Source organism: Mycobacterium sp. TH-M82 (genome assembly GCF_057473605.1).
The window spans coordinates 1-40,674 of the sequence record NZ_JBYCKY010000684.1 but is presented as its reverse complement, the minus strand read 5'-3'; the positions used below and the strand labels follow the sequence as shown (position 1 = coordinate 40,674).

37 protein-coding genes and 3 pseudogenes are annotated in these 40,674 nt (G+C 62.7%); 12 read left to right on the top strand and 28 right to left on the bottom strand.

What is annotated here, in order from left to right:
- Positions 1 to 185 precede the first annotated feature (185 nt).
- The 4 genes from AC2VON_RS20185 (at position 186) to AC2VON_RS20170 (ending at position 2,761) form a co-directional block, all read left to right on the top strand.
- Complete coding sequence (locus tag AC2VON_RS20185; protein WP_486954508.1) at positions 186 to 536, top strand: hypothetical protein; 351 nt, start codon at positions 186 to 188, stop codon at positions 534 to 536.
- Positions 537 to 630: 94 nt separating this feature from the next.
- Complete coding sequence (locus AC2VON_RS20180; RefSeq protein WP_139809209.1) at positions 631 to 1,287, top strand: hypothetical protein; 657 nt, start codon at positions 631 to 633, stop codon at positions 1,285 to 1,287.
- 9 nt (positions 1,288 to 1,296) lie between these two features.
- Positions 1,297 to 2,019, top strand: coding sequence for a hypothetical protein (locus AC2VON_RS20175; protein WP_486954507.1), 723 nt, complete (start codon positions 1,297 to 1,299; stop codon positions 2,017 to 2,019).
- 13 nt (positions 2,020 to 2,032) lie between these two features.
- Positions 2,033 to 2,761 carry a hypothetical protein gene (locus AC2VON_RS20170; RefSeq protein WP_486954506.1) on the top strand — a complete coding sequence of 243 codons (729 nt, stop codon included), beginning with the start codon at positions 2,033 to 2,035 and terminating at the stop codon, positions 2,759 to 2,761.
- 189 nt (positions 2,762 to 2,950) lie between these two features.
- Here the strand turns inward: AC2VON_RS20170 and AC2VON_RS20165 are convergent, their stop codons facing one another.
- The 5 genes from AC2VON_RS20165 to AC2VON_RS20145 are packed head-to-tail and all read right to left on the bottom strand — an operon-like array spanning position 2,951 to position 8,644.
- The gene (locus AC2VON_RS20165) at positions 2,951 to 4,528 is read right to left on the bottom strand and encodes a PEP-utilizing enzyme (RefSeq protein WP_486954505.1); all 1,578 of its coding nucleotides are present in this window, start codon (positions 4,526 to 4,528) and stop codon (positions 2,951 to 2,953) included.
- Positions 4,525 to 5,487: a DUF7065 domain-containing protein gene (locus AC2VON_RS20160; protein WP_236724525.1), complete on the bottom strand. Its 963-nt coding sequence runs from the start codon at positions 5,485 to 5,487 to the stop codon at positions 4,525 to 4,527. Before AC2VON_RS20160 ends, AC2VON_RS20165 begins: the two co-directional genes overlap by 4 nt.
- Before the next feature lie 13 nt (positions 5,488 to 5,500).
- Positions 5,501 to 6,721, bottom strand: a complete 1,221-nt coding sequence (locus AC2VON_RS20155; RefSeq protein ID WP_084027683.1) for a cytochrome P450 — start codon at positions 6,719 to 6,721, stop codon at positions 5,501 to 5,503.
- Between the two features lie 29 nt (positions 6,722 to 6,750).
- The gene (locus tag AC2VON_RS20150; RefSeq protein WP_464508646.1) at positions 6,751 to 7,566 is read right to left on the bottom strand and encodes a hypothetical protein; all 816 of its coding nucleotides are present in this window, start codon (positions 7,564 to 7,566) and stop codon (positions 6,751 to 6,753) included.
- A gap of 37 nt (positions 7,567 to 7,603) precedes the next feature.
- Entirely contained in the window at positions 7,604 to 8,644 is a 1,041-nt protein-coding gene (locus AC2VON_RS20145) for a DUF7065 domain-containing protein (protein WP_464508643.1), read from the bottom strand.
- An 83-nt stretch (positions 8,645 to 8,727) separates the two neighbouring features.
- Here AC2VON_RS20145 and AC2VON_RS20140 point away from each other — a divergent pair, with 83 nt between their 5' ends.
- Positions 8,728 to 9,426 carry a TetR/AcrR family transcriptional regulator gene (locus AC2VON_RS20140; RefSeq protein ID WP_084027680.1) on the top strand — a complete coding sequence of 233 codons (699 nt, stop codon included), beginning with the start codon at positions 8,728 to 8,730 and terminating at the stop codon, positions 9,424 to 9,426.
- Position 9,427: 1 nt separating this feature from the next.
- Here the strand turns inward: AC2VON_RS20140 and AC2VON_RS20135 are convergent, their stop codons facing one another.
- Together AC2VON_RS20135 and AC2VON_RS20130 are read right to left on the bottom strand one after the other, a co-directional pair.
- Positions 9,428 to 11,041: a PEP-utilizing enzyme gene (locus tag AC2VON_RS20135; RefSeq protein WP_084027679.1), complete on the bottom strand. Its 1,614-nt coding sequence runs from the start codon at positions 11,039 to 11,041 to the stop codon at positions 9,428 to 9,430.
- Positions 11,038 to 11,859 carry an SDR family NAD(P)-dependent oxidoreductase gene (locus AC2VON_RS20130; RefSeq protein WP_084027678.1) on the bottom strand — a complete coding sequence of 274 codons (822 nt, stop codon included), beginning with the start codon at positions 11,857 to 11,859 and terminating at the stop codon, positions 11,038 to 11,040. Before AC2VON_RS20130 ends, AC2VON_RS20135 begins: the two co-directional genes overlap by 4 nt.
- A 314-nt stretch (positions 11,860 to 12,173) precedes the next feature.
- Between AC2VON_RS20130 and AC2VON_RS20125 the strand changes: the two are divergent.
- Positions 12,174 to 12,392 (top strand): annotated as a pseudogene (locus AC2VON_RS20125) (transposase); the annotation flags it as partial.
- A 94-nt stretch (positions 12,393 to 12,486) separates the two neighbouring features.
- On the opposite strand, the gene AC2VON_RS20120 reads toward AC2VON_RS20125, so the two are convergent.
- The 9 genes from AC2VON_RS20120 to AC2VON_RS20080 form a co-directional block, all read right to left on the bottom strand.
- Positions 12,487 to 13,092 carry a MarR family transcriptional regulator gene (locus AC2VON_RS20120; RefSeq protein ID WP_084027677.1) on the bottom strand — a complete coding sequence of 202 codons (606 nt, stop codon included), beginning with the start codon at positions 13,090 to 13,092 and terminating at the stop codon, positions 12,487 to 12,489.
- Positions 13,085 to 14,668, bottom strand: coding sequence for a pyruvate, phosphate dikinase (locus AC2VON_RS20115; protein WP_486954504.1), 1,584 nt, complete (start codon positions 14,666 to 14,668; stop codon positions 13,085 to 13,087). Before AC2VON_RS20115 ends, AC2VON_RS20120 begins: the two co-directional genes overlap by 8 nt.
- Positions 14,669 to 14,874: 206 nt before the next feature.
- Positions 14,875 to 15,156 (bottom strand): lipoprotein LpqH, encoded by a 282-nt coding sequence (locus AC2VON_RS20110; protein ID WP_464508625.1) that lies wholly within the window; start codon positions 15,154 to 15,156, stop codon positions 14,875 to 14,877.
- Between the two features lie 360 nt (positions 15,157 to 15,516).
- The gene (locus AC2VON_RS20105) at positions 15,517 to 15,798 is read right to left on the bottom strand and encodes a cytochrome C oxidase subunit IV family protein (protein WP_369689172.1); all 282 of its coding nucleotides are present in this window, start codon (positions 15,796 to 15,798) and stop codon (positions 15,517 to 15,519) included.
- Entirely contained in the window at positions 15,795 to 16,418 is a 624-nt protein-coding gene (locus tag AC2VON_RS20100; protein WP_464508620.1) for a cytochrome c oxidase subunit 3 family protein, read from the bottom strand. Before AC2VON_RS20100 ends, AC2VON_RS20105 begins: the two co-directional genes overlap by 4 nt.
- Positions 16,419 to 16,630: 212 nt before the next feature.
- On the bottom strand, positions 16,631 to 17,266 hold the full coding sequence (locus tag AC2VON_RS20095) for a TetR/AcrR family transcriptional regulator (protein ID WP_464508618.1): 636 nt from the start codon (positions 17,264 to 17,266) through the stop codon (positions 16,631 to 16,633).
- A 4-nt stretch (positions 17,267 to 17,270) separates the two neighbouring features.
- Positions 17,271 to 18,011 carry a hypothetical protein gene (locus AC2VON_RS20090; RefSeq protein WP_464508615.1) on the bottom strand — a complete coding sequence of 247 codons (741 nt, stop codon included), beginning with the start codon at positions 18,009 to 18,011 and terminating at the stop codon, positions 17,271 to 17,273.
- Positions 18,012 to 18,024: 13 nt separating this feature from the next.
- Positions 18,025 to 19,674 (bottom strand): PEP-utilizing enzyme, encoded by a 1,650-nt coding sequence (locus AC2VON_RS20085; RefSeq protein WP_464508612.1) that lies wholly within the window; start codon positions 19,672 to 19,674, stop codon positions 18,025 to 18,027.
- Positions 19,671 to 20,552 carry a hypothetical protein gene (locus AC2VON_RS20080; RefSeq protein ID WP_084027671.1) on the bottom strand — a complete coding sequence of 294 codons (882 nt, stop codon included), beginning with the start codon at positions 20,550 to 20,552 and terminating at the stop codon, positions 19,671 to 19,673. The genes AC2VON_RS20085 and AC2VON_RS20080 overlap by 4 nt, the downstream gene beginning before the upstream one ends.
- A 157-nt stretch (positions 20,553 to 20,709) precedes the next feature.
- On the opposite strand from AC2VON_RS20080, the gene AC2VON_RS20075 reads away from it, so the two are divergent.
- From AC2VON_RS20075 to AC2VON_RS20065, 3 genes are all read left to right on the top strand, one after another.
- A complete protein-coding gene (locus tag AC2VON_RS20075; RefSeq protein WP_486954503.1) occupies positions 20,710 to 21,915 on the top strand; it encodes a cytochrome P450 in 1,206 nt (401 codons plus the stop codon).
- 157 nt (positions 21,916 to 22,072) lie between these two features.
- A complete protein-coding gene (locus AC2VON_RS20070; protein ID WP_139809214.1) occupies positions 22,073 to 22,342 on the top strand; it encodes a hypothetical protein in 270 nt (89 codons plus the stop codon).
- A 7-nt stretch (positions 22,343 to 22,349) separates the two neighbouring features.
- Positions 22,350 to 22,739 carry an IS3 family transposase gene (locus tag AC2VON_RS20065; RefSeq protein ID WP_369689507.1) on the top strand — a complete coding sequence of 130 codons (390 nt, stop codon included), beginning with the start codon at positions 22,350 to 22,352 and terminating at the stop codon, positions 22,737 to 22,739.
- Positions 22,740 to 23,009: 270 nt separating this feature from the next.
- On the opposite strand, the pseudogene AC2VON_RS20060 reads toward AC2VON_RS20065, so the two are convergent.
- Positions 23,010 to 23,453 (bottom strand): annotated as a pseudogene (locus AC2VON_RS20060) (ATP-binding protein); the annotation flags it as partial.
- A 41-nt stretch (positions 23,454 to 23,494) separates the two neighbouring features.
- Here AC2VON_RS20060 and AC2VON_RS20055 point away from each other — a divergent pair.
- A pseudogene (locus AC2VON_RS20055) lies at positions 23,495 to 24,150 on the top strand (IS3 family transposase); the annotation flags it as partial.
- A 271-nt stretch (positions 24,151 to 24,421) separates the two neighbouring features.
- Here the strand turns inward: AC2VON_RS20055 and AC2VON_RS20050 are convergent.
- The 4 genes from AC2VON_RS20050 to AC2VON_RS20035 form a co-directional block, all read right to left on the bottom strand.
- Complete coding sequence (locus tag AC2VON_RS20050) at positions 24,422 to 25,009, bottom strand: helix-turn-helix domain-containing protein (protein ID WP_139809215.1); 588 nt, start codon at positions 25,007 to 25,009, stop codon at positions 24,422 to 24,424.
- Between the two features lie 1,748 nt (positions 25,010 to 26,757).
- Complete coding sequence (locus AC2VON_RS20045) at positions 26,758 to 27,381, bottom strand: Fic family protein (protein WP_464508599.1); 624 nt, start codon at positions 27,379 to 27,381, stop codon at positions 26,758 to 26,760.
- Positions 27,381 to 27,554, bottom strand: a complete 174-nt coding sequence (locus tag AC2VON_RS20040) for a hypothetical protein (RefSeq protein ID WP_486954502.1) — start codon at positions 27,552 to 27,554, stop codon at positions 27,381 to 27,383. Before AC2VON_RS20040 ends, AC2VON_RS20045 begins: the two co-directional genes overlap by 1 nt.
- 880 nt (positions 27,555 to 28,434) lie before the next feature.
- A complete protein-coding gene (locus AC2VON_RS20035; protein WP_464509108.1) occupies positions 28,435 to 29,832 on the bottom strand; it encodes an AAA family ATPase in 1,398 nt (465 codons plus the stop codon).
- A gap of 221 nt (positions 29,833 to 30,053) precedes the next feature.
- Between AC2VON_RS20035 and AC2VON_RS20030 the strand changes: the two genes are divergently transcribed.
- Positions 30,054 to 30,905, top strand: a complete 852-nt coding sequence (locus AC2VON_RS20030; protein ID WP_084027664.1) for a hypothetical protein — start codon at positions 30,054 to 30,056, stop codon at positions 30,903 to 30,905.
- A gap of 92 nt (positions 30,906 to 30,997) precedes the next feature.
- On the opposite strand, the gene AC2VON_RS20025 is transcribed toward AC2VON_RS20030, so the two are convergent.
- Together AC2VON_RS20025 and AC2VON_RS20020 are read right to left on the bottom strand one after the other, a co-directional pair.
- Positions 30,998 to 31,375 (bottom strand): hypothetical protein, encoded by a 378-nt coding sequence (locus AC2VON_RS20025; protein ID WP_139809216.1) that lies wholly within the window; start codon positions 31,373 to 31,375, stop codon positions 30,998 to 31,000.
- Positions 31,376 to 31,852: 477 nt separating this feature from the next.
- Positions 31,853 to 32,113 (bottom strand): helix-turn-helix domain-containing protein, encoded by a 261-nt coding sequence (locus tag AC2VON_RS20020; protein ID WP_459969801.1) that lies wholly within the window; start codon positions 32,111 to 32,113, stop codon positions 31,853 to 31,855.
- A 528-nt stretch (positions 32,114 to 32,641) separates the two neighbouring features.
- On the opposite strand from AC2VON_RS20020, the gene AC2VON_RS20015 reads away from it, so the two are divergent.
- Complete coding sequence (locus AC2VON_RS20015) at positions 32,642 to 34,333, top strand: TniQ family protein (protein WP_486954501.1); 1,692 nt, start codon at positions 32,642 to 32,644, stop codon at positions 34,331 to 34,333.
- Positions 34,334 to 34,489: 156 nt separating this feature from the next.
- On the opposite strand, the gene AC2VON_RS20010 is transcribed toward AC2VON_RS20015, so the two are convergent.
- From AC2VON_RS20010 to AC2VON_RS19990, 5 genes are all read right to left on the bottom strand, one after another.
- A complete protein-coding gene (locus tag AC2VON_RS20010; protein WP_486954500.1) occupies positions 34,490 to 35,518 on the bottom strand; it encodes a TniB family NTP-binding protein in 1,029 nt (342 codons plus the stop codon).
- Positions 35,519 to 35,521: 3 nt separating this feature from the next.
- Positions 35,522 to 37,564, bottom strand: a complete 2,043-nt coding sequence (locus tag AC2VON_RS20005) for an integrase (RefSeq protein ID WP_486954499.1) — start codon at positions 37,562 to 37,564, stop codon at positions 35,522 to 35,524.
- A gap of 88 nt (positions 37,565 to 37,652) precedes the next feature.
- Positions 37,653 to 38,420 carry a TnsA-like heteromeric transposase endonuclease subunit gene (locus AC2VON_RS20000; protein WP_464508578.1) on the bottom strand — a complete coding sequence of 256 codons (768 nt, stop codon included), beginning with the start codon at positions 38,418 to 38,420 and terminating at the stop codon, positions 37,653 to 37,655.
- Between the two features lie 144 nt (positions 38,421 to 38,564).
- Positions 38,565 to 40,292: a TniQ family protein gene (locus AC2VON_RS19995; RefSeq protein ID WP_464508572.1), complete on the bottom strand. Its 1,728-nt coding sequence runs from the start codon at positions 40,290 to 40,292 to the stop codon at positions 38,565 to 38,567.
- A gap of 152 nt (positions 40,293 to 40,444) precedes the next feature.
- On the bottom strand, positions 40,445 to 40,674 hold a 230-nt coding region (locus AC2VON_RS19990; RefSeq protein ID WP_486954498.1), incomplete at its 5' end, for a DnaB-like helicase C-terminal domain-containing protein.

Genomic DNA, 40,674 nt, shown 5'->3' with positions numbered 1-40,674 from the left:
ATGCCGTCGCCGTGCCATGAATCGAGTCCTCCTCGCCCCAATTCTGGGGCATCGGACTCCCACAGGAACTGGCCCGGACCGGAGGGCTCACGTCAGCAGGGCCGCGATCGCGTGTAGACCTCGTCTTATTGACAATGGGATTTTAATCCTTATTAATAGCCGACATGCGCATCAAGGGACAAACCATGGGCGCCATCGTCGACACTTCGACTAGGCAGGCAGAAATCCAGTCGCTGTTCGAAGCAGAACAGAACGAGCCGCCACCGCTGTTGGACCGATCGGACGTTCCGGGCACACCCGATGTCGTGACGGTCGACTGGCTCACCGACGCGCTGTGCCGCGGTTATCCCGATGCCAGGGTGGAGTCGGTCGAGCACGGCGACCAGTACAACGGCACGACGTCGGGTCGGCGTCTGCGGATTAGTTACAACGAGGCCGGGCGGAATGCCGGACTGCTCGAGCGGCTGTTCGCGAAATTCTCGCCGCCCATGGCGGCACGCTGCCTCGTCGGCATCAACGGGGAGCCCGGCAGGTGAGGCGCGTTCTACAACGACGTCGCGACGTGTCTGCCTCATCGAAGCGTCGAATTGCTGTTACGCCGCGTTCGAGGAGCCGGCGTGTCGCACATTCGTGCTGCTCGAGGATCTGGTTCAGACGAGGAATGCACGTTTCGGGACGACGCTCGACCTTGCCATCGACCGTGGGCAGGCGGAGAGCATGGTGGCACTTTTGGCTACGCTCCAGCGAAACGCTCGGGTTCGAATCACTGACGGTGGTCGGCCACGATTTGGCTGTCGACATGCTGCCGCCGGCATTACGCGACCGACGCTACGAGTGGCGCCCGAGTTGATGCCGTCGTTGGCGATCAACGTCGCGGCGAGGCCGACACTGCTGCATCAGGACACGCACCTGGCCAACTGGTACGCCCTGCCCGACGGCTCGATGGGTATCGCCGACCGGCAGTGCGTCGCACGCGGTCAGTGGGCACTGGACATCGCCTATGCGTTGGCGATCGGGCTGAGCATAGAGATCGACGCGCCTGGGAGCGCGACCTCATCGCTTTCTACCTGCAATGGCCGGCCGAAAAAGTCGCGTAGACATCCACTTTCGAGGAAGCCCGGCTGGGTACCGGCAGCAGATGTTTCATGCCGTGTGTTTCTGGGTTGGCGCCGTTTCGGCATTGGCGAAGACGGCCCGGTGGCTGCCAATATCAGTCTGAACAATATCCAGCGCGCAGCCCAGACAATCGACGATCTCGACTCCTTCGACGCGCTAGACGCGGGATAGGCAGGGCTGATGAACAGGAGTGCACAGCTCGCGTGCGCATGGAGCGGTCTGGTCATGGTGGTCGTCTGGGTCGTGAGCTTCATCGTCCTCGCGGGTTTCATCCCGCCGCCGTCCCCGCACAGCGGGGAGGACGCGATCCTGCGGATGTTCACCGATCACGCCGTGCTGATCCGGCTCGGACTGATCTTCACGATGTTCGCCTCGGCGCTGCTGGTTCCCTGGTCGGCCGTGATCGCCGTGCAGATGAGCCGCATCGAGGGCAAGCGACCAGTGTTGGCCATCACCCAGGTGGCCCAAGCCTCTTTGCTTTCACTGGAATTCATCATCCCGCTCACGGTCTGGCAGACCGCGGCGTACCGACCGAGTCCCGAACGTATTCACTTGGTGTACATGCTCAACGACATGGGCTGGTTGATGTTCGTCGGCGTCATCTCGTCGGCGGTGATGCAGTGCTTGTGTCTGGGCATCGCCATCCTGATCGACAAGCGCGACCCGCAGATCTTCCCCCGCTGGACAGGTTATTTGGCGCTGTGGACAGCGATGTTGCTCGCCCCGGCCGGTGTTGTTCCGCTGTTCAAGGACGGACCGTTCGCCTGGAACGGCATCCTTGGCTTCTGGGTACCGCTGAGCATCTTCTGCGTCTGGGTCAGCATCACGACCTGGTTTCTGGTCGCCGCAATCCGGGCTGACAGTGACCAATCCGCTGACCAACCTTCTGAATCCCTGACATAAAGGACGACATCGCATGAACCCTAAATTGCGGATTCTGGGAGTATGGAGCGCTGCCGCGTTCTTCCTGCTCTGGCTCATCGGCTTCGTATTCTTCGCGCAGTGGATACCGCCAATTCCACCGTCTGCCAACGCAAACGAGGTGGCCGATCTCTTCGCCGCCAGGTCGGTGCCCATACGGGTGGGTATGGTCTTCATGAGCTTCGGTGCTGTGTTCTACCTGCCGTGGTCGATGGTTCTCGCTGACCTGGTGAAAGATGTCGAGGGGAAGTCGGATTTCCTGTCCGGCACGATGCTCGCCGCAGGTGTTCTGTGCTGCGTGACGTTCTTCCTGCCCGCGTTCCTGTGGGCGACAGCGGCCTTCCGGCCGCAGCGTGATCCCGAGATCACGCAAGCTCTGGTGGACCTGGGCTGGCTTTTCTTTATCACGCCGATCGCGCCGTTCATCCTTCAATACACAATTCTCGCCATTGTGACATTCGGCGACAAGCGGACGCAGCCCGTCTATCCACGCTGGGCCGGTTATCTTCAGCTGTGGGTGAGTTTGTCGTTCCTGCCCGGCGTCATTGCCCTCTTCCTGAAGATCGGACCGTTCGCGTGGAACGGCCTTTTCGTGTGGTGGATACCGTTCGCCACCTTTATGGCATGGTTCGTCATCATGATCGGGCTGACCCGACAAGCCGTTCTGCGCAGTCTCAAACCCGAGCCTTCCTACGCAATAACAGCGGACAATCGAGTGGCTTAGAGCGTAGCGAGTTGCCAGCTTCGCCCCGGACGCGTGCGGCGACCGCCCGAGTTGGCAACACCCGGCCCGAGAGCTGCTGACCACGAGGTCGTTGATGCGGCTTGGGATCTCGGCGACCGACGGGGGTGAACCGCCGCGGCGAGGACGTTGTCCCGTCGAAAATAAGGTCCCGCGCCAAGATCGATCCGCCTAGTGAGCGCGGTCAAGGACGGTGACGACGCCCGCTGCTCCGTCGATGCGGACCAGGTCTCCGTCACGCAGATCGGTGGTGCCGGTGGTGGTGCCGATGACACAGGGAACGCCGAGCTCGCGGGCGATGATGGCACCGTGGCTGGCGGTGCCGCCGATGTCGATGACCAACCCGCCGGCGACCATCATCAGCGACACCCAACTTGGATCGGTGACCGGGCAGACGAGGATGTCGTCGATATCGACGTCGGTGTCCGCGCCCGCGTCGAGCACGATCTTGACCCGTCCCTCGACGATACCGGGGCTGGCGCCGATGCCCGCGACCTCGGTGACCGTGGAGACCGCCGTGGTGGCGGCAGTGCGCATCGGCGGGTCGCCCTCCCACGTATTGGTGACCATCTCGAGCCCCTGGTGACGAATGTTGTTGGCGCGCCGCTCGGCCACCGGTGAGCGCAGGTCGTGCTGCGCGGAACCGAGCAGCTCCTCGACGAATAGGAAGAAGACATCGTCAACGTAGTCAAGGCGGCCTGCCTGCACAAGTTCGGCACCGACGGCACGCGCGGCGGCCCGGGCACCGTCCAGGGACATCACGAAGGCGACCTTGCTGCGCTCGAGGCTGCGCGCCGCAGACGGAGCCATCCTCAGCGCCACTTTGGCGGCGGGACGCTGCAGTGCGGGCAAGTCCGCCAACACGGACGCAACCGCTGCGGCCCGCGCGTTGTCGTCACGACGGGGCCCGTCACTCCCGGCTTCCTGCAGCCGCTTGACCAGCCGCTCTAAGGGCGCCGGGTTCTCCCGCCAGGACTGCGCGGTGATGTCGCCCGCGTTGGGTCCGTGAAATCCATGCCGAGCCACGAAAGTGCCCAGGTCCAAGCGGCCTGCGGCTAACGCCCGCAGATCATCGGCCACCGCCGCCTCTTCAATCCCGCCGGGCGCGGAGAGCAGCGCGCCGGCAAGCTCCGGGTGCCCTGACTTCTCCGCCAGTGCAATAACCTGAGAGCTGGCGCCCTGGAAGATCATTCGGTTACGGCTCTGAGCCACCACCGCTTCGCCGAAGTGTGCGACAGCCTCGGCCAACGCAGTGCGTGGCGGCGTGCCGTCGACTATCCCGGTCGGGCCAAACCGCGCCGACCACCATTCGGTCGTCTGAGCCAGGACCGTGGTGGCGGCCTTCCCACTGCGAAGCAGTGCGACTCCGGCCTTTGCCAGCACCGCAGGCACCCGCCAACCGTGGCTACGGTCAACAATCCCGTCGCGGACCGAGCCGGCGATGTCGCGCTCGACATCGTCGCCGGACACACCTGGGAAGCCCGACATAATGGCGCGCAATGTGCTGATGTTCAGCACCGGCCGGCCGTGGAACACCCCGATGAGGTGCTCGGCGACATCATCGGGGTAGGCGATCGCCGACTTCGGGATGGCACCGAGCTGAGCGAACCCGCGGCGGGAGCTGACATCCACGATCGGGCCGTAGAACGACCATCCCAGTGGGGTGATCACACCTGGCGTGACCTCGGCCATGTTGCACCGGGTCCAGCAGATGCCCGGCGGGGAGGAATAGGTCAACGGGTCGCTCACGATCGGGCCACCTGCAGCTTGCGCATGTGCTCGCGACTCTGCTGCAACGGATAGAACTCCTGCAGCTCCCCCCACGCCGGGGTTCCGTCAATGTCCCACCGCACCATGCACCACCATTGAAACGTGTAGGGATAGCCCTGCCAGTGCAGCCAGTTCACGCATTCCCCGTCGACTACGAGTTCACGGCCCAGCTCGTCACACCCGCGCAGCTCGACCCGCAACGGGCGGCCATCCGCCCCGCGCTCGGTGACCCGGCGCTCACCCCGCACAAGAGGGCTGGTCACCGCGTCGGCCCGCTTCCAGCCGAACAGCAACGTCTCGGTAGTGCCGTCAATGGGGTCCTGATCGGACGGCTGGTTGGCGACGACGAACAGGTGGAACCCGTCGCCGTTGTCGTTCAGGCCCCACGGAAAGTCCGCCCTCGGTATCGGCTTTGGGTGTCGCGGGCCCCACGAATGATCCCGGTTGGACCAACAAGCCACGTCGAGCTGCTCACCGCCAAGGGTGATCGTGCCAGTCATCCGCCCGGGTTGCTCGAAATGCCCACTCCCCCAGGCGTCGGAGCTGCCGCTGGACCACTTCGAGTGGAACGGCTCGGCCGTCGCAGTCCACACCAGATCCGCCTGACAACCGTTGCCGTCGTAGTTGATCGAGAACTCGCGCAGCGGCTCGACCATCTTCAACGTGAGCCCGTTCGGAAGAGCGCAGTCGAACATGTCCCACGACGGATCCAGCGCCCACAGATCGCCCCAGTCGTAGAACAGACAGTCATATGGGTACTCGCCCGACGGGTCCCACAACGCGATGCCACCGACCGACAGCTTCATGTTGGGCCGGTGGAACACCATCACCCAGCCACTGATCAGCCTCTCGGGAATACTGATGGGAAACCAGGCGCTCTCATTCCAGTAAACCTCGTCACCAGGATCATGCAGTGAATCATCTTCCGGCCCAACCATTTCGCGTTCCCGACTAGCGGCCGATGTGCGCCGGCATGCTGCGCCAGCCCCACATCGTCGCGGCATCGTCGAAGCGGACCGCCTTGTCAAGTTCCACGGTGTAATTCGGCATTTTGGTGACGATCTCGCGCAGCAGGACGTGGAACCACATCCGGAATAGGCCGGCACCGACGCAGACGTGCGGACCGTCCCCGAAGGCGACATGCGGATTCGGGGAGCGGTCGATATCGACCTCCGCCGGCCGCTCGAAGACCCGCGGGTCACGGTTGGCGCCGGGTAGCCAAATCAGCACCCGGTCACCGGCGCGCAACTGTGCACCTTCGATCTCAACATCCCGGGTGACGTTACGGGCTAGCGAAACCGCCGACGATGTCTGCCTCAGCAGCTCTTCGCCCGCGGCCGGAATCAGGCTGTGGTCGGCGGCCAGTCGGGCACGCAGCGCGGTGTCCTGCGCCAGATACAGCATCGAGTTACCAATTGTCGCCGCCGGGTTCTCGGCGCCGCCCACGAGCAGGGTGAAGATCATCCACATGACGTCGTCGTCGTTGAGGTCGAACTCCGGCGACACCAGGTGGCTGACCACGTCATCGGTCGGGTTGGCCTTCCGCTCTGTCATCAGCGCCTGGATGACGCCGATCGCATGCCCCAGCGCCTCCATTCCCTCGGCCAGCTTCGGCGAGTTGGCGAAGTCGGGGTCGGAGGCATACGGCATGACATCGAGCGCGGCTTGTACCGATTTGATGAACGGCACCCGTTCGGATTCGGGGAAGCCGAGGTAGAGCACCATCGAGCCGGCCGGAATCCGGTCGGCGATGTCATGCACGATGTCGAAATCGGCTTTCGTCACGGCATCGTCGACCACGCCGACGATGAGCTCCTCAAGCTGCGGGGCGATGCGGGCGACAGCCTTGTTGTGAAACTTCGGCGTCAAAATCTTGCGCAGGGTGCGGTGGTACGGCGGGTCGATCTCGGCGGGTATCAGCTTGGGGCCCACCATCGTCGGAATCGTGACCCCGCCCGTCATCTCCGGCGTCTTGAGTGAGGAGAACACCTCTGGGTCGCGCAAGACCCGCTTGGCCAGGGCGTGCGAAGCCACCACCCAGTAGCCCCCGTGGGCTTCGGTCCAGAAGATCGGATGTGACGCGACCTCCGCCAACACCTCTTCCCGATGGTGCGAGGCGCGCTCCGAATGATGATCGAAGTCCAGAGTTGGAACAGGAATCACGCTGGTCATCGTTGACCCTCCTAACGGCCGAGGTGTTGTCAGTTGTGGCGGGATGTGGTCTGGGCCAACTCCCGGCGCAACGCGTCGAGCCTGGCCTCGATCTCGGTGTCGACAATCTGGGTGATCTGCTCGCCGAGTTCGGGACTGACAGCCGCTGAACTGGGCGCGGCCTCTGCGGAGCGATTAATAGATTGGTGCACGACGAAGATCATGATGAGCATCCACAAACAAAACACGACGAACGGGATCCACCAGGTGAAGATGCCGTCCCAGGCCAGCGGCCCGGTTTTGAAGAAGACGCACAGCGGTCCGGGCAGGAACAGCACCACTGTCCACACATTGAGATAACCTGCCCAGCGCGGAAGAATGGGTTCTGCACCCCGATCCTGGAGTATGGCGATCGCGATCACCGCGGGTTGCAAGATCGCGGTTGCGCCCATGCCGATAAACATCATCCACGGAACATCGTCAAGCGCCTGGACGATTTCGGGCGCGCGGTCCACTCGGAAAGCGGCCGCCTCGAGCAACAATGCCGGAATCATAAAAACCAGCACGGTCAATCCACCCAACACAAGCTGCAAATCCGCCAGAATGGGATGCACACCTGACATTCGCTTCATCTGAGCGGAGATCGCCGCCGACCATGACGCATACAACGGCGATATAAACAAGGTCAAGACGAGGCCGAAACGTATTCCGAGGGTATGCCCGCGGAAGAAGTCCGCGATCTGCGTAGCACTCTCGTTCGGCGACGGCGGAGGCACGACATGGGCGAACAACACAAACCCAACCGCCCATACGACGACAAATACCGCACCGCTCCAGTTGCAGAACTTAAGAGTAATTCTGTGCATCGAAACGCCGATCTCCTAATCAGGGCCAGCGGCGTGGTCAGGAGCTCGCTGAGGCCAACTGACGACCGCCGACAGCTTCCCAGAGTTTGCGATTGTGCTTAGCGTAGATGTAATCCATGTCCTCGCCGTAGACGGTCTGCCCGTCGTACTCCCATTCGGTCAGACCCCACCAGGGCATGCAGTCAGAATAACAGGGAAATTTCATCCAGTTTTGGTACGTGCCTACCGCGTGCAGTTCCCGTCCGAGGTGATCGGTCGCCTCGATGACGTCGCGGAGCGGACGGCCGTCCTCACCCCGCTCGACGCAGCGTCGCGTGCCCGACACGAGGGTGCCCTTGACGCCGTCCTTCGTGTACCACCCAGAGGTGATGCGCTCCGTCGTGCCGATGATCGGGTCGTCCTGCAACGGGAGCTCGCACATCGCGTAGGCCTGGAAGTTACTGTCCTTCGACGCAACGGCGAAGGGCCAGGCGCCACGCAGCCGGCCGTTCATGTTCGTGATGATCTTGCGTGGGCCCCAGGTGTGATCGCGCAGCGAGCTGTGATCTACCTCGTACGTGGTGCCACGCACGGTGACAGTCCCCGTCATCATGCCGGCCTGCTCGTAGTGGCCCAGTGACAGCTCGGGGCCCACGCTGGTCATCCAATCGACGATGCCCGGGTTGATGTTCTCGCCCTCCATCTGCATGTAGTGCGGCTCCATCAGCGCGGTGTAGGTCAGATCGATCTGGCAGTCCTCGGCGTCGAAGCGCATCCGGTACTGCTTCTGCAGGTCGATCGTCGACACCGACAGCCCGTTGGGCATGACGAACTCGTTCATGTTGGAGCCCTCGGGGATCGCCATACACTGATCCCAGGCGTAGTACAAGCAGTTGTACGCGTCCTCGCCGTCGCCGTTCCAGATGACCGGGCCGCCCACACAGAGGTTCATGTTCGGCCGGAAGTAGTAGTACAGAGTCCCCATCAAATTCGCCTCGGGAACCCGGAAGGTCGTCAGGTGGCTCTCGTTCCAGTACGGGTCGTCATTGCGCGCGTGGAATTGGTCGTCCAGCGGATTTACCTCTGCGATCCAGGGCATGGGATCTCCTCAACTCCGAAGTGTGTTCCGAACATCGTTCCGATCGATGGTCGGAACGCTAGCAGACTGCTAAGGTCAGGTCAATGAATTCCCGGCCGCACAACGGATTGGTCGCGACCGCCGATGCGCTGGCGCGACCCGCGTCAGGCACGCGATCCAAGGATGTGACCCGCGAAATGGTGGTTGCGGAAGCGCTTGCCATCGTCGACAACGAGGGGTTGGAGGCGCTGACCATGCGGCGCCTAGCAACCAATCTCAGTGTGGGCGTCGCAACGGTCTACGCCACCGTCGCAAGCAAAGAGCTCCTGTTTCAAGCGCTGGCCGATGCGGTGATCGTCGAGGTACCGCTGGAATGCACGGCATCCTCGGCGACCGACGCGTTGGTCGAATACTTCCTGGCGATGCACGAGATGATCCGGCGCCATCCAGTCGTTGCGCAGCTCTCCGCGATGAGACCGGTGCTGACCGAGACGGCATTCCAGATGCAGGAGCGGATCCTCGAGCTGCTCCGAGCGGGCGGTCTTGACGCCCCCTCGGCGGCGAGCGCGTATTCGACCCTCGGTAGCTATGTGCTGGGCTTCACGCTGACCGGCATTTCCCGACTCGATGACCAACGCCGCGAGATGGTCGCCCAGCTTCCGGCCCAACGATTTCCCCAGTTGCACGCCGCCGCACCGTATTTCGCGACGCAATCCACCGACAAGAGCCAGTTCGAGGAGGGTCTGCGGGCCATCCTCAAGGGCCTGTTGCCACCCGAACAGGTCCCGCGTGGTGCCGTCTAGTCTAGGCGGCAGCGCGCTTAAGCAGCTGGATGTTGCCGGTAGTGCCATCGACCCGCACAACATCGCCGGTGCGCAACACGCTGGTGCCCACCTTGGTGCCCATCACGCACGGTAGTCCGAGCTCTCGGGCCACCACAGCGGCATGGCTGAGCACACCGCCGATGTCGACCACGAGTGCGGACGCCATGAACATCACCGAAGCCCAACTCGGATCGGTTGTGCGGGCGACGAGGACGTCACCGAGTTCCATCTCGTCGCTGAAGTCGGGATCGTTGACGACGCAGACTCGTCCCTCCGCGACGCCGGCGCCGGCACCGACACCAATGATCTGGTCGGCGGGGAGCGCCGCGGCGGCCGCCCGGTCGATGGGAATCGGAGTCGGCGCACCTTCCCAGTGCAGCGCCACGTCGACGTCGTGGTGAGCACGCCACCGCGAGCGCCGCCACGACACCAATTCCCGGATGTCTGGTGGCAGGTCCTGCGTTTCCGACACGGTCAAGTAGAAGATGTCGTCGCGGTCAGAGAGCACTCCATCGAGTTCGAGCAGCTCGCCGTAGCGCCGTGCGGCGCCTCGGGCGATATCCAAACCCTGAAGCCGCGCGGCCTTGCCACGCAGTGGCAGATAGGTGTGCGCCAGGCGCAGCATCAGCTTTGCCACCGGACGTTTGGTCGGGGGCAGCGATCGCACCATGTCGAGTTCGGCACGGCGGCGGGCGTCGCGGCGGCGGCGCTCGGCCGCGACGGGATCGGCGTCGTCAGGCATCGCGCGGTAAGCTTCGCAAATCCTGCGCAGCGGCTCAGGATCCTCTCGCCACACTGTCGAGGACACCTCCCCCTCGCGTGGCCCGTGAAAGCCATGCCGCGCAACCACGGCGTCCAGGTCGACAGCGCCGCGCGACGCGGCCCACAGGTCGCTGACGAGCGCCGTCTCCTCGTGGGACCCGTGACCGCTTTCTAGGGGCGCCGGATCAACGCCGGCCGCCGTCGCGAGCTTCATCAAAGCGTCATAGAACGGCTGCACACCCGCGAGCAGCTTGATAGCGTCGACACCGACAGCGTCGATGACGACCGCGACTCCCGCCGCTAGCTGGGCTCGCGCACCGGCGCGGTCAAGCGTTGGCGTCCGCTTCAACTCCTCGATCCATAACCTTTCGGCCCCAACCCGGCTCCGGCGAACCATGCGCGGGACTGAGGCCATCACGACCGGATAGCGGGCAGCCACGATCGGGTAGCGCCGCCGGTGGGGGGCCAGCCCCTGAACCACCGGCGGAACACATCCCATGAACTGCTCGGTCACCGACCTCCCGTCCGCGCCCGGGATGCGGTCCGCGATCCGGGCCAGCCAGTCCACCCGGATCGCCGCCCGGCCATAGAAGCAACCGTATGCTCGGTCCTCGATCCGATGCGGCATCCCCGCTTCGCGTGGCGTGAGGGCACCGATGGATCGGAACGCGAATCGATTCCCGATCTCGCAGGCTGAACCGATGATCGACCACCCAAGCGGGGTGAGCACACCGGGAAACGCCTCGGTCAAGTTGGTGATGGTCCAGTACGCTGCCGGGTCCGAGGCGGTCAGCAGCGGATCAGTGCGTCCGCCGACCACTTCCGGGCTCATCGCGACCGACTCAGGCGGGTGCGTGCAGCCTCCTTCAGCGCGGGACGCACCAACAATGGATCGACGAGACGCAACGGCAGAAGCCGAAACTGCACCAGCGGAGCGGACAGGCGAGGAATCGCATAGACCGCGCTGCGGCGGTCACTGGCCAAGACATCAGCGATCCGCCTAGCGACCTTTTGTGGCGTCAGCACCCCCACGGTCGCCGTCGCCTTGTCGATGAATGCGATCACCGGATCATCAACGCCCTTGACCGAAAGCTGTGTGTCGGGAACCGAGCCGAGGATGAATACCGGCACCCTGACACCACTGGGACGCAATTCCCGCTGCAAGTCCACCGCGAACTTAACCAGCCCGGCCTTGGCGGGTGCGTACGTGCCGAGATGTATCATCGACACTTCGGCCGACACCGAGCCAACAATGGCCAACGTTCCCCGCCCCCGCTCAACCAGCCGAGCCGCCAGCTGACGGTTGATTTCCAGGTGGGACACGAAGTTCGTCATCACCCCGGCCCGCAGAGCCTCAGCCGTCATTTCCGCTAGCGGGCCCGGCGTGATGGTGGCGGCGTTACTCACCAGGATGTCAATCGGTCCGCCCGCGTCCTCGATCCGGTCGACCAGTCCCTCCAGTGAGTCCAGATCGGTCAGGTCGACAGGCAACGCTCGCCCGCCAACGTCAGCCGCGACTTTGTACAATTCGTTGCTATCGCGCGCCAGAACTGTCACCCGAGAGCCGCGGTGGGCAAGTTCATGCGCAAGCGCCGCGCCTACCCCTTTCGATCCGCCGACAATGGCGACGTGGGCACTGTGAAGGTCCATTTCTCATTCCTCTCACCATGCGGGTTCCATAACAGTCGCCACCGAGGTTCCGAACGATGTTCCGATCGCTGGTCGGAACGCTAGCAGCGCATGCGTGCCAAGGCAATAGTCGTTCGAAACCGAGACGAAGTCCGTCGCTTCCGCGCGCGATGGTCAACGCCCCACGCTCGCACGCGAACGTCGACGTGCGATCCGTTTCTCGCTCGCAGGAACGACCGTAGATAGCGTGTGCACGCTGTTACGCGTGCACGACGAATCGGCGGACAGCAACGCGCCAGGCTCCGCCGACTCGCTGATATACATCCTCCCCTAGGTGGTTGCGCGGCACCAACGAAAACACCAACGGGCTGCTGCGCCAATGGTTTGCCAAAGGCACCGACCTGTCAGTGTTCCCCGCCGACTACCTCGACTACGTCGCGGCCAAACTCAACGACAGACCACGCCAAACACTGGACTGGAAAACCCCCGCCGAAGCCTTTGCCGAACTACTGTCAGATCCCGGTAATCCACCCACTGTTGCATCCACCGCTTGAAACCGCCGGGTGAATGCCAGACACATCCACTCCGTCAGGAGGTCCTCCCACTTTCAAGCAGGCACGCCGTCAACAACCTCCCGGGTCACGACACCTAGGACGCGTGTCCCGCTTGGGCTTCCTCTTCGCGGGTTAGGCCCGAGGCGACAAGTAGTTCCTCGTGTAGTTCGAACCAAACGGTGTGATAGGAGTCGATGATCGGCCGAGTTAGCCAGATCGTGTCGCGGGCCTTGACCTTCTCCAGGGCTGAATTCAGTTTCTCGGCGTATGCGCTGAGTCGGGGCAGCTGCTTGGCCGCTGCGGTGATGATGGGCGACACTTGCTGGTGCACCTTGTCGAGGCGGGCCAACACGGCGGCGTCATACTCGCCGTCGTCGTGTAAGTTGGGTTCGCCGTCCTTGATCTGCCAGTCTGATACCAGCGCCTTGAACACCGCATTGACGCTGCGGAAATCGTCGTACGTTTTGGCCAAAGCGCTCTGGTCGATACCCGAACGCTCCTGCGCCAAAAGGGTATTGAGCCGTTCACGTCCGTCCGGGCTGATCCGAAGCGTCTTGCCCGAGATCAGCAGTCCGGCGTCGGTCAACTGAGTTAACGTCGCGGTCACGTCGGCGGGGTCTTCGCCCAGGGTGGCGTGCAGATCTACCTCGCTCACACGACCTTTGAGCCGGACAGCCTGTAGCACGGTCAACTCAGACATTGGCCAGCCCCTTCCTGTTGTCGTCCAGTCGCAGTGCAGTCAGCATAGTAATCAGCGGGTGCGGTGAGACGACGTCGGTGCGACCGGCAGCGAGTGCGCCGGCGACCCCCGCCGCGGAGGTATCGTCAAGCGACTCGTAGTCACCGCTGGCGTGAGCCCGGATCGGACTGACAAGACGCGCGATCTCGGTAAGCTCAACCAGGTCGGGCGAGTCGGTTTCGGACCATATGGTGCGTTGCAGGATGCCCTCGCGCACTTCGCCTTCGGAACCGTCAACCGTGATGAGCTTGCCGGCAAGCGCCGCGACCACTCCGGCGCCGCAGCCGACGACCGCGGGTCGGCCTAGCTCCCGGCTGACCACAGCCGCGTGCGAAGTCGCTCCACCGATCTCGGTGACGATCCCCCGAGCGGCCAGCATGCCCTGCACATCGTCAGGGCTTGTCGCCTTGCGGACCAAGATAACGTCTTCACCATCTTCGGCGGCGTCGATGGCTTCGTCGACGTCGGAGTAAGCCTTGCCTGACGCTACGCCTGGGCACGCCGGCAAGCCCTTGGCCAAAAGTGTTGCCGCTACCCGAGTTTCCGGTTGCAACGATGGCATGAGCAACGTCTCGACGTGTCCTGGCGTCACGCGGCGCAACGCCTCCGCGTCATCGACCAATCCTTCGTGGCGCAACTGTAACGCCAGCCGCACGGCGGCCTGCGCTGACCTTTTGGCTGCCCGCGTCTGCAGCAACCACAATTTGCCCTCTTCGACGGTGAACTCGAGGTCCTGCACGTCGGCGCCAAGCCGCTCCAGCGTCCGCGCCGAGGCCATGAGCTGCTCATAGACGACCGGTTGTTCTGCGCACAGCGCGGTGATGGGTTGCACGTCGACGTTACCCGACACTACGTCCTCGCCCTGGCCGCCGGGCAGCCATTCACCGAACGGCTCGTTAGCTCCTGTCATCGGGTTGCGCGAAAATAGAACGCCGGTGCCCGAGTCGCGCGCGAGGTTGCCGAATACCATCGCCTGGACGACGACCGCGGTGCCGGCCGCGTCATCCAAGCCATGATGTGCGCGGTAGGTGAGAGCCCGCGGGCTGTTCCACGACGCAAAAACGGCCTTGATCGCCGTGCGCAACTGCACCCACGGATCTTGGGGTACCGCGACGCCGTCGTCGCCACCCAATACGATGCGCCGGTACATATCGACGAAGCGGCTGCGGGTGTCATGGGCGAACTCCGCGGATGCGGCGGCCGCAAGCGCTTCCTCGACGGCATCGTCGATACCCAGGTCAAGAACGGTGTCCATCATCCCGGGCATCGACTGTGCGGCGCCGCTGCGCACACTAACCAACAGCGGCCGGGGACCGTGTCCGAACGTGCGTGACGTCTCTGCCTCGAGCCACTGCATCTTCTCGCGTATCTCGTCCCAGATACCGCCCAGGCAGTGTGGGTCTGCGAAAAACCTCGCACATACCTCGGTGGTAATACAAAATGCTGGCGGGACCGCCAAGTCCTGCCGGCGCATGGAATTAATGCCATATCCCTTGTTGCCCAGGACGTCGCGGGGCAGGTCCGTATGACCGTCCAACGCTACAACCGCGGGACACTCTTCACCCCTTGTTTTTGACACGAGATTAGACTCTAATCGCTGGGTTCCCTTGTGTCACCATGCTGGCCACCGTCCCCATTTACCGCTCTCATTTGCCACGGAGCCCAGACTTTCCCGAACCAGCACGCAGTCAATGCGTTTGGCGCTCCAATGGCCGTATTGCCGTGCCCCACAGAAGAGCCGGACTAGCAGGACACCTTTATCGCGAAGGGCGTTGAAGTTCTGGTGCTGGGTTGGTCGGCCTTGAATCCATCAGCGGGGCCGGTGATTGCGTAGGTGCTGCCAATCATGTCGACGTGGGCGCTGCCTTGTAGGTTTTCCCAATAGCTGCCCGTGACACCGCAAAAGTTGTCAATGCTGACCGACTCGACCGTGAGCTTGTCCGCATAGTCCACAACCGCCGTGACACCTGCGGAGTCGCGACTGCTTGTGATGGTCGCGGCGAATTCTTCCGTTGTGCACCCCACGCATACGTCGTAGCCGTCGGATCGTCACCGATAGTCACCTGCGCGGTATCCCGGGGAAGCTCACCGTGCAGGAGCGGCGGCGGGGAGGCGAAGACGAGCACCCAGCGAGGCTGTTGAGCAGAACCAACAGGGCACCAGGGACGGCGGTCAATCGGTTCTGCCAAACCTCACGGCTCATTTTCGTTCAAGCCCCACATCGGCCCCCTCAGGCTAAATGTCGTCTGCATGAGAGAGACTTCTCCGGCCAGTAGCATGTCGACCACGACCTGACGAGGACCAGGCTCGCATACGATCGTTGTGCGCAAGCAGATACAGCAGCTTTGCAAGTCGCGCATTAGCCTCGATCCACCGATCTAAGCTTTAGGCGAATAGATACATCATGCTGAGCAGCAGGAGCAGGGCAGCACAGTAGGCCTCGAAGATTCCTCGCAGCGCCCAAGGCGCGTCGCGCAACTCCATGAAGTACAGCCCCACGAGGCGAACCTTGAACACGGCAACCAGGACGATCACCAGGCTCGCCGGCACGTGGTTGGCACCGCCGAGCCCGTGCTGTGTTCCCAACATCCACGAGACCACGGTCAGGGCCACAAGTATTAGCCAGGCGACCGAGGCGTTGGTACGAACAATACCTTTCATCATCATCGCACCAGGAAGAGTAGGGGGAAGATGACAATCCACAACAGATCCACCATGTGCCAAAAACAGGCGCCTCCCTCAAAGAAGGCGATGTGTGTGGACGTCGGCTGGGGCTTGCGTGCTAGGCGCGATAGGCCCGTCAGTACCAGTAGTCCGATAACGACATGCGCCAGATGCAGGCCGGTGAGCACAAAATAGTACATAAAGAACTCGTTGGTGCTCGGTGTGATTCCGGCACTGACCTTCTCGTGGTACTCGATGACCTTGACGATTACGAAGCATGAGCCGACAAGTGCCCCTGCGACGGTCAACCGTGAGGCCAAATGCCGCAGTCGCTCATTACGGAACGTGCGCGCCGCAAAAACGATCAGGATAGAGCTGGTCAACAGGATGAGGGTATTGAGAGCCCCAAATGTCCGGTTCAGTTGGTCCTGCGATGTGGCGAAGAGCGCTTCGTTTTGTCCGCGATGATCGAGATAGACGGTGAACAACACCGTGAAGACGACCATATCGCCGAACAGCAGAACCCAGATGCCCGGCTCACCTGGCACATGCCGGACTCGGGTGGAGCGCGGTTTGCGAGTACCGGCTTTAGACGTATGGACCATGTTGTTGGACAACGACATTGGTGGCCTCTCTGCCGCGCGCTGACGTTGCGAGGACGCTTACCGATTTCGGAACGGGTCGTCTCGCACAGTAGTTGGGGTCGAATTGCATAGTCAAACGATCTGCGCTAGAGGGATGAAGGGCCGTCCGATAGTTGATACCTAACGTTGTCGTCTCCCTGACTTTCTGGAGGCGACGACGGGTTTGTGGGCATGCCGATGCGCCGCGGCAGCTAAATCCTCTTCCAGTCGTAGAGGGTGTCCCAGTAGATGTCGGTGAACGACTCCAGTAGCGCCTCGAATCGCGTGGCATCGGCGTGGCTGATGAGCTGGTAGAGCCCACGCTCTGTCATCCACAGCAGCCAAGCGGCCATCGTGTCGGGGTCGCGGTCGGGGCGGGCGAAGGCGTGGGACTGCGCTTGGCGGATGTGGTTGGCTAGGGAGGCGGTGGCATCGCTCATCAACTCCTGGAACCGCGTGTGCATCCCGTCGTCATAGGAAGCGGCCTCGACTGCAGCGCCCCACACATGGCGGTGCGGGAGGAAGACGCTAAAAATCTCCCGGAATGCTTCGCGGAGTTCATCTTTGGACGCTGTTGGGGGTAGTTCCCACCATGGTGTGGCGTGCGCGGTCAGGTCGACGACCAGATCTTCGAAGAACTCCTGCAGCAGCGCACTCTTGTCGTTGAAGTAGACGTAGAAGTTCGAGCGACCTATACCCGCGGCGGCTACGATTCGGTCGATGGACAAGTCGGTATAGCGCTCACCGTCGGCGAGCATCGCTTCGACGCCCCGCAGCAACTGTTCCTGCATCTGGCGGCGGCGCTCTTGTTTGGTGCGCCGGGGCGTTCGCTTGGTAACCGACGCCAAAATACTAGTCCTCTGGACGGTTCGGGATTGGGTGCCGTTCCTCGGCGTCGAGGTGCTGATGTATGGGTTGGTGACGTGCCGCGGTGGCGGTGAGCACCATCATAACCACGATCCAGGCGAAGAAGTCGATGGCCGGCAGCCACCACGAGATCAGACCATCCCAGGCGAACGGGCCGGTCTTGACGAAGACGAGCATGACGGGCGGAACCTGCACCAGCGCAACGAATATGCTGAGGTATCCTGACCACCGCGGGAAGACGGGCTCGGGCGTGACGTCGGAAAGTATGGCCAGCCCGACCGCGATGGCCCACGCGACGTAGGGCACGAACCCGCCAATGAAAATCATCCATCCCACATCGTTGAGCAGCCGGAGAAACTCGGCCGGGCGCTCTGGTCTGAATGCCGCTGTCCACCACAGCATCACCGGTAAGTCGATGATCAACACGGCCGCGGACACGCTGGCAATCTGCACATAACACAAGGCACGCGAGGCGCCCGCGATCCGGCGAGTCTGATGCGCTAGCTCGGCTCCGTAGAACAGAAACAGGATAGTCGCCACAAAGACCAGAACTAGTCCCACTCGGATCGCATTAGTGTGCTCGCGGAAGATCGCGGCGATCTGTTCAGCCGAGTCTGCCGGACTCGGCGGAGGCACAAAATCAGCAAATGGCACCATCCCCACTACAAACAGCGTGACGAACGGAATGCCGCTCCAGGCGAACCAGGTATCCGCCTTTCGGCTCACGACCGCGCCTTTCTCATGCGGGGGTACCTCGCGCGGCGACCCGTTCGAGGATGTCAATCCGCCCGGTGGTGCCATCGACGCGGCATCGGTCCCCCGTCACCAGGACGCGCGTGCCGATGCCGGTGTTGGCGACGCACGGAATCCCCAGTTCGCGGGCGACCACCGCGGCATGGCTGAGTGTTCCACCGATATCCATGACAAGCCCGGCCGAAAGGAACATGACCGCCGCCCAGCTGGGATCGGTGGTGCGAGCGACCAGGATCTCACCGTCCTCGATGTCGATGTCATCGGGTTCGGTCACCACCCGAACCGGGCCTTGCACGACGCCGGGACTGGCACCGATCCCCTCGATGACTTCAACCGAGTGGCTGAGGGAGTCGATCAGCCGCGGTTCGGGTGCACCTTCCCACTTCACCGGAAGCTCGAATCGTTGGAACTCCCGATGGCATCGACGCCGGAACTCGACCCGCGAGCGCGCCTGATCCCATTCACTGTCCCGAATCTCTTCGCGGGTCAGAAAGAAAATGTCTTCTGGGTCGTCGATGACCCCCTGGGACGCGAGTAGGTGCCCAACCCGCCGGGCAGCCGCACGGGCGACATCGAGGCTTTGCAGGAACGCGACCTTCCCGACACCGCGTAGCGGGATGGCGCGGCTGGCCAGGGCAATGACGGCCCGCGCCTTGAGTCGCTGCGCGCCGCCCAGAGACGCCAGCAGTTCCCGCTTCTCGCGTTCGCGTTGAGCGCGGAATTCCCGTTCCCGCTCGCGGGGATCAGCGTCCTCGCCGCGTGCAGTGTAGGCGGCGAGCATGCGCTGCAGCGGGGCGCGGTCTTCACGCCAGACCCGCCCGGAGATCTCTCCCTCGTGTGGGCCGTGATACCCGTGCCGATCGAGGAACGTCGCGAGGTCGAGGTTGCCCCGCGAACACGCCCACAGATCATGAACGAAGCGTGTTTCCTCGTGATCGCCTACTCCTGAGAGCAGGCCCGCTCCGACACCCGCAGCATCGATCAACGCGCTCAGCTGGTCATGGGCCAGCTGCACGACCGCAAACGTCGTCAACATGTGCAGGTACGCGTTGCGGAAGAAACGGTCCGCCGCGGTCTCCAAGATGTGCTGCGCCCGCACCAGATCGGCACCGTCAACGCGTCCGATCTCCGCACGCCACCACCGGTCGGTCTCAGTCCGCGCCCGCCGGATCAGGCGCGGCGCCCGGGCGGTGATGACCGGGACACGGGTCGCCGCCCGCAGATAGTACCGGCGTTCGGGGCGACTCACATAATTGTCGGGAGTCGCAGCGAACAGCGACTCGGCAACCTCGGCGCCGCTGGTTCCGGGAAGCCGCTCGCCCATCGCCAGGAAGAAGTCAGCCCGTAGCGCAGCGCGCCCGTAGAAGACGCTCATGATCCGGTCGTGTTCGCCGGCCGGTCCGTGCACTTCCGGCCCGGTGAGAACGCCAAACGCGGCGAACGTCTTGCGCATACCCAAGTCGCTGGCCGGCCCCCAAATGCTCCATCCCAACGGCGTGACGACACCCGGCATCGCCTCGGCGACATTCACCGTCGTCCACAGGGTGCCCGCGGCCGACGAACTGTGCCGCGGATCGCGCCGCAACTCCAGCTCATCGCGTGGCTGCCCGATGCCGCCCTGACCGTTAGTGGTCATATGATCCGCCGTACCCAGTGGCCGACGATTCCCTCACCCGCTGACCCCCACGCGTCGAAGTTGTCGTACTCGCTCCACGACGTCATCGCTGGCGCGGTCGTCGCCGGACCCTGCGGAAACCAGATCGGACAATACTGACGGCTCACCCGGGAGATCGTTCGCTGGCTGCCGTCCTCGAACACCAGGTCAGCCTTCAACAGCATGTTCGGGTCGAACGTGAACTGCAGGTCCGTAAGTCGCAAGGCGCCGTCGTCGCTGAGGATGAAACCATCGGTGACCGCGTTACCGTCGGAGGTCACATTGCGAATGGCGGTGAAGTCGAAGTCGTCGAAGGTCGCGCAAAAACCCACCCCTTCGATCCACTGCCGCGGCTCGTCGCGGAAGCCGAACGTCCGGTCCCGCACACCGCGGCAAGCAGTCTCCGACGTCGTGCCGCCAAACGTGATCAACGCAGCAACATCCACACCCTGCTGATAGTGCTGCAGCGTCGACTCCTTCACCGTGCCCAGCACGGCGTTGGTGGTGTAGTCGGCTACACAATAGCGCAGGGTGTAATCGATCGTCGCCGAGATTCCGGGGGCGTCGACCCTAACCTTGCCCCGCGGGTCGAAGTCAATCGAGTCGCTGGTGAAGCTCCCCGGCTCGAGTGGCTCTTGAATCTCCACCACCCGGCCGTCGCGCCACACGGTGAAGCGCGCCCGCCGGCCTTCGCTGTTAGGCGACGTCGAGACGTGCGCCTCGCCATACAGGGGCGCTGGACCGCTCAGCGACCAGAACGACAGGTAGGCATTGTCGCGGTAAACGGGATCGTCTGGGCCCGCGGCACCAGGATGGGAGCGCTCGCCAATCGGTCCCCACTCGGTCTGCGTAGTCGGCATGGAACACCTTTCGACATCGGTCAGCAAGGACCCTCGGAGGCCCACGCCTCGCACCCTACACGCTATCTGGACTCATAATCTGGATACAGTGTCCAACTTACTGCTAGCGTGAGGCAACACCCATCGGCACCCAGATCGTTTGGATGAGGAGAATTCAATGACAGCAACCACACGGTCAGTTCCGGTGATCGATTTCGACCACCACTCGGAGCAATTCGCTCGCGACCTCGAAGGCCGAGCACGCAATCTGCTCGACCACCCGATCGCCTACACGGAGAGCAACGGCGGACACTACGTCGTGGCCTCGCACGAACTGGTCCGGCAAGTGCTGCTCGACCCAGGGACCTACGCGTCGGGGCGCACCGCCGACGGCGCCGGCGGCCTGTTCATTCCGTCGTTTCCGATTCCCTTGCCAGGCGGGGCGTTGCTGCCTGCCGAGTCAGACCCGCCCCGCCACACCGATCTGCGCAAGATCCTCAACCCCTTTTTCACCCGGTCCGCCTGCGATGCGATGCGATCCCAAATCGAGGCCATCGTGGCCAAAGCCATCGATGACATCGTTGCCAAAGGCGAGTTCGACGTCGTCTACGACCTGGGCCATGTCGTGGGACCGACGACGATGATGACCTACCTCGGATTCCCGCTGGAGCTGCGTGATCGCTTCATCGACGCGATCCGCACCGGATACATGCGCAAACCCGGCGACGACGACGTTAGCGACCTGCTGGAGCTGGCGACAATGGTCTTCGGCGTCGTCAACGACAAACGCACCAACCCCACCGACGACGTTGCCAGCAAGCTGATCCACCACGACGAAGCGAACTTCTCCGACGTAGAACTCGTCTCACTCCTGGTCACACTGCTGTTCGGCGGCTTCGAAACAACCGAGTCACTGATCGCCAATACCTTGATTCACCTCGACAATGATCGCGCCCTGCGCCAACGCCTCATCGACGACCCCTCGCTCATCCCGGGAGCCGTCGACGAATTCCTGCGGGTGATCACCCCCGAGACCACCACCGCCCGCCGGGTGACACGCGACGTCGAGCTCGGTGGTGTGCAGCTGAAGGAGGGCGAATTCCTGCTGCTGGTGCTCACCGCGGCCAACCACGACGATGCCGTCTTCGAGGCACCCGTGACCATCGATCCGAACCGCAAGCTCAGCCAAAGCATGGCATTCGGGTTCGGTGTCCACCGCTGCATCGGCGCCATTATCACCAAGATCGAAAGCGTCGCCATCCTCGAGCAATTCCTCCCGCGCATCCCCGACTACTCACTGCATATGGACCGAGCCAAGCGATTCCCTGACCTGTCTGCGGCCAACGGCTGGCTCAATATCCCCGCCTCGACCAATCTCCGCTAGGAGCCCGTGCGGTGCACAGTTCGTCAGCGGCCGACACGCTGTGGATGACGGTCAACGTGTCGGAGGCGCTGCCGAATGTCACGACGCCGCTAGGTTGGAGTGTGTGGGGTCCCGCCCTTGACGGCTGCAGTCACGGCGTTCGGTGTCCTCACTCCGTATGAAGCCACCGGCCCGCAGGGCGAACACGATCGCATCATCAGCATTTTCTAAGGCCGCGCTGCGCGCTGACTTCATGCTGGAGATGGATGAGCGGCTGCCCGGCGCGACCGGCGTCGACTTGGCGAAGGCGCTGTCGACGCTCGACGCTGGAGTCATCGAGGGCACCCTGAGCGTGGAGCCCGACGAACTCGCCGCGGCTCACGAACGCATCGCGCAACTCGATGCAGAGTTAGCCCTGACCCAGGGATGCCTGCGAGCTGTTCGATGAGCAGGAGGTGGTGCCCCCAAAACGCCGACGCGCGATCGCTAGGGGGCTGGTCGCGCGAGGGCACTCAGCTCGATCTGCTTGTCGGATAACAGGATTAGCGCGATCCTTGCTGCAGTACCACCGCAGACGCCCTGCTCCGGATCGTGAGGTGCGCCGCCTGATTGTGGCTGACACGATCACTGAGATCCATCAACGTTCTCGTGGCACCTACGGGCGCCGACGGATCCGGGCGGCGCTATTGGCCGATTACGAGATTTACGTCAGCCGGTGCTTTGGTGGCTCCCCGACGGCCCGCCGCGGGCGCCGTAGAGGTCGCCGCTTTTCGGATAGGCCGCTATTGCGTCGCCAGGCGGTGCGTGTCGAAGCCGGTGATTTTCTTGAAACCTTTGCGCCATAAACGGATCTTGCCCGGTATTGCTCGCCGCCGCACATGAGACGTGGGTAACTGCAGCATTGAACGCGCAGCGGCGCTCAGCGCCGAGCTAGTGCGATGTGATAGCTGTGGGCGTCTGCGCACGCGGCGCACAGCGTCTTGAATCGGTAGCTGCTCATCGGTAGCTGCTCTTTTGAAGTCGGCCTGATTCTCCACAAAGTTCGCAAGTGTCAATGGCCAAGTAGAAGTCCCCGCTGGTGGCCAGATAGAAGCCCTCACCCCGTGCGGTGATTCTTAGGTTGGTTGTGGGTTCTCCTTTCGGTGTTGGGCGTCCTTCATGCGGTAGGACTGGCCGTCGGTGATGACCACGGTGGCGTGGTGCAAGAGGCGGTCCAGGATGCTGACTGCGGTGGTCTGCTCGGGCAAGAAGCGGCCCCATTCTTGGAATGGCCAGTGCGAGCCGATAGCCAGGGAGCGGCGTTCATAGGCGCCGGCGACGAGCCGGAACCGCAGTTGCGTTGCGGTGTCGTCGAGTGGGGCGAAGCCCAACTCGACGAGGATGATCAGATCGACGTGCAGCAGGGATTCGATGATCTTGCCGACGGTGTTGTCGGCTAGGCCGCGGTAGAGGGTTTCGATGAGGTCGGCGGCGGTGAAGTAGCGGACTTTGTGCCCGGCGTGGATGGCTGCGACCCCGAGGCCGATCAGGGTGTGAGACTTGCCGGTGCTGAACCGCCCCGGCATGTCCGGAGACTCCGCTTCTTGGGAAGGATGGAGTCATGCCAGCGAATTCGTCGAGGAGGTACCCGCCGGAGCTGCAGGAGCGGGCGGTGCGGATGGTCGCCGAGATCCGCGAGCAGCATGAGACCGAGTGGGCGGCTATGCGCGCGGTTTCGGAGCTGCTTGGGGTCGGCACCGCCGAAACAGTGCGCAAGTGGGTTCGCCAGGCAGAGATTGACGACGGGTCGCGTGCCGGCGTATCGAGCGAAGAGTCCGCTGAACTCAAACGGTTGAAGCGTGAGAACGCAGAACTCAAGCGCGCCAACGCAATTCTGAAGACTGCCTCGGCTTTCTTCGCGGCCGAGCTGGACCGGCCACACCACTAGTCTGTCGATTCATCGCCGATCATCAGGGCCGCCGCGGGGGTCCTGATGGTTTGCGGTGGGGTGTCCAGTCAATCTGCGCCGCGCTCATCGAACTCGGCGTCCAGATCGCCCCTTCGACCTACTACGACCAGGTGAACCGTGCGCCCAGTCGCCGCGAGGTCCGCGATGAGGAACTCAAAGAGCACATCCGGCGGATCCACGCCGTCAACTACAGGGTCTACGGCGCGCGCAAGGTGTGGCTGGCGCTTAACCGCAAAGGCGTCGCAGTGGCACGCTGCACCGTCGAGCGGCTGATGGCCGAACTCGGGCTCTCGGGGGCGGTTCGCGGCGCGCGCGCAATTTTTCTTCCGAATCGCCGATAATCGACAACTATGTCGCCGACCGGACCTCGTCATTCGCTACTCCCCGACTAGCAGGACCCGGGTGTAGGTGCCACCGCGCGCGGCCGCGGCCCCTATCTAGGTGCGCAGCTTGTTCCACGGCTGAGGCACCTTCGGTGCGGTGGACCCGCGATAGCGCGCCGGTGTAGTCAGCAATGTGGTGGGTTCCCTGCTGAGGTGTTCGGGGGCCCGTTCGTGGCGCCTTCGGTGGGCCGTAGGTTCACCAGCGCCCGAGGTCGGCGATGAATCCGGCAACTAACGCCGGGTCGCCGCCGCCGGCCAGGTGCTCGATCGCGGTGCGGTCGTCGAAGTCGGGTTGCGGGGTGTGCATGAATATATCCAGAACCGCGGGGGTGATGCCCCGTGGTATCGCGCGCACGATCGCGTCCAAGCCTGGAAGCAGGTCGTCACCTAGGAACTGCCAGCGCGGGATACGTCGACTCCCTTGAAGATCGAAGGCCCATAACGCTTTTCCGGTGATGCGCCGCGCCACCTGGGAGCGGTCGACGCCGAGCATCGCGGCGGCTTCCTTGATGCTGACCGATCCTGAGAGCGCGCTGCTGAGTTGGCGCACCGCAATGCGGGCGCGGGTCCGACGTTCGTCATCGGCCGACCAGGCGTCGATCACGGATGCTGCCTGGGGTTCGACGCGCATGCGCAGGAAATCCACTTCTGTCGCCGACAGGGTGGTTGCCCAGGGGATGGCCGCAAAGGCGGAGTCCAGCTCGTCCAGGACCTCGTCGACGGTCAGATCAATCTGATGTTTAGCCAACAGCGCACCAAGCGCGCGACCCGTCGACTCATCCACCCTGCACAGGGTAGCGCGGCGATGCGGGGATGTGTGGATGTGATCGGACGATGCATGTCTGGGTCCTCCCTGAGCCGTCACAGCCTCGTATGTAATCCAGGGTTGGGATTTACATGTCCAGCCTGCTCACCGTCTGGGGCTACGTCGACAGCGGCGAGCGCTGCCGGTGCGCATGTCACCCGCGGCTACCCGAATCCGCGTTCAGCCAGAACGGCTGACTAGCAATGCGTTTCGCGGCACGATCGAAATCCGCCACCATCAAGCGAGACAGCTCCAGGCGTACTCGTATCCGACGTGGGCACGCTCAGTTGCGCACCAATAAAGTCCCGAATAGTTGCGCTGACCCAAATACCACGGAAGTGTCCGCCACGCTCTACCTCGCGCCACAGCGTCAGCATCAAGCTCAGGCCAATCGACCACGATCTCTGAGCCGCCTAAAGTCTTATACGACGCGTGTATGTAATCGCGGGAGAGTTTTTTCATCGACGACACCATCCATTCCAAGCAACTTCGGCTTGTTGATGGCGCGCGCAGCTTGACCAGGCATGGAAGCGTCGTGGTGAATTTGTGATGCATTTGCAGATAGAGCGCGATATGGTGGTCGCTTTCCAAGGCACTAAAAAGCAAAGCGGTTATGTCCACGAATTCTAGAGTCAGCTGACCCATCCGGAACCACGGCGTCCGGCGCCTAAACTCTAAAGCACAAAAAATGCAAACAAATCTAAAGCGCACGAAAGGTAGACAGGGTAATATGCAATCCATGGCACCAGATACAAGCGCCATTCAGGTGCCGACCCCAACCCACGACAAGCTCGCTGCGCAGGCTCGCCAGCGCGGCTCTCCTCGAAGACCTAGCTGAACAGGCTGAGCGACAAGCCGCATTCGCGGCTGAGCGCACAGCCACCATGGCCGACACGGACAGGTCCGGGATCCAAGACGAGGACCTGAATTGGGACACCACCACAGGTGATGGCATTCAGTGACACACGGCGCGCGCGCTTCGGCTGGTTACACACAGAGCAGACCGACCTGGGAAACCAGCGAAACGCCGGCCGGCAGCGTCGCCGGCAACGCTCGTCGGAACCAGCTTCTTAAAGCAATTCGGGGCAAATGCTTCAGCAAGACATTGCAACACCGAGAATTGGCTCGGGCCCCACAGCGCGGCGCTCGCTGCCCGAAACTTCAACTCCGTTCCAAGGATTCGCATACACCGAAGGGCCGGGTTAGCTCTTTTTGAAGTTGCCTGATGCACGCTTCTGCCGGTCTCGGCGAACAACGACTCCTGGGATCCTCGAGGACTTTGCGACGAATTACAAGACTTCCCCGTATTCGCGAGCACGGCGAGCACAAATCCAACCTCGATCCGATACAGGCGGTATCAAGCCCTACTAATTCGGGGCCATCGTTGATCACCCGACGCTCGGATACCCATCGGATGACGTAGATGTCGGAAACTACGTCGAATAGCCAATCACTCCGGTCGGTTTAGAGGCGAAGTCACCACATTCAATTCGGGAGGGCTACGGTCCCCCAGCGACAATCGGCATTATTCATGAAATTAGTCTGCATATTGCAGCAGATGAAGCCCGATCAGCTGCGCGGAAACGGGTCAGCATTCAGGGCCCCTCCCCTAGCTGCCTTCACCTTCTCGCCGCGTCACGACAGGGGCGACCGATGAAGTCGGATATGCAGCCTTACCGGTAAACGCCGCCGCGTTTTGAATTACGTTGTGTAACAGGGTATTTCAGTTATGCTTCGATAGGCTCCACACCAATGAAAGCCGCTAGATCGGCCACGTCGCGGTGTCCGTCGTAGGCCCGAAGCAGCTCGATATACCGCGTCTTGTCAAGGTCCCAGTCGTACTGCAACTGGGTGGGATTCTGAGCTGCCGCGAACACGAGGTCAGCGAGAAACCTTGTGGTGCGCCCATTTCCGTCCACGAAAGGATGGATTCGCACGGTTTCGGCATGCACGACGATGCCCAGTTGCCGAGGCGTCCAGTCCTCGGTTCGTTCCCACCGGTAAGCAATAGTGTCGAGCGCGTTTCGGAGCTCAACGGCAATCTGCTCAGGCGCGACGCCGATGTTGAGCTCTAATCTCCGCCACCGGCCGGCCCAGTTCCATGCCGGGCCGAACAGTCGCGCATGGAGACCGCGCACGAAGTAGTCGCTGAGAAGCTCATTGAGCGGCAACGAGCCGTCGAGCGCCGACGGCATCAGTTCATCGAACAGCCAATCCTGAAGACCCTGTTCGAGATCATAGACGGCAGCGCGCGTGACCGGCTTGTCGAGGACCTCGACGACCTCCGGGAGCAGGGCAGTGAGTTCGTCATGCGGAAGTGGAGTCTCACCGTAGCCCGGCGTCAGCGGCATCAGCGCTTAGGTGACTGCTGCTTCGCGATGTAGGCCTTCACGCTGGCCGACCGGCTGTAACCAGCGGGAACCACCCTGCCTTCCAACTTGGCCGAGGCCTTCGTGGCGCGCACCCCCGCCTTCTTGACGGCAGCCTTTGACACGACCACCTTCTTGGGTGTCCGACGTTCCACAGCTGCACCTCCTCAAACTCAAAGCCTTGGCTCATCCTACCGGCCGACCGTGGCCTTCAACCAGGCCGTTTACGGCTCGCTGCCCGATTCCGAAGTCACAGACGGACCCACTGGTTTTAACAGCGCTACTTCGCGCACACAACGATCGTGTGGAACACCGCGGCAGCGTGGTTGATCCGGAACCACCGGCATGGTGTGTCGGTCTGAGCTGCAACAATCGTGCCCGCCGCATCCTCAATTCGGCGACAGGGGTCTTGAATGTCGGCTCAACGCGACCTACGCCCGGTTCTTCCGGTCGCTGAACTACGACTACATTCACGCTTCATCGGAGACCTACCCGCCCCGGGTGGCCTTAGCCGTTATCGCGTAAGGGATGACGCCCGTTGAGCGGGCGGCGGTGTTCCCTTGCCGAGACGCATGCGTTCAGCTTCGTCGATGACGTCGGGGAACGCTTGTTGGAGCGCGATGCTCGCATCATCGCTGGGCGCGCAGTAGTAGCGCAGGGCACCGAATTTCTCTTTGACTCGATGGTCGACGTAGTCGGATCAATGGCGGTCGGCCGTTCATCGGGGTTGGAGACGATCGGGTACCAGCTGGAGTCGTGGCTGATCCAGCGGCCCCAGCCGTCGGGGATTCTGCGCAGGATGCGCTCCAGCACTTCAACGTACCGGCCAAGCATCGGGCGGGACGCACGAGGTGTTGCACACGTCTCGGGGTCGATGTCGCAGAAGATAACGCGGCTGAGTGCGGCGTGCATGTCCTCTGTGGCCGCGGTGCCGTCGCAGACACGCTCTGCCTTTTCGCTCAGGTCGGAGGTCGCGGCCCGCCAAAGCATCTTCTGCGCATCGGTGAGCTCAGGGAGGTCGTGCTCCTCGCTGATCTAGAGGTACATCCCTTCAGGAATCGTGGGGCGGTAGCGCCCGCTGCCCACCTCCGCCAAAAGCGTTGCGGTGCTAACGCGTCCGTCATGACCGGCCAGCACGGCACGGCGCACGATCTCACGGATGTCGCTGCCGCTGGTGCGCTCGGGAAGCGCCGCCACCACACCCGCACAGTCGACCGTGCGGCCGCCAGGCAGATCACGGATCAGCGCCGCCAAAATCCGGGCGGAATCAGTTGGTTTCGGATAGCCGACTTCGACGATGGAGTCGAACCGCCCGGTGCGAATGGCCGCCTGGTCCAAAGTGGCGGCGTCGTTGGTGGACGCCAGCGTCAGGATGCGGGCGTCGGGCTGAATGTCCATGGCCTGCAACAATTCCGACAACCCGGCACCGCCGGTGCTGCGGTCTCGGCACCACAGGTCAATGTCTTCGAGCACGAGCAGCACCGGGCCGCCGAGGTGCTGCGCTTCCTCCACGACGGCGCTGAGCAGCTGGGTACCGGCTTTGGCCTCGAGGTAGATAACGGTGAATTCCCCGACGACCTCGCAAGCCACGACGGCGCTCACGGCCGATTTCCCGGTGCCTGGCGGACCGCACAGCAGCACACCACGGCGCGCACCGAGGCTGTGGGCGTTGAGCAGGTCGTGGCGGTCGCGCACCGCGCGGACGCCGAGATCGATTTCAGTCCACACCTGGTCGGCGACAATGACGTTCTCTCGGGTCGCGGTCGAGGGCAAGTCGATGACGGTCAATGTCAGTCCGGCGGTGTGGGTGGCGCGCACCGCGTGGCCCCGGTAAGGATTGAGCTCGTTGGCGCGTTCAGCGAGCCCGTCCAAAAGCACGCGGGCGCGGTCCTGGTTGCCCGGCGCCACGTAGGCGCTCACACCGACCGACCGCAGCATGCTCTGCCGGCCCTGCAGGGCGATCACACACCCGGCATCGTCGAGCAGCGTCCCGGCGGGAAAATACACCCGCAAACATAGCGGGTGGCGGTAGTCCTGACCGCCGATCCGGGTCTGCGTCCACCTCGGCGGGTCGGCGTACTCACCGGGACCGACCTGACAAACCCGCGCATACTTATCGATCCACTCGGCCAGCGCCAGCGCGACGGTGAACCACGACAACGGGTTAAGGCCGCGTTCCTCGTCAACCAGTTGCCCGCAGCCCGCCACTCCCAGACAGCGGGCGGTGAACTGATCGGCGTTCTCCGGTTTCTCGGCGCCACTGTGCTCAGCGACACCGACCAGCAGCTCGCCCAGGGCGCGCAGCGCGGGCCGCACACCACCGTCGACGCTCTCCAGCCACGTGCCGACGTCGGTAATAGGTCGCCGATGCGCCTCCGCGCCGCCCGCAGGCTCCGCGGTCAGGTCGCTCAGTTCGTCCTCAGTTCGGTTCATCGCCTCATTCATCATGTCGGAAAAAGGGCAGCCGAACAGCATCGCACCCACCGAGTCTGTCGTCAACCTTGTCTTCCAGCAAGCGCTGATTCAGCTTGCCACGCAGCACCATCCACACGGAACGCATTGCGGCCCACTCCGCAAACGCTGAAGGTCGACCCGCTCCACTGACCCAACCAATTGAGGCGACACCACGGCGCGCTCATGCCATCCTCGATGGCATGGATGAAGAATCCAAGGAGCTTTATGTCGCCGACTTCTCTAACACTCCCGGAGCCGCCGACCACCAGAAGCAGCTCGAACGCGCCCGCATCGAAGCACGCCAACGTTACCGCGACCACCTGACCACAGTGTTCGACCTGCACGGTACCGCCGACCCCGACGTGCTCGCCGACGTCGCCCTCGATGCACTCACCGTCTGGCGCTATATCGACACCGGTGAACGCTGCCGGTGCTCGTGTCACCCACGGCTGCCCGAAACCGACCTGCACGACTACGGATTCGCCTGCCCCTGTGCCCGCACCCCCCAAGACCGGCGCCGAGCCTGGGAGGAATGGCGCAACGACATCAAAGCCTTCTGGGAATCACCAGCGGGCCAACAGATCACCGCCGATGAACAGGCCGCCGAAGCCGACCTCCAAGCCTGGCTGGCGACACAGCACGAGGTCGTCGTGAGCAGCCACGGCGGACTGGCACCTGAGCAGTGGGACGGCGCCGTGGACGGCCACAGCTTCTACTTCCGCGAGCGCCACGGTGAGTGGCGCATCGAACTCGACCTGCGGCCCAGTGGCCGTTTCGCCCGCACTATCGCCGGCACCGACACCGACGGCACAATCCACTACAAGGACAAAGAGCTAGGTGAAGGCGACGTAATCGCCCACGGCACAACCGATGACGACGGCTACGGCACCACGCCCGTTGAGCGGGCGCAGTTCATCATCGACACCATCCGTATCCACCTCGCCCGCCAGGCCTGCACACTGCACCGCGATGATCTGTCCTCGATCGAAGCATTGCTCGGCACCAACGTCACCTGGTGTCCTGCCTGTGGAACTCGCCTGCCCAACCCGTGACCGCGCGGCCACGGGACAGGGCCAAAAGCGACGACATTTCGCTGCGCGCCGAAACAGCCGCGACGAGGTCAAATCCTTCAGATCCACGGGAGCTAGCAGCCGAACCGCCGCGCCTCAATACCGTCGAGATCCGCAGCGAGGCAGTCTTTATCGTCGTAAGCCCTTAACTCTCCATCGATCAGCGCCACCCGGTACGGCGCGCCGCTGTCCAGGCTGTCATCCGCTGCAGCGATCAGATAGGTCACCTCGTGGCCACGATTCGCCGCCGAAGCCGGCCAGTCATAGACATCGCCCGCCCAACTACGTTCAACAAGCATCCAGCCGCGGTCAATCAACAGTTTGTCGAGGTTCGCGTCGACGGCTCGGCGATCGTCGCAAGCCCTTGGGTGAGCCTGGCAACCCGCGTCATTCCGCCCGAGCTGGCGCGCTCTGCGCCGCGCGGCTTTGCGTCGGCGATTCGCTGTTTTCACAATCTGCTGTCCGCCGCCGCGCCCATACCGTCGCCTTCTGCGTCTTCCCCGCGTCGAGCCCCACTCTGCAACAGGAAGAACCTCCGAACGGCGTCGTAAACCCTACTAGTAGGGCTAGTAAGCGTATCTGCACTATAGCCATCGGAAGGGCGATTTCGCGCTCAACCCCGGCCGGACGGAAGTGACCTCGCTCGCCAAAGGGAAGGCGTCGTTCTTGTCGCCCAAGAAACACACCGCTCGGTCAACACATTTGGCCGAGACACCGTTTTGCGGATCACCCACCTGCGCCGCACCCGCGGCCAGGGTGTCACATCGGACCGGGGCAGCGAATCGACCAGGCGGCCACACATCTGGTGAGCGGGGCTGAGCCATCACGGCATCCTGACCGACTTAGAGAAGGGGTGGTTTTGCGTGGCCGACGGTTCGCAGTTGAACTGCGGTTCGCCGAACCTCGCCGGGTCGCATCGCTGATCGCTCTCAGCGAATGCCTTCGAGGAGATCAACGGCCGGTACGCCCAATGCCTTGGCGATGTCGAAGAGCCGCTCATGCAGTATTCCCCGGCGGCCATGCTCGACATCCATCAACACGTTGCGCGAGACCCCCGACAGCTGCGCCAGTTGTTCCTGAGTTAAGCCGCGCTCGATACGCAAGCTTTGGATCCGTGTCCCGACCATCCGACGTCGGCGCTCCCATGCGGCGACGCGCTTGGGGTCGTTTTGACTGGGGCGCGTCGGCACGCAATCCAGTACTCACGCTCAAACCCTAGAAGTCAGCCCTACTAGTAGGGCTTTCTGTGGATGGTACGGCGATCAGGCCTTTTCCGCCCTCGCAGCACCGTCCCGTTGGACACGGCGAAGTTGTTCCGCATCGACAGGTGTGCGATGCGATCGCGGCCGGCAGCACTTAGCGATGACAGATCCTTACGGGCCGCGGGGGCGGCCGCCGAGCCGGGTTGCCCTTGCGACCCCGGAGGCCCTGACCCCTACCTGGGCGGCTAGCGGTGGCGAAACCACTTGCCGTTGACGTGGCCTTGCGCTTGTGATCGACCCGGCGCGCCGGCGTCTGTCGTCGCAGATTGGCCACACGCCCGACTCACTCCTAATGCCCTACTAGTAGTACATTGCGTTGGTGGGGGTACTCCTCGATGCCGACCTCTGGGTGTCGTTTTGACCGCACCAGTCGTCGGTGAGGGCACTGAACTGTGCCGCCGTGGGTCTTCGTGCCGACGCTGTGCCGCATCGCTGGAACTGTAGGCGGAGCCTGCTGTGGTTACACGAGGCCTGCTGCCGAGTCGACCAGCCTTGGACGCGCGGGAATCCCTTGACAGCTTTCTGGAACGGCTCGCTATCGCCAACGGCTTGTCACCACCTCAGATGCTGCGGCTTCTTACCGTGGCTGAGCATTTCGGCTCCCCCGGTGCGGCTTTCATGATGATCAAACCGGATCCTTTGATCATCAGCAGGATCGCCAGGTTGAGTGGCGTCGATGAGGCTTCCGTTGCCCATGCCACCCTCCTGCGGTTCGACGACGGGTTGCCGCTGTATCTCGACGGGCTGGATCCTCTTCGTCGGCACACCTTCCGGCACGTGGTGACCCAGGGCTGGTTTCCCCAGTGCGGCTCGCAGGCGTGCCCGCTGTGCCTGGTCGAGGACGGCATCTGGGCGGTGGAATGGCGACTGCCTCTTGCCGCGACGTGTCCTCGCCACGGGGTCTTCCTGACGGCGCACTGCAGTGGTTGCGGTCATCGATTCCGCACTCACCGCTATTCGCCGTTGCGCCCCCTGGCCGGCCCGCAACAGTTATGCGCGAACCCTGTCGGCCTACGCAATCCATGCAGGCAATCGGTGCTTAGACACGTTCCAGAGTCAGCTCCACCACAGGTGCTCAGCACCGCAACAATCTTGGCCGAAGCGCTGGCCGGCGAGACCGTGCCGATGCTAGGCAGGCGCGTTGACCCTCGACTCTTCCTCGCTGAGATACGGCATGTCGCAACCTTGTTGCTTCACCTGCTGTCGCGGCCAGACGGACCGCAGGTAAGGAACTGGGCCGAGGTTCTCCACGCCGAAGCCCGTGATCGTACAACAAACCTTCGCGGGCCACGCTGGGGAATCAGCCCACCCCAGAGTGCGGTGGTCCGAGGGCACGTTCTCACCGATGCTGCCGACATCCTTCAGCAGATACACATTGAAGACGCCGCTACCCGCCTGTGCCCCTGGCTGGGTCTGATCGCCGAGGCGAAAAACGGCCCATGCGCGTGGTTAGTGAATCGCACGACACGCACACCGACGATGGAGCGGCTCATCAATACCGCAGCTAGGCAGCGTCACCACGTCGGGCGACGCCTTCAGAAGGTTCGTCGCAGTGAATTGCTTCAAGGCTCGGCCATTCCACAACTGATCGACACCGACATCTACCACGCATGTTTTGACGAGATGCTCGGTGGATACGAATGGACGGGCAGATTGTATGTGTCACTGTGCATGGTCAGACTCGTGGCAGACGTGGCCAATTGGTCGGATGCCGCAGTAAGAATCGGTCTGGCTCCCGCGATCGGTGCCCGCGCCGCCCGCGCATCCAGCGCCCGATTGCGGGTCACTCCAAAGGTATTCGCCGACGCCGTCAACACCGCGATGGACATGCTCTCGTGCAGTCGCAATTTCCGCGAGCATGAGGCTCGGGTCCGCGCACTGACCCGAGACCCCGGCGGTTGGTTCGAAACTTGGCGGACGACGACGACACCGCATCGGCGGCCCACTTCGTCGCCCTACGCGATCACCTGGATGTGGTGCGAGGTGGCTCAAGGCTTACTCGATGTCAGCCCTGCCTGGCCAGCGCCGCCTACCCCGCGGATCAAGGCGGCCTACCGCGTGTTCCGCGATCGCCTTCCGGAGCCGGCGCGCGCGGCGCTGCGCTCCCTTGTGCTCGACCAGTCGTCGCCACATCATTCCGTGGAATAGCTGGTTAACGTCCTCGCGGCTCCCGCGCCTCCGCGCCTGGGCCCCGGTGAGCCACCGCCATGTGCACTACTCCAGTCGTGGTTGACGAGGAGGTGCGATCGGGGCAGCGGTCACTGGACCATCGCCGTGACTTTCGTGCTGGCGTTGCCCAGCTTTTCAGCTGGGTACCAGACGTTGTTCCTCTGCACGTTTGCTCAACATCACGACGTTGAGATGCCGGAGCAGGATCCTGTGGGTGCCATCAGTGATTGCCCCGATCGTCGCCTCGCAGAGCAGCGCTTTGAGGTCTCCGAGGTAGCCCTGCGTGCGGTGATAGAGCTCGGCCGCAAGCTTGGTGTGCAGCTCGTTCGGCCGACTTCGCGGCAGATGAGGCAGCAGCAGCTTCTCGAAATCACGCACGATCACTTGCCAACCGATCCGATCGGCGTCGAGATCGTCGATCTCGTACGGCCCGAACCGATTCAGCCGGAGACGGGCCGCGATTTGTGGGTCATGCACTAGGTCTCGGGCTTCGAGATCGGCACCGATGAGAACAAGTGTGACGCCGATCTGACCAAGACGTGTATTGAGGTGCTTGATGTGGTCGAGCACGTCGCGTCCCGATTTCCAGTTCGTCTTGAGCAGGTGAACGTCATCGATAATGACGATCTGTGTTCGGTGTCTTCGAACCGCGTCCATCGCCGCCATCGATATGTCGCGTTTTGCTCCCTCGGCCGACAGGTGGAAGAACCCCAGGATTGCTGCGTCGACGTCCTTGATCTGGGCAGCGGCGTCAAGGTCAATCCACACAACGGGATCCAGATCGACTTCCCACCCCGGTTCGGGGCGGATGATCGGCCGGCCATAGGAGTCCAATTCAGCGTCAGCAATCCACGCTAGGTACTTCTCGCGCGCCCAGCGCATCATCATCGTGCTCTTGCCGGCGTAGTTCGGTCCTGAGAGCGCGGGCAGGCTCTTCGCACCCGGTGGAGTCAACTTATTGATTCGAACAATGTTGTCGACACTGTCGTAGATCGCCACCACATCGCCAGTGGGCAGAAACAGGCTCTGCAGCCATTCGGTCAAATGGTCGATATGGGCTGCCCGTTGCTGACGTGTCATTACCTTCCACTGCCGCACGGTGACCGGTTGGGGCTCTGCTGGTGGCTGCATCGTGCAGTAGTCGTGCCATAGCTGCGCATCCATGGTTTAGGCACCTTCCGGAAGCTCGGGCCACACGTCGTGCGCCGGCGATGGCCGCCGTGGGCGTGACCGCGGGGGCGGCACCTGGTCTTGATGCTGCTGCGCCTCGGCGTGATCGGCCTTGGCCTGCTCCACCCGCAACCGGGCGGCGATGAGCTTTTTGCGCAGTTTCGGTTTTGCAGGTGCCTCGGTGATCTGGGTGAGTTCGTCGAGGATCTGGCGCGTGGCGGAATCGCCATTCAAGACCAGGTTGCCGCCTCGATGGCGTATCCGTCGACACGCGGCATCGACGATCGCCGCGGTCATGGGCGCGACGCTGCGATCCGAGCCGCGCCATTCAATGGGTTCGACTCGCTTCGTCGCGGGATCGCGAAACCAGATCCGCGAGAGATCTTGCGGATCGTAGAAGAAGGGTGCCGCGCGGTCTTCAGGTCGGAACTGCCCGACTGGCACCGAACGATAGGGCTCAAAGACTCTCAGCGAGTCGTACACCAGGTTCTTGAACTCCACACCGGCGTGGCTGATGGTCCCCCATCGAACCGGGAGGAACTGGTAGATCAGATCCGATTGTTGCGGCACATCGATTCTCCCAGTGAGTTCAGTCATCGCATCCCACATCTCGAGCGGGCACATCCTTGCCTCCTCTTCACCGGGCAGGATCAGGCCCTCATGCGCGCTGCGGTGGTAATCGAGTGCGACGAAACGACGTAAGTGATCCCGCAGCTGCGATGCGGTCAACAGGGGCTCCTCGCTAACCAGTCTGCCGCGCTCAGAGGTGTTGCGGCCCTTGTATCCCGGGATCTGCTGCAACCCACGCTGAATGGTTTCGTGCCAACGTTCCACATGTGGGTTGTCGTTGGCCTTGCCGCCGCGATTGAGCATCAGATCGATTCCCAGGGTCGCCAGCAGCGCCCGGAAATGTTGAGAGACGAAGATTGATCCGTGGTCGCAGCGGATGGCATCCGGTAACACGGACGGGATGCCGTGCACGCCCTGCAGAGTGCTGAAGTCCGGTGCCAGCAGGCGCTTGCCGACCCGTACGGCCACGCCGCGGAGATCGAGCTGCCCAGGTAGGCCCGCCCACCTCCACTGACTGATGGACGTACCCTCGACCAGCAATGAGAAAGGGCGGCAGATGTCGTAGAGCAGCAGCCCTGCCTCGATACCATTGGCGCTTCTGGGAACGACGCGTAGCGCGAGAACCACGCGGGTCGCGACATCGATGGCGGTGATGATCTCCACGCTGCATGCGCGGCCAGTCAGTGTGTCGTAAACGAGATTGTCGGCGCGGGTGACGTCGATGGCGACCACCTGGCCCGGGCGAATCGCCGGGTAGTGTTTTGCGCCTGAAACCTTGCGGTGCTTCCGGCTCTTTTGTGCACGCGTCGTTGCTCCTCGCTCCCGTTTGAGGGCAGCCAGGAACTGGCCGGTGATTCTCTGCGGCGCCTGGAAGTCCTCAATCCCGTTTTCCTTCAGTCGAACTCTGGTTCGGCGATCGACCTCCTGATTAGAGATAGTCGATCGGTCCCCGTCCAAGGTGTCCACTATCTGGGTGGCCACCTGACGGTATCGCTCGTCGATCAACTCCCAGGACTTGCTCTGGCGAGTACTTCGTGCATCGATCAGCGCGAGCAGGCCACGCTCTTTGAACCCGCGTACCCAGCTTCTGATCGTGACCGGGCTGTAATGCGCTGTGCTGCAATCCTCGTCCTGAATCCGACGGGGCGGTTTGCGATCGAGTTGCGCCCCGAGATTCAATTCCATGGCCATCGCACTGCAGCGCTGGCTCTCCGAAGCCCCACTCGGACCGAACGGCGGTCTCGGCTCACCAGGACGTCCCAGAGCGGGGTGGCCGTCTCGGTAACCGGTCAAGATCTCTTGAACAATTCCCAACTTGAAAAGCGCCGCCTCGCGGGCTTCGTCGCTGACGGCGTCCCACCGTGGGCGAAGCGGTTCGCAGAGTGCTGACGCTTCGCCGTTCTCAAGGATGCGGATTGAATCAATGTTCGCATAACCGGTTTTCGTTGTATCGCCGTAGGCGTACTGCAAGATGACGCTGGCTGCTTCGACTTTGTCGATGACCGCGAACCCTCGATTAGTCAGTACGCGTGTTCCTTCGACCAGGTTGGTACGGCCACTAGACATGGCTCTGCTCCTTGCTCGCTACAACGGGTGTGTGCAGCGTCCACGGCACGGTCATGTCGATGTCCAATGCGCCCGTCCACATCATGTGCCAGACCACTGTTTTGAGTTCGCCTGTCCCGTCATCTGCGGAAAGAAGCGAGCCCACTGTCGTGTCGCCGCATTCAGCCAGCTGCTGTATCTGTTCCTCGAAATGCGTTGCCCATGGCGGTCTGCGGCGAAATCCGTGCAGCCACAACATGTTCATGCGTTCCGTTACGGTTGTTCCGGCGAACACCGTGTAGCGCCATCCAAACCGCTGGCAGGCGCGGCGGGTGACGACGCTCTTGGCCTGAAAGTCGTCGTCCTGCTTTTCTTGTGGTCGGGCATCCCATACGGTGACGCTCCCATCGATGTGCTGGGTCAATAGGTCGGGGAAGTGGGTAACCGGTTCTTCGGTATGCCATGACAACCGGAACGGTTGGGAGATTATCCGCAAGACGGTGGAGTCACGGTCGAGTATGCGAACCAGGTCGTGCTCAAGCCCTGATTCCAGGTGTACGACACCAGAATTGGTAAATGTGTATGCCGTCACTGGGATATGGCGATGACTTGCCGACGACCGAGGGGTCCGGATCGGAGCCAGCAGGTCCAGTGGTGGAGCACCTTGGACTTGCCATAGCCATACGGTTTTCACACCGTCGCGGAAGCGCAGTGTCCACTCAAGCTGCACAACGCTGTCTGCTGCGCCTTGGCCATTTTGCCGTGCATTGTTGCGACTCATCGGATTTACCTCAACCTTCGACGTAGGGTCAGGTGCGCCACGATATGCATCTTGGAGGTCGCTACTGGGTCGATTTTCGAAACTTTTACGTGCATTTTCACTCGTGCACAGCATTTGCTGTGCACTCACGGTTTTGTGTGCCACCTATGAGAAGTTAAGTCCGTCAAGAAGTTTGAGAGGCGGGTGCCAGTACACCGGTTCACTGACTCCCTGCTCCGCAAGGAAGCTCCGTGCACGCTGATCCAGCGCCGCCACCGCCGGCTCGGTCAGGTGCGCCGTGAAAGCGGTCACGAGCTTCGTCAAACTCCAGTAGTCCAACTCGGGGTGGAACTGAAGGGCGAGACGCGGGGAACCACTTATCCTTTCAATCAAATAACAATGCGCGGCCACAACCGAGCTCCCCGTCGGCAGCGAGCCAGCATCGCCTTCCATCTGTTGCTGCCAGAAGTCATCGCTGACCAACAGGGAGTAATCGAGCTGGCGGCGGCGCTCGTAGTTGATCCGGCCACTGCCCTGCTCTAGGAAGTCACTTAACCGGACGAGCGCCTGCTGCATCGACTCCCAGTAGTTTGAGTCGCACAAAACCCACAGCCTGTTATTCAAAATGCTGTGACTCTCGACGACGCCCAGGAGGCCCACTGCCGCAACGGGCCTGATGGTTGCACCCACGAGCAGTGTGGCGCACGACAGTGTCTCGCGGAATACCAAAGTCTTGCGACGGCCGGATAGCAACACAGACGCCCATCGCGTCCAGATTGCCGCCGGCAGCCGGGCAGCCTTCTTCTGGATTCGCTTCTGACCGGGGATCGGTGCGCACGGCAGCGTCGTTGCAGTGCGGTATCGCAGCTGGAGTTCAGGACCCAGATCGGCGTTACGCGCCTTCAAGACGATGGCAGCGGCGATGTCGCTATCTCGAACGCATGAGCGGATTTCCGCTGGGCCGCTGGTGGCGTTCTGCCCTGCAATGAACCATCGTGCGGCCATCCCACAGTCGGCCACGCTTGCGTGCCGCAACACCTTCAAGGCCAATGTGGTACCGACGGCAACATCCAGAGCACGAAGCGGCGCTTTGTTATTCAGTGTTTCTCGCGCCTGTGAGGACGTGAAACCTACCGTATGCTCGCCCGTCAGGTCATCCTCAATGCCCTGAATCGTCAGGCTGTGGGTCGACGAATAGTTCAAGATCCTGTTGGCAAGGCTTCGGACAGCCCCCAGGACCTCCTCCAAAAGTCGTGGGTACGCGTCGAAAATTCCGAAATCATAGTAGCCGTCGTCAATAACCTCATTGACCGCCTCCTGCGCCCACGAAAAGTCGTGTCTATCGGTCCACCGCAACGCTGGAACCGTTCCCAGTGGGAGGCCGCAACGGCAGGTGGCTGGAGGCTGGATGCGGCGGTAGTACTGGGTCGATCGCTGATAGCTTCCGCAGCCGGGACATTGGTCGACGAGGATGCAATTGTGTTCCAGGCACGCGAAGGACCAACCGAGGCGCCAGCGCAATTGCCACCGACCGCCCGTTTCGCGTAGGCATGCAGGGCAGAACCGGGACCTTGGCAGAGCTCCGAAGGGGAATTTTGGATTAAGGCGCTCCGTGTCCGCATCAATATGCAAGGCGGTCCCGTCGTACTTGCTCAGCGTCATCGCTTCGAACGACTCCGCCGGTACACCGGTGGCCGCCGCGAGCAACTGCGCCTGCGCCGGCGGCAGGCAGGTCAACCAAGGCGGCTTCGCGGTAGTCGGAAGCTTTGCGGCTGCCGCAAGGGTTCCGACGGTGCCCCCCATTGCACGTGCACTGGCCTCCAGCCACGAATCGATCGATTCACCCTTAAGTGGTTGCACCTGAAGCGGAAGCCAGCGGCGCGCGACTCTCATTTCGAGCAGCTACTTTGACAAGATCTTGGGGCCGAGTCGGCAGTTAGCGGCTTGACCTGCACTTATGCTGCCAGACACTCAGATCGACTGACGCTGTTGTTTAACAATCAATGCGCGCTTGTCAATCTTCATTGCATCTCGACACCCCACAGTTACCGCGCCATGTTGGCGAATCGCGACAGGTGCAGCTGGTGCGCGACGGTGACCGTCTTGGTCGGGCCGTTGCGGTGTTTGGCGAGAATGAAGTCGGCCTCTCCCCCGCGCGGGTCGTCGCGTTCGAACGCATCCGGCCGGTTCAGCAGGATCACCATGTCGGCATCTTGTTCAAGGCTATTATGGGCTGCGATCCCGTTAGCAACGAAATTGTGTGTACCGCTTACGG

Bases quoted from the DNA above. Each gene is read 5' to 3' on its own strand.
- AC2VON_RS20185 (WP_486954508.1), top strand. From the start codon at position 186: ATGGGCGCCATCGTCGACACTTCGACTAGGCAGGCAGAAATCCAGTCG.
- AC2VON_RS20175 (WP_486954507.1), top strand. From the start codon at position 1,297: ATGAACAGGAGTGCACAGCTCGCGTGCGCATGGAGCGGTCTGGTCATG.
- AC2VON_RS20170 (WP_486954506.1), top strand. From the start codon at position 2,033: ATGAACCCTAAATTGCGGATTCTGGGAGTATGGAGCGCTGCCGCGTTC.
- AC2VON_RS20160 (WP_236724525.1), bottom strand. From the start codon at position 5,487: ATGGTTGGGCCGGAAGATGATTCACTGCATGATCCTGGTGACGAGGTT.
- AC2VON_RS20155 (WP_084027683.1), bottom strand. From the start codon at position 6,721: ATGACCAGCGTGATTCCTGTTCCAACTCTGGACTTCGATCATCATTCG.
- AC2VON_RS20150 (WP_464508646.1), bottom strand. From the start codon at position 7,566: ATGCACAGAATTACTCTTAAGTTCTGCAACTGGAGCGGTGCGGTATTT.
- AC2VON_RS20145 (WP_464508643.1), bottom strand. From the start codon at position 8,644: ATGCCCTGGATCGCAGAGGTAAATCCGCTGGACGACCAATTCCACGCG.
- AC2VON_RS20140 (WP_084027680.1), top strand. From the start codon at position 8,728: ATGAATTCCCGGCCGCACAACGGATTGGTCGCGACCGCCGATGCGCTG.
- AC2VON_RS20135 (WP_084027679.1), bottom strand. From the start codon at position 11,041: ATGAGCCCGGAAGTGGTCGGCGGACGCACTGATCCGCTGCTGACCGCC.
- AC2VON_RS20130 (WP_084027678.1), bottom strand. From the start codon at position 11,859: ATGGACCTTCACAGTGCCCACGTCGCCATTGTCGGCGGATCGAAAGGG.
- AC2VON_RS20120 (WP_084027677.1), bottom strand. From the start codon at position 13,092: ATGTCTGAGTTGACCGTGCTACAGGCTGTCCGGCTCAAAGGTCGTGTG.
- AC2VON_RS20105 (WP_369689172.1), bottom strand. From the start codon at position 15,798: ATGATGATGAAAGGTATTGTTCGTACCAACGCCTCGGTCGCCTGGCTA.
- AC2VON_RS20100 (WP_464508620.1), bottom strand. From the start codon at position 16,418: ATGTCGTTGTCCAACAACATGGTCCATACGTCTAAAGCCGGTACTCGC.
- AC2VON_RS20085 (WP_464508612.1), bottom strand. From the start codon at position 19,674: ATGACCACTAACGGTCAGGGCGGCATCGGGCAGCCACGCGATGAGCTG.
- AC2VON_RS20080 (WP_084027671.1), bottom strand. From the start codon at position 20,552: ATGCCGACTACGCAGACCGAGTGGGGACCGATTGGCGAGCGCTCCCAT.
- AC2VON_RS20075 (WP_486954503.1), top strand. From the start codon at position 20,710: ATGACAGCAACCACACGGTCAGTTCCGGTGATCGATTTCGACCACCAC.
- AC2VON_RS20070 (WP_139809214.1), top strand. From the start codon at position 22,073: ATGAAGCCACCGGCCCGCAGGGCGAACACGATCGCATCATCAGCATTT.
- AC2VON_RS20045 (WP_464508599.1), bottom strand. From the start codon at position 27,381: ATGCCGCTGACGCCGGGCTACGGTGAGACTCCACTTCCGCATGACGAA.
- AC2VON_RS20035 (WP_464509108.1), bottom strand. From the start codon at position 29,832: ATGAACCGAACTGAGGACGAACTGAGCGACCTGACCGCGGAGCCTGCG.
- AC2VON_RS20030 (WP_084027664.1), top strand. From the start codon at position 30,054: ATGGATGAAGAATCCAAGGAGCTTTATGTCGCCGACTTCTCTAACACT.
- AC2VON_RS20010 (WP_486954500.1), bottom strand. From the start codon at position 35,518: ATGGATGCGCAGCTATGGCACGACTACTGCACGATGCAGCCACCAGCA.
- AC2VON_RS20000 (WP_464508578.1), bottom strand. From the start codon at position 38,420: ATGAGTCGCAACAATGCACGGCAAAATGGCCAAGGCGCAGCAGACAGC.
- AC2VON_RS19995 (WP_464508572.1), bottom strand. From the start codon at position 40,292: ATGAGAGTCGCGCGCCGCTGGCTTCCGCTTCAGGTGCAACCACTTAAG.